This is a genomic window from Pseudomonas cedrina subsp. cedrina (genome assembly GCF_001983175.1).
Lineage (GTDB): Bacteria > Pseudomonadota > Gammaproteobacteria > Pseudomonadales > Pseudomonadaceae > Aquipseudomonas > Aquipseudomonas cedrina.
In genome coordinates, this window is sequence record NZ_MNPW01000005.1 from 403,700 (window position 1) to 460,550 (window position 56,851).

The following is a 56,851-nucleotide window of genomic DNA, read 5'->3' on the forward strand; positions in this document are numbered from 1 at the left end:
CTGGGCGACGTGATCCATGCCTTGCCGGCACTGACCGATGCGGCGCGGGCGATCCCCGGCATTCAATTCGACTGGGTGGTGGAAGAGGGCTTCGCCGAAATCCCCACCTGGCACCCGGCGGTGGACAAGGTGATCCCGGTGGCGATCCGGCGCTGGCGCAAAAACCTTTGGCAAACCCTCAAGAGCGGCGAGTGGCGACGCTTCAAGCAGCGCATCCAGTCGACCAAATATGACTTGGTGATCGATGCCCAGGGCCTGCTGAAAAGCGCCTGGCTGACCCGCTATGTGCGTGCCCCCATTGCCGGTTTTGACAAAAGCTCGGCGCGTGAACCGATCGCCGCGCGTTTCTACTCGCGGCGCCTGGCCGTGGCGCGCGGGCAGCATGCGGTGGAGCGCTTGCGCCAACTGTTCGCCGTGGCGCTGGGTTATGACTTGCCCAAAGGCCTGGGCGACTACGGCCTGAGCGTCGAGAAGCTGCTTGGCCTGCCGCCAAAAAAACCTTTCGTGCTGCTGCTGCACGGCACCACCTGGGACACCAAGCATTGGCCCGAAGCCTACTGGCGCGAGCTGGCCGAACGCATGGGGCGCCTGGGCGTGGAGGTGAAATTGCCGTGGGGCAATGCCGACGAAAAAGCCCGCGCCGAACGCCTGGCCCAAGGCCTGCCACACGCCGAAGTGCTGCCCAAGCTGAACCTGGCCGGTGTCGCCCGTGTACTGGCCGGCGCCCGTGCCTGCGTGGCGGTGGACACCGGGCTTGGTCACCTGGCCGCGGCGCTGGATGTGCCGACCATTTCCCTGTTCGGCCCGACCAACCCCGGCCTCACCGGTGCCTACGGCAAGGGCCAGATCCACCTGGCCAGCGACTGGCCCTGCGCGCCATGCCTGCAGAAACACTGTACCTATCAACCGACGGCCGACGACCTGCGTCGGTTCGACGTCAAGCGCGAGTCGCCCCTGTGCTTCACGCGCCTGAACCCTGAGCGTGTGGCAAGCCGACTGAGCACGTTGTTACTGGCTGAGGAGCTGCACTGATGCAACTGGCTTTCGTGTTGTACAAATACTTCCCCTTCGGTGGTCTGCAGCGTGACTTCATGCGCATCGCCCTGGAATGCCAGCAGCGCGGTCATCGGATTCGTGTCTATACGCTGATCTGGGAAGGCGACATCCCGCCCGGTTTCGAAGTGCTGGTGGCGCCGGTCAAGGCGTTCTTCAACCACCGGCGCAACGAGAAACTCAGCGCCTGGATGGAGGCTGACCTTGCCAAGCGCCCGGTGGACCGCCTGATCGGATTCAACAAAATGCCCGGCCTGGACGTGTACTACGCCGCCGACGGCTGTTTTGAAGACAAGGCGCAAAACCTGCGGCACTCGCTGTACAAAAGCTTTGGCCGCTATCGCCACTTTGCCGAGTACGAGCGCGCGGTTTTCGCCAAGGACGCCAAGACCGAAATCCTGATGATCTCCGAAGTGCAGCAGCCGTTGTTCATCAAGCACTACGACACACCGCTGCAACGCTTCCACCTGCTGCCGCCGGGCATTGCCCAGGACCGTCGCGCGCCGCCGAATGCGGCCGAGATTCGCCAGGGTTTCCGCAAGGAATTCAACCTCGGCGATGACGACCTGCTACTGGTGCAAATCGGCTCCGGCTTCAAGACCAAAGGCGTCGACCGCAGCCTCAAAGCCGTGGCGGCATTGCCGGCTGAACTCAAGAAACGCACACGCCTGTTTGTAATCGGCCAGGACGACCCCAAGGTATTCCAATTGCAAAGCGCCACGCTGGGCCTGGGGGATAACGTGCAGTTCCTCAAAGGGCGCAGCGATATCCCGCGTTTCCTGTTGGGCGCCGACCTGTTGATCCACCCGGCGTATAACGAAAACACTGGCACCGTATTGCTCGAAGCCTTGGTGGCCGGGTTACCGGTGCTGGTCTCGGCCGTATGTGGTTATGCCCATTACATCGCCGAGGCTGACAGCGGCCTGGTGCTGGATGAGCCGTTTGAACAAGCGCAGCTCAACGGCTACCTGGCGAATATGCTCACCGACACTGCACAGCGCGCGGCCTGGAGCCGCAATGGGTTGGCCTTCGCCGAGACGGCCGACCTCTACAGCATGCCGCAGCACGCGGCGGATGTGATTCTGGCGGAGCCAAAACGATGAAGTTGATTCTTGCCGAACCGTTCAAGACGTTATGGGCCGGGCTTGATGCCTTTGCCGAAGTCGAGAAACTGCAAGGCCAGGTATTCCGCGAACTGGCGGCACGTCGCACGTTGCGCACCGAGGTCGCTGGCCGTCCGTATTTCGTGAAGATCCACCGCGGCATCGGTTGGGCGGAAATTTTCAAGAACCTGATCACCGCCAAGCTGCCGGTGCTGGGCGCCGGCCTCGAATGGGATGCCATCCACCGCTTGCAGGAACTGGGCGTGCCCACCATGACCGGCGTGGCCTTCGGCGAGAAGGGCAGCAACCCGGCGGACCAGCATTCGTTCATCATCACCGAAGAACTGGCGCCGACCATCAGCCTGGAAGACCTGACCGTCAACTGGGTGGCCGAACCGCCTGCGCCCGCGCTGCGCCACGCCCTCACGGCCGAGTTGGCGCGCATGGTCGGCGACATGCACCGAGGTGGCGTGAACCACCGCGATTGCTACCTGTGCCACTTCCTGCTGGACACCGCCAAGCCCATCGACGCCAGCGACATCAAGCTGTCGGTGATCGACCTGCACCGTGCCCAGTTGCGTGCGCATCTGCCGCTGCGCTGGCGCGACAAGGACCTCTCGGCGCTGTATTACTCGGCGCTGGATATCGGCTTGACCCGTCGCGACAAGCTGCGTTTTCTCAAGGGCTACTTCCGCCAGCCGCTGCGCCAGATCCTGGCCGAGCAGTCGGCGTCGTTGAGCCTGATGCAGCGCAAGGCCGACAAGCTCTACGCGCGCAAGCAACGCTACGGGGATGCGATCTGATGGCGGGTTGGAACCTGGAACCTGCGTACGCGAACCTGGCGGATGATTTTGGCAGCCTTGAGGCGGTCTTCGCCCTGCAAGGCGAGCGGCTGACCCGCGACCCGCTGTCGGAAGTGATCCGGGTGGAGCGCGGCGGGGTCAATTACTACGTCAAGCGCTACGTCGGCGCCGGCAAGGGTTTGCGGCGTTACCTGGGCAAGCCGCGGGTGAAGTCCGAATGGCAGAACCTCAAGCGTTTCGCCAAATGGGGCATTCCCACGGCCGACGTGGTTGCCTGGGGCCTGGAGCGCAAGGGCCTGGCCTATGACCGTGGCGCGATGATCACCCGCGAGTTGCCCAGGACAGAAGACCTTTCGGTGCTGGCCGAGCGTCACGATGCACGCCTGCGCGACCCCAAGTGGGTCAATGCGGTGAGCCGCCAGCTCGCCGAATACACGCGCACGATGCACGATCATCGTTTTACCCATAACGACTTGAAGTGGCGCAACCTGCTCATCGATGATCAGGCGACGCTGTACCTGATCGATTGCCCCAATGGCGATTTCTGGCGCGGTTTCTGGCTCAAGTACCGCATCACCAAGGATCTGGCTTGCCTGGACAAGGTGGCCAAATATCACTTGTCCGCCACCCAGCGCCTGCGTTTCTACATGCAGTACCGTCAGCGCCGGCACCTCAGTGCAGCAGACAAACAGCGTATTCGCCATGTGGTGAAGTTTTTCGAGGGACGTGAATGAGTGATGATTTCCTGGCGTCTGAAGACCGTGCGCTGCTGGAGCGCAACGGCCTGGCGACGTTCGACGCCCTGTGGGCCAGGCAACTGGATGCGGTCGACGAGCCCAATACCAGTCGCGGCGGCTGGAGCAGTGTGTTTCGCCTGGAGCTCGACGGCCACGGTTACTACCTCAAGCGCCAGAGCAATTACCTGACGCGCAGCCTGCACCGGCCTTTTGGCGAGCCGAGTTTCTCCCGCGAATTTCGTAACATTAGCCGCTATCGCAAGCTCGGTGTCCCGGCGTTGCAAGCGGTGTTCTACGGCGAGCGCAAAGTCGCGGGTGAACACCGCGCGATGCTGCTCACGCGCGCGCTGGACGGCTGGAACGACCTGGATTCGCTGCTGGAACAATGGCCTTCGCTGAGCGATGCCCAGCACCGTGCGATCCTGCTGGCCTGCGGTCAACTTGCCCGTCGGTTGCACAGCGTCGGCCAGGTGCATGGCTGTTTTTACCCCAAGCATATTTTCCTGCAGGCGACCGGCGACGGTTATGCCGCGCAGTTGATCGACCTGGAAAAAACCCGCCCGCTGCTGTTCGGCTGGCGGGACCGGGTCAAGGATCTGGAGCCGTTGTTGCGTCGCGCGCCCCAATGGTCCGACGTGCAGGTACGCCAGCTGTTGGCGGCGTATCTGCAGCAGCCGGCGGACGGTACGCTGGTCGATACGTGGTTCCAGCGCCTGAATACCCGTCGTAGCCACAAGGAAAACCGCTGATGCGTTTGTCTGAGCTGAAAACCGCCGGTCGCACTCCGGATCTGCCCCTGACCCTTGAGCTGGCCGATGCGGCGGGCCCAGGTCAATTGCAACTGCTGAGCCTGCTGCGCGTACTGCCGGGCGAGCGCTACGTAGGCGCTGCGGTATGGCGCGGGCGTCCGGTGCTGGCCAAATTGCTGGTAGGCAGCAGGGCGGCGAGACAGTTTCAGCGTGAGCTCAGCGGTGTGCGCCTGCTCGCCGAGCAAGGCCTGACCACGCCGTTGCTGTTGGCCGATGGCTTGCAGGAAGGCGAGGGCGGCTGGCTGCTGTTCGAATTTATCGAAGGCGCCGAAAGCCTGGCCGATGCCTGGCATGCCGTCGAAAACCTGCCGCCTTTGGCCGATGAGCAAACGGCGGTGCTTGCCGAAGCGCTGGGCGCGATTGCCCGGATGCACGCCAAAGGCCTGTGGCAGGAAGACCTGCACCTGGACAACCTGCTGCGTCAGGACGGCAAACTGTACTTGATCGACGGCGCCGGGATTCGTGTGGAAGAGGCGGGCAAGCCACTGTCGCGCAACCGCGTGCTGGAAAACCTCGGGGTATTTTTCGCCCAGTTGCCGAAGAACCTCGAACCGTTCAACGAAGAGCTGCTGGTGTATTACCTGCTCGGCAACGGCGAACACGCCCTGCCGATGCAAGCGTTGGAAAAGCAGGTGCGCAAAGTCAGTGCCTGGCGCCTGAAGGATTTTCTCAACAAGGTCGGCCGTGAATGCACGCTGTTCAGTGTCCTGCGCGGGCCGTTTGCACTGCGTGCCATCCGTCGCGAGGAAGAAGCCGCGATGCTGCCGGTGCTGGAACAGGCTGACGCGTTGCTCAGCCAGGGCCATCTCTTCAAGACCGGTGGTGCCGCCACGGTGGCCAAGGCCGAAGTGGCAGGGCGCTCATTGGTGATCAAACGCTACAACATCAAGGGGATCGCCCATTGGCTCAAACGCTTCTGGCGCCCGAGCCGCGCCTGGCATTCCTGGCGCGAAGGCAATCGCCTGATTTTTCTTGGCATCGCCACGCCCAAGCCACTGGCGGTGCTGGAAAAGCGCTTTTGCTGGCTGCGCGGCCGCGCCTATCTGGTGACCGAACTCATCACCGGGCCGGACATCATCGAACGCTTCGCGCCCTATGTTGAAAAGGGTGATGCGCCGGAAGACGAACTGCTGGCCCTGGACCATCTGTTTGCCGAGCTGATCCGCGAACGCATCAGTCATGGTGATTTCAAGGGGCACAACCTGTTCTGGGACAAGGATCGCTGGTCGCTGATCGACCTCGACGCCATGCGCCAGCACAGCTCCGACGCCAGCTTCGCCCCGGCGTTTGCCAAGGACCGGGCGCGGTTCATGCGCAACTGGCCGCAGGACAGCGCGCTGTATCAGTTGATCGATGAGCGCTTGCCGAAAGGGCTTCAAGTTGGTGGCTCCCTGTAGCGGCGCGGCTTACGGCTACGGATATACCGGTTTGTCGCCGATCAAGCCAATATATCAGTGGGTTCGATTTTTCCGTTCACGGTGATCAAACAATCGTCTTTTCGGTCTCCGTTAATGTCGAAACGCAATAACGTGAGGTTGTGGCTTGCAAAGTAATCAATCGTGACTTCGCCGCCTCGTCCGGTGTATTGATTCACCACTTTTAAATCGGAACGGCCACTGGCGGCGCGAAGAGCAGACACACCCAGGCGATCCCTGCCGCTCATAAAGTCCTTTATTTCGGTGTTTTCAATCTGGGCTTCAGGGGCGCTTGCACCAATGACGAAGGTGTTTTGGCCTGGGCCACCCCATAACTTATTGTAACCAGAGTTCGCCGCTACATAGAGCATGTCGTCACCGCCGCCACCCAGCAGTTCATTATTCTTTTCATTACCGATAAGAATGTCGTCGCCCTCGCCACCAATGGCGCGCTCAATGGTTACGCCTTGCGCAATGGAAACATTGCCCACACCGCCGCCCACATTTGAAAAACTACCCGGCGTCAGATTGATGACTTGATCTTCCTTGTATTTCGAAAAATCAAAGGTGTCTTTGCCTCCGCCGTCCCATACACAAAATACTGGAAGTTCAGCGTCAGACGTTAACTTGAACACTTCACGATCAGCGTTCGAATTAAACCCGTACACGGTGTCCGTTGAACGTGTCTCGTGATTCGCGCCGTATTTTTTTTGAAGGAGGGAAATGTCATCCATCATCGGTGTGCTTGAATATTGATTGTCCAGGTGCCCCTTCCCAAATCGGAAGTCTGATCGTCCTTCCGAATAAGGGCTCCTCAGTGTATGAGCAAGTGTGTTTTCCGCGTATTTTTTTTCACGTGTCACGTCATCGGTGGATGGGAGTCCGAGTTTGAATGCCAAGGCCTTGGCGATGATGTGGTTCGCGTAGTTATTTGGCTTTTCAAGGTCGTTTGCGTGGCGCTGCAACAGCGGGACGTCAGAATGCCCATCTGTCGAATTTATGTAGTAAGGATCCTTCCAATCGAAATTCGCGTTATCGATTTTTATCTGCACATGGTTGGATGAGGCCATGGCGGACTCTTTGAATTTTACTTTTGCAGCGTCACTGAAGTGCTCGAAAGTTTCGCGGATTCTGTTTTTTTGCGCATCTGAGAACTCGCCAGGCTCGGTATGGGCTGGTGTGACTGATTGCGACGTATCGCCCAAGGTGTAGGTGACCTGTGTACCCTCCTCAGGGCGCAAAGCGTTTGAATGGCTGCCGGCGCGTTGGGAGGCCTCTACAACATGGTCGAGGGATAAAGAAGGCAGTCCAGACTTCAGGCCTTCGCCACGCTGATTTTTATGGATGATACCGGCAATATTTTGATGTTGTTGGCTGGTAAGCCGACTATGGGCAAGGTTGATGTTCAGGTTATTCATGTTGCTCCTCGGGGACCTTCAGCGATAGACGATTCAACTGACAACTGACAGACGTTTTTCTTGTGGCCGTTGTGCCAAATTCAGTTCCGCAGAATCGCTGGCGAGAGCAGTTTGGGTGTATTTCGCAGATCTGCTTTTCTGGCTTGTCTGCGATGGGCATGGGTAACTACAGGTGTTGTGTGGGCAACAGTGATTGGGCAGTTATGCCTGGGAACGACAGTCTGTTTTCGTCGATGGTTTGTATCTTGCTGATTTAAATGGATAAAAATCCTGGCATGAGCTCTGCATTGCCACTGGGTGAACCCTTTCACCGGTGGCTCAGGAGCCCTGTATGCCTTCCACGCTTTCCCGTTTGATCTGCCTCGGCGCCGCTCTGTTGCTGGGCGGCACAACCCACGCCGCCGACGACGACGATGCCGTGCCGTCCCTGGTCGGCAAACGCATCGCTGTGAGCATGACCGGTACCAGTCATTATTTCGATATCAAGGCGTTCCAGGCCCAGGTCGATGAGATCAAGCGCCTCGGCGGTACACCCATCACCCTTGATGCGGGTCGTAATGACAAGAATTTGGTCACCCAGCTGCAAACCGTGGTCACTCAGAAGCCCGATGCGGTGATCCAGACCCTTGGCACCCTCAGCGTGATCGACCCCTGGCTCAAGCGCATCAGCAAAGCCGGCATTCCGTTGTTCACCATCGATGCACCGTCGCAATACAGTCTCAACAACACCACCTCGGATAACGTCGCCACCGGCAAGGCACTGGCCGATCAGCTGATCAAGGATGCCGGCGGCAAGGGCAAGATCCTGGTGTTCAACGGTTTCTATGGCGTACCGGTGTGTGCGATCCGTTATGACCAGTTGAAGCTGGCGCTCAAGGATTACCCACAGCTGGAAATTATCCAGCCCGAGCTGCGCGACGTGATCCCCAATACCGTGCAGGACGCCTACTCCCAGGTCTCGGCACTGCTCAATAAATACCCGGCGGGCAGCGTCTCGGCAATCTGGTCGGCGTGGGACATTCCGCAATTGGGCGCGAGCAAGGCATTGATCGATGCCAAACGCACCGAAATCAAAACCTATGGCGTCGACGGCACCCCTGAAGTGCTGGCCCTGATCAGTCAGGCGAACTCACCGGTCGGCGCAGTAGTCGCGCAACAACCGGCACTGATCGGCAAGACCGCCGTGCAGAACGTTGCGCGCTACTTGGCTGGGCAACGTGACTTGCCCAGGGAAACCCATGTGGCCACGTTGCTGACCACCGCCGGCAACCTGGCGCAGGTCCAGCAATTGCGGGGTGACTGATGACGGCGTTGCACCTGCAGAACCTGCATAAGCGCTTTGGCGCCACGTTGGCGCTGGATGATGCGAGCCTCAAGGTCGAGCGTGGCACCATCCACGGGTTGGTGGGCGAGAACGGCGCCGGTAAATCGACCTTGATCAAGGTGCTGGCCGGCATCCACAAGGCCGACGCCGGGCAAGTGAGTATCGACGGTCAAGCGTATGGCGCGTTGTCACCGCGCCAGGTCGACGCATTGGGGGTGCAGTTCATCCACCAGGAGCGCCTGTTGCCGGCGAGTTTTACTGTGGGTGAGGCGCTGTTTTTTGGTCATGAATTACGCCGAGGCCCGTTTGTGGACCGGCGTCGGCAGCAGCGCGAGGCGCAGCGTTTGCTGGGGGAGTACTTTGACCTGCAGCTGCCGGCCGGTGCGCTGGTGGGCGAATTGAACAGCGCCGAACGCCAGGTGCTGCAGATCACGCGGGCGTTGATCCGCCAGCCCAAGATCCTGGTATTCGACGAACCCAGCGTGGCGTTGGTCAAGCGTGAGGTCGACCAGTTGCTGCGCATCGTCAAGCGCCTGCGCGACCAGGGCTTGTCGATTTTGTACATCTCCCATTACCTGCAGGAAATCGACAGCCTGTGCGATGAAGTCACCGTGTTGCGCAATGGTCGGGACGTGGCGGTGGTGCAGCCACGGCATACCTCCAGTGCCGACATTGCGCGGCTGATGGTTAATCGCGACGTGCAGGACATGTACCCCAAGGCCAAAGTCGAGCTGGGCGAGCCTTTGCTGCAAGTGCGCGGGTTGAGCCTGGCGCGGGGCTATCGGCAGATCGACCTGCACGTGCGGCGCGGGGAAATCGTCGGTCTCACCGGGTTGGTGGGTTCGGGCGCCAAGGAGTTACTCAAGACACTGTTCGGCGTCGAGCAGGCCGACAGCGGCAGCATTCATCTGAACGGGCGTTTGCTGCGCCTGCATTCGCCGGGCCAGGCGATTGCCGCAGGGGTTGCGCTGGTGCCGGAAGAGCGGCGCAGCCAGGGGATTTCGCCGCTGTTGTCGGTGTTGGAAAACCTCACGCTGGCGAGCCTTGGCAGGTTCACTCGCTGGGGCCTGTTGAGTCGCGCCAGGGAGCAGGCGGAAACTGTGCGGCTGATCGATGAGCTGGCGATCAAGACGCCTGGTTCTCAGGCGGCGGTCAGCCAACTCAGTGGCGGCAACCAGCAGAAAGTCGCCCTGGGCAAGTGGCTCAGTCGCCGTTCAGCTGTGTACCTGCTGGATGAACCCTGCGTGGGGGTGGATGTGGGGGCCAAGGTCGAGATTTATCGGGTGATCGGGCGCCTGGTGGAGCAGGGCGCGGCGGTGTTGGTGCTGTCTTCGGATCTGCCTGAGCTGCTGGGCATCAGCGATCGAATCCTGGTGCTGCATCGCGGTGAGATCGCCGGTGAGTTTCGGGCTGGCGAGGCTGACAGTGATCAGTTGCTGGCGTGTGCCACCGGGGCAGTACCGGTGGCGGCTACGTCGGCGCGGGAGGTTGAACATGCTTGAAGCACTGCTGCGGCGTGGGTCGGTGGGCGTATTTCTGGCGATCCTGCTGGGGTTCGCTGTGGCGGCGCCGAATTTCTTGTCGCTGGGCAACCTGGCCAATGTGTTCAGCCAGTCGGCGATCCTGGGGGTGCTGGCTTTTGGGTTGACCTGCGTGATTATCGGCGGTGGTTCGAATGTCGTCGCCGGTGGGCTCGATCTGTCGTTGGCGGCCAACCTGGGGTTGTGTGCGGCGGTGTTCAGCCGTCTCAACAATGCCGGCCTGGAGCTGTGGGTATCGCTGTTGCTGACCCTGGCATGCGGCCTGGGGGTCGGCCTGCTCAATGGGCTGGCCGTGGTGGTGCTGCGTTTGCCGCCGTTGTTGGCGACCCTGGCGAGCATGAACGTGCTGGCCGGGTTGGAACTGGTGCTGACCGAAAACACAGTGGTCTCCACTGACTCGCCGTTGCTGGACCTGCTCAGCGGCGGCGCGTGGCTGGGCGTGCCGGCCCTGGCATGGGTGCTGCTGGTGATGGCGGGGCTGCTGACCTTGCTGATCCAGCATTCGCCCTACGGGTTGCGCTTGCACGCGGTCGGAGAGTACCCCCAGGCTGCCGAGGCGGCGGGTATTCGCGTGCCCCGCTATGTGTTGTCGAGCTATCTACTGTCGGGTCTGTCTGCCGCAGTGGCCGCGCTGTGTTCGGCGGCTTTTTTCAGCGGCAGCACCACGGGTTCGGGCGATATGCTGTTGTCGGTGGTGGCGATTGCCTTTCTCGGTGTGGTGTTTTCCCGGCGCCTGGTGGCGAGCATTCCGGGCACCTTGCTGGCGGCGCTGTTGATCGGGTTTTTGATCAATGGCTTTCAATTGCTTAACGTCTCGAGCTTTTGGGTCAACGGCGTGCAGGGCGTCTTGATCCTGCTGGTTGTCGCGGCGTCCAGTGCATTGAATCGGGGGGCGACGGCATGAGCGCACGCGCATTATTGCCGCTGACATTGCCACTGGTGTTCACGCTGATCGTCGTGGTGTTTGCGCTGCAGGCGCCGGGCTTTCTCAGTGTCGGCAACCTGCAAAGCCTGGTGCTGAATAATTTCGTGCTGCTGGCGATTGTCGCCATCGGCATGACGTACGCCGTGGCGGCCGGCGGTATTGATCTGTCGGTGGGCACGTCGCTGGATTTCGCCAGTTTCAGCTTTGTGGTGCTGCTCAATGCGGGTCATGGTTGGACGTTCGCTGCGACAGGCGCGCTGATCGCGGCGCTACTGGTGGGCGTGGTGAATGCCGGTCTCATCGCCGGGCTGCGCATCAGTCCGTTCCTTGCCACCCTGGGCACGTTGTTTATCGGCACCAGCGTCCAGCAATTGCTTTCGGACGGCGGCCAGCCGATCTACATCGCCCAAGGCTTGAAGCCCGAGCTGACGGGCCTTACCCCGTTGCTGATGGTCTTGGGGCTGGGGCTGTTGTACGGGCTGGCGCTCGCGCGCGGACGCCTGGGGCGTGAGTTGCTGGCTCAGGGCACCCAGCCGCTGCTGGCGTATTACTCAGGGTTGTCGGTGCGCCGTATCGTCACTGTCGTGGCGTTGGCGACTGCCTTGGCGTGCGGGGTCGCAGGTGTGCTGCTCAGCTCGACGGTCAGCGCCTATGTGCCGTTGTCTGGTAACGCGTTCTTGCTCAACGCGATTGGCGCGGTTTTCATCGGCACTACGTTGAGCCGACAGGGCCGGGCGAATATTCCCGGGACCCTGCTGGGCGTGCTGTTCATCAACGTCATCGCCAACGGGCTACTGCTGATTGGCTGGAATTTCTACTGGCAGCAAGTGGCGACCGGCGTGCTGATCTTTGCAGTGTTGACCTTCAGCTTTGCCAGTCGGCGCCTGCTGGAGCGCTATTAGTCGAGGCTATTGTGCGTTGACCAGTGTCGTACGGGTTTTGTATTTGCCTTGGATGACGTCCTGGGTGGTAAAGAAGTACCCGTACTCCTGCAGGTACATGACGGTGCTGGTGGCCTGGTAGTTATCACCCGTGGCTATGCAGTTGAGCGCCTTCGCATTGCCACTCAGCGCCGAGTTGATGCTGCTGGCCGGCAATTCGCGCGCCACGACGCAGGTCGAATCGCGGGACAGCACGCGATCCTCTTCGGCGGTGTTGCGATTGAGCTCCTTGAGTTTGAACCCCAGCGTTGCGCCGATCGGCATCTGCTTCCAGTCGCCGGTAAAGCTCAGTTGCTCGACATTGCTGGCGGCCGAAACTTTCATCCCGTGCAGTTCGAAATCGCTTTGGAAGGTCAGGCTGAACAATCCTCGGAATGTGGTGATGCGGGTGCTTGAAAATTGGGTGGCCCGGCGGATTTTAAGCGGGCCGTTCCCAGCCGCAGGCTCAATGAATACGTCAGTGCGCAAGCTGGAAGAACCCAAGTCACGCTTTTCCAAAAGGTGGCGCAGAGGCTTGGCTGCCACGGGCATACCCAATGCGGCGATCGCCTCTGTCACCGCTGCCGGGACAGAGGCGGGTGTCAGGGATTGCTGAAGCTTGGTACGCGCAACGGCGACCGGCAACTGCGCGGTTGTCGGTGAGCACGCGGCCTTGAGCAGGGTCTGTGTATCCGCCTCGGCGCCGCTGAAGGGCTGGGCTACGGGGATGGCGACTACGTTGCCGAAGGTCACCGTGTTTTTCGGGGTGAGGCTGAAGGCGGCCAGGGTGCGATAGGTCTGGCGGCTGCAACTGACCTCCCAGTGCATGCGCGTCTGGGCATAGGGCATCTTCTTGAGTTTGTTGATCAGGATGAGCGGCTCATCGTAGGCGCCCCAGAACTCGACTTTGTCGCCCACGGTCTTGAGGCTGGCACGGTCGATCAACAATTGGCGTTGGGTGCCCGTAGTGCTGACGAGGCGCCAGTCCGGGCGCGGCGTGCGGGCGCAGGCGTCGGTAAAGCTGGCGTTCTGTTGCAGCTCGCCAACCACGGCCGGCGTCAGGTTGCGCATGACGGTAATGCGCGTAGGTTGGCCATCGGGCTGCGGGGCACCTGGGGCTTCCATGAACAGCAGGCTCCCGCTGGGGGTGGTGCAGGACGCTTGAATTTGCGCGATATCCGGCACGGCGGCATTGGCGGTCAGCGTGACTTGAACCTGGTAACTGAGGTCGTCGCCATCGCGCATGATCGAGTCGGTCATCAGCGGCTTCTTGAGCATGTCTTTATACGGGGCGTCGCCCTTGATGCCTTGCACGCCGCAACCACTGAGCAAGCCCAGGGCTGCGATAACCGCGATGTGTTTCATGTGCGTTCCTTGCAGACTGGAAGTTTGATCAGGCCTTTGGACCGCCCTCATCAGGTTTTGTGCGAGGCACGCTGATCAGAATGTGTACTGCGCGCCTGCGCCTGCATACCACGAGCGCCCTGGCGCTGCTTCGTAATAGCGGTTGTTGCCGTCGCCGACGATGACCGAGCCGACGTACTGGCGGTCGAGCAGGTTGTCCAGGCGCAAGGTCTGGTGAAAGGTCCAGTGTTCAACGTTCTGCTCGAAGCGCGCACGCCAGTTGAACACGCTGTAGGCGGGTGCGGCGTGTTGGCTGTTGGTGTCCTCGACGTAGACCTTGCTCCGGTAAATCCCTTCGATGGCGGTGCTGATCCAGTCGCGGGGTTTCCAGTTCAGTTCGGCAAACACTGTGGTTTGCGGCACGCCGGGCAGGTAGTTGCCCTTGTCGACGGAGGTTGCGCCGCCGCTGACAAAGTCACTGTCGTAGGTGGCCTGCAGGCGGGTGAAGGCGAGGTTGGAGGTCCAGTGTTCGCTGAGCTGGCTCTCGATGCCCAGTTCGAAGCCGCGGCGCAGGGTGCGGCCGGCGTTTTGATAGCTGGTGCGGCCGCCCAGGGATTGATAAACCACCAATTCATCCTCGGTGGTGATCTGGAAAACCGCGGCGTTGATTCGCGTGTTGTCGAGCTGGGCCTTGAGTCCCACCTCGTACTGGGTGCTCTGCGAGGGTTTCAGGCCAAAGTTGAAGCCCTCGACACTGCCCGGCGCATAGGCCAGTTCGGCCTGGGTCGGTGTTTCGAAGCCTTTGCCGGCGCTGACATAACCATGCAGCTGCGGCGTGAAGGCGTACATCAGGCTCATCGATGGGGTGTTTTTTTGGTAGGTCTTGTTGCCGCTGGAGTCGCCGTTGCTGAGGAATTGATCGTCCACCGCCAATTCCATGGTGCTGTGGCGAATGCCGGCTTGCAAAGTCCAGCGGTCCAAGGCCCAGTTGGCTTGGATGTAAGGGTCGAGGCTGCGCGCGGTGTCAATTTCATCACGACGTAGCTGGCCTTTTACGCCAAGGGTGTTGCCGCTGTAATTCTGGTAGCCGTGGCGACTGTCTTCGCTCTGGTCGAAGTCCAGGCCGGTGATGATCATCAACTCGCCCGGCGCGCTTTCTACGGGCTGCATCCAGCGCACGCTGGCGCCGTAGAACTTGCGGTCGAATTGCACCACGCCGCCGCCGCGTTCGTTAGCGGGGGTGCCTTTGGGTATCGACAAGTACTGGATCACACTCCGGCGCCCTGTATACGCATTCACCTGCAGCGTCGCATCGCCGATGTAGCGCTCGTAATTCATCCCCACTTGCTGATGATCGATGCTCTTGCGCGTGTTGTAGGTCAGCGCATTCGCACTCACCGAGCGTGGGTCGGCCTTGTACGCCGCCCAGGTCTGCCCCAGCGGGTCCTGCGTGCCGTTTTGCTCCAGGCTGCTGTAGATCAGCGCCAGCTTGCTGTCGTCATCCGGCTGGACGTTGAGCTTGGCGAAGGTCTGGTCGCGGCGCGCGCTGCTGTGGTCGCGGTAGCCGTTGGTGTCCATGCGTGAGGCGTCGAGCACGAAGCCTGCGCCCTTCGCTGCGCCCTCGGCGGTCAAGTGGTGCTTGCTCAAACCGTCGTTGCCCACCAGGGTTTCGGCGCCGATGCGCGGCGGGCCTTCGCCCTCGCGGGAGAACATCTGGATTACCCCGCCGGCATTGCTGCCATACAGCGTGGCGGCCGGGCCGCGCAGCACTTCAATGCGCTCGGCGGTGTCGAGGTTGAAGGTGGCCGCCTGGCCTTGGCCGTCCGGGGTGCTGGCGGGAATGCCATCGGCAATCAGCTTGATGCCGCGCACGCCGAAGGCAGAACGGGCGCCAAAGCCACGGGAAGAAATCTGCAGGTCCTGGGCATAGTTCTGGCGGTTCTGCACCACCAGGCCGGGTACACGGGCCAGGGCTTCGGAAGCGTTGATGCCCAATTGACCCTCACTGATCTGCTCGCGGCTGATGCCGTCGACCGAGTAGGGCAGGTCGAAGGTCGGGCTGGCGCTGCGCGAGCCTGTGACCACGCTGGGGTCGAGGACCAGCGGTGCATCATCGGCCAGTGCGGTGCTGCTCAGGCCCAGCAGCAGGGCAAGGCAAGTGGGTGCGGATGTGTTCATCAAGAAGCCGGTTCTGAGGCGCTACGCGAGTGATAGCGTCTACGCAAAAAAACCGAGTTTAACGGCTCATCCCTTCTTTTGCCGAATAAGAACCCTCCTACGCTTTTTTGGGCTGCGGGCGTCTGCCAGCGGTCGCGCTTGGTGGTAGGTTTTCAGTTTTGCGAAGAGATGACGATGAAAGCCAAAAAAATGCTGAGGTGGCTGGCCGTGATGGGAGGTGTTCTGGCTCTGGGCGGCTGCGGTACTGTGACCACCGTCTTGCGTGAGGATAGCGCCACGGTTCACTCACTCAAGGCGAAAAAAACCTATTGCCAGTCTGTTCCGCGTATTTACAGTGGAGTGGCCTATGACCTTTGCGTACTGCATGGGCCGCCGAATTCCGGCAGCGGGGTATCGTTGAACGACGTTCCATGGGCGTTTATCGATGTTCCAATCTCCGGTGTTCTGGATACGCTCGTCTTGCCCTACACGATCTACCAGCAAAGCGTCAACGGCAGCATCGAGCTTCTCTAGTCCCTTGCCGCTAGCAGCTTCCTCCTGCTTTTAAGCTATAATCCCGCCCTTTAGCTGTTTCCTGCCCAGGCGGGAAGCACACTTTTTTCAGGCGCAACCCGCCTGCATGCAGACTAAAAGAGGCTAGACCCCTGTGGCATTGACGATTCTTGGCCTGTCCGGCGCCCTTAGCCATGATCCTTCCGCAGCCTTGTATATCGACGGCAAGCTGATCGCGGCCGCCGAAGAAGAACGCTTCGTACGCGACAAACATGCAAAGAACCGCATGCCCTACGAATCGGCGAAGTTCTGCCTGGAACAGGCCGGCATCAAGCCTTCCGACGTTGACGTGGTCGCGATCCCTTTCGCGCCGATCAGCCTGTTCGGCGAGGCGCGCTGGCACTACGCCAAGCGCTACTGGTACGCCCCGGACCGCGCCCTCGACGCGATCCTGATGGGCAACCGTCGCTACAAACGTTATCGCAACAAGATCGTCTGGTGCCTGGAGCAACTGGGCTTCGATCCGAAGAAAATCAAGATCGAACCGGTTGAACACCACCTGGCCCACGCTTCCAGCGCCTATCACTGCTCCGGGTTCCAGGAGAAAACCGCGATCCTGGGCATCGACGGTAAAGGCGAGTACGCCACCACGTTCTTCGGCTACGGCGAAAACGGCAAGATCCACAAGATCAAGGAATTCTACGATCCGGACTCCCTCGGCGGCCTGTATGGCGCGATCACCGAGTTCCTCGGTTTCGAGATGCTCGACGGTGAGTTCAAGGTCATGGGCATGGCGCCGTACGGCGATGCCAGCAAGTACGATTTCTCGCGCCTGGCCTCTTTCGAGAACGGCGAGTTGGTGATCAACACCGACTACGCCAACGTGATCGGCCTGCGCCGTTATAAAGAGAAGGGCAAGGGTTTCTACTTCTCGCCCAAACTGATCGAGTGGCTGGGGCCCAAGCGCGAAGGCGACATCGCCGACGAGCCATACATCCACTACGCCGCCAGCATGCAGGCGCTGTTCGAAAAGTTGGCCCTGCAGATGATCGACCACTACCTGGGCGACATCCTCAAGGACACCGGCAAGCTGGCCTTCGCCGGCGGTTGCGCGCTGAATGTGAAGCTGAACCAGAAGATCATTGCCCGTGACGACGTCAAGGAGCTGTTCGTGCAGCCGGCGTCCGGCGATGCCGGTACCGCGGTCGGTGCGGCGGCCTACGTGTCTCACGCCCGTGGGGTGCCGGTCGAGAAGATGGAGCACGTCTACCTCGGCCCGTCCTACAGCAACGAAGACGTGATCGCCGCCTGCGCCAGACATGAGAGCAAGCCGAACTGGCGCAAGATCGAAAACATGCCTCAGCGCATCGCCAAGATCATGGTCGACGGCAACCCGGTGGCCTGGTTCCAGGGCCGCATGGAGTTTGGCCCGCGTGCCCTGGGCGGTCGTTCGATCATCGGTTGCCCAAGCGCGACCGGCGTGGCGGACCGCATCAACCACCAGATCAAGTTCCGTGAGCGCTGGAGGCCTTTCTGCCCGTCGATGCTCGACACCGTCGCCCCACAGATGATCAAGGTCGATCACCCGGCGCCGTTCATGACCTTCACCTTTGAAGTGTCCGAAGAGTGGAAGACCCGCGTGCCGGAAGTGGTGCATGAAGACGGCACTTCCCGCGCCCAGGTGCTCAAGCGCGAATACAACCCGCGCTACTACGACATGATGAAAGAACTCGAAGTGCTCACCGGCAACGGCGTGTCCCTGAACACCTCGCTCAACCGCCGTGGCGAAGCGATGATCTGCTCGCCGACCGACGCGTTGAACATGTTCTTCGGTTCCGACCTGCAGTACCTGATCATGGAAGACATCCTGGTCGTCAAAGACGGCGTGGACCCTTATGACGCGCTCGGCTGACCGCCACGTCCTGCAGTTCTGCCACGGCTATGACGGTCCGTTTCTCGATTGTGCGCGGCAGTACGCCAGCCTGTTCGCGGGCTCGGGCTACAAGGTGACCACGGTGTTCCTCACCGGGGTCGCCGACCCTGAGGTGGCGGCCGGTTGCGCCAGTGATGAAGTGTTGTTCATGGAGTACAGCTCGAAGGCCATTCGTGGCCTCAAGCTGGGCGCCATCGCCGAGATGCGCAAGATTGCCGCCTCGCGCCATTTCAGTTTCTGCATCGCGCACCGCGCCAAGCCGATCTACATCGCGCTGCTCGCCACGCGGTTGCAAGTGATTGGGGTGCATCACGCCTTTGGCGACTACCAGCGCCGTGGCCGCCGGCTGTTTGCCTCGATTTTCCACAAGCGCCTGAGCTTGCTGGCGGTTTCCGACGCCGTGCGTGACGACATCCGGCGCTGCCTGCCGAAATGGCCGCAGGCGCGTATCCAGACTTTGTATAACCGCATCGATGTCGAGGCCCTGCAAGCGCTGCAGGTTTCCAGGGATGAAGCGCGCGACGCCCTTGGGTTGTCACCGGATGAATGGGTGGTCGGCAATGTCGGCCGCCTGCACCCGGACAAGGACCAGGCCACGCTGCTCAAGGGCTTTGCCCTGGCATTGAAGCAGTTGCCGACTGAAAGCCGTTTGGCGATCCTCGGCACCGGGCGCCTGGAGCAGGACCTGAAGACACTGGCCCACGAGCTGGGGGTTGCCGACAAGGTGCTGTTCCTTGGCCAGGTGCCGGATGCGCGCCGCTATTTCCGCGCGTTTGATGTGTTTGCATTGAGCTCCGACCACGAGCCCTTCGGCATGGTGCTGCTTGAAGCGATGGCGGCCGGCGTCCCCTTGCTCGCCACCGCCTGTGGCGGCGCGCGCGAAGTGGTCGAAGGCGTGGGCATCCTGTTTCCCTTGGGCGACGCCGAGCACCTGGCCCAAGGGCTGGGACACCTGGCCGCGATGGATCAGCAGCAGCGACGCCAGTGTGCCGAGCTGATGCTGGAGCGCCTGCATGCACGATTCTCGGATCAGGCGGTACGCGCTGCCTTCTGGCAATTGCCGCCTGCCGTTGAACTGACTGCGAGGGCTTGATGCTCAATCGATTCCAAGGCTGGCGCGAGCGCGGCTGGTCCGTCGTCGATGCGCCGGCTTACAGCGAGGCCTGGCAACGTTTTGGCGGCAGCGTCGCGACGCATCCGCAGGTGATCGAGCGCCTGGCCGGCCTGGCGCAGATTCCGGTGCGTTACCTGGCCTGGGAGCAGGCCGGTGAACTCAAGGCGTGCATCGCCACCTGGGGGCGCGACTTGGCGTTGTCCAAGGATGTGCTCAAGCGAAGCGGCAAGAAAGGCCTGTTCGACCTCGGCAACGCCGAGCTGATCCTGCCGGCCGCCGCCGATGCGCAGGCGCCGCTGCGCCAGCGTGCGCGCTACCTGTCGGCGTTGAACGAGGGCCGTTTCAGTGGCCTGAAGCTTCAGGCCGAGCAGTTGGCCATGGCGCGTACCCCCGAAGAACTGTCGAAAAAGTTTCGCTACAACCAGCGCCGCGAACTGCGCTTGCTGGAAGAAGCGGGCGGCCTGGTGCGGCCTGTCAGTGAGTTTTCCAGCGTGGAGTTGGCGTCCATCTACTGCGACCTGTTCCTGCGCCGCTGGGGCTTCACCGCCACGGGCGCCGAGCGCATGGCCGAGGTGATTGAACTGATGCGTGAATGGTTGATCGGATCGGTGATTTTTCTCAACGACGCGCCCATCGCCATTCAATTGGTGTACCGGGTCGAGTCGCCGCAGTGGATCAGCGTGGAGTACGTCAACGGTGGGGTTGACCCCGAAACCCGCGCCTTCAGCCCAGGCAGTGTGTTGAGTTTTATCAACACCCAGAGCGCCTGGGAGCAGGCACGCGAAGCCGGCAAGCCACTGCGTTTCTCCTTTGGCCGCGCCGACCGCGAATACAAGGACCGTTGGTGCAACCCCGTGCAGGTATTCAGCGTATGACCCGCAAGCAGCAATTGCTCAAGCGTCACCGGCGCAACAAGCGCACGGCGTTGATGGTCGGTGTGTTGCTGCTGGTGGTGGTCGGCATCCTGGTCGCCTGGTGGCTGCCGTTGCTGTTGGCAGTGCTGGCCTGGGTCGCCCATGAAGCCTGGTTTGCCGATCACCTGTTCTACGCGCCCAACGAAGATTATCAATACCGTTTTTCGGCAGAGGCCGAGCTGGCAGGTGTGCGCCTTGATGGCGACCGCTTGCTGCTCGATCAGCCGTTGGCGCTGGAGGCAGGCGCGACGCTGGTGCTGGCGATCAAGGTCAAGAGCACCTGGTTGGGGCGTTTTCTCGACCCTTGCGTCGAACTGGCAGACGACCGGCAAACCTTCGAACGCGGGGTCAACGGCGTTCGGTACCTGAACCTCAGCGGTCTGGCGCCGACGTTGGCGGCAGGCGAGTTGCGTCTGCGCGGGCGGCATTGCCGGTTGCTCGGCGCGCCCCGCCTGTGGGCCTGGGCCCATCCGGATTACAGCGCACAACGGGTGATGGTCATCGCCCCGCATGCCGACGACGCCGAATTGGCCGCCTTCGGCCTGTACAGCCAGGCTGAAAAAACCTGGATTGTCACCCTGACGGCGGGGGAAATCGAAGCCGAACATTATGAGCGGATGGGCCTGGATGCGGTCGAGGCCTCGCGCATCAAGGGCCGCCTGCGCGCCTGGGACAGCATCGCCGTGCCGCTTTGGGCCGGTGTGCCGCAGGCTCACTGCGTGCAATTGGGCTACTTCTGCCTGCAATTGCAGGCGATGCAGGCCGCGCCGGACCTGCCGTTCGCCTCCCGTGAAGCAGAGCTGACGGACGTTCGACCCTTCCGCCGGTTCAATCCGTTCCCCTTACCGTCGGACAGCGACGGCCTGCCCACCTGGAACAATGTGCTGGCCGATCTGCGCCACGTGCTGTTGATGGCGCGCCCGGAAGTGATCGTGTTGCCTCATGCAGTGCTGGACCCGCACCCCGATCATGTCTGTGCGCAACAAGCGGTGCTGCAAGCCTTGCAGGGCCTGGAGTGGCAGCCGACCACCGTGTTGGGCTACGCCAATCACCTGCATGACAACGACCGCTGGCCCATGGGCGACGCGGGTGCCGGCATTGCATTGCCGCCTGTGTTCGACGCCACTGAAGAGTTGCTCCCGTGCAGCCTTCCACTGACCTTGGCGCAGCAGCGCGACAAGGCCATGGCGCTGGGCATGATGCATGACCTGCAACCGGCGGCGCCGTTCAAGCGCCGTGTACGGCGTTGGCTGCAGCGAATGTTGGCGGGGCGTGCGCGGTCGCCTTATGGTGAGAACGAGTTTTTCCGCAAGGCCGTACGACGGCATGAGTTGTTCTGGCGTTTGTGAATGCATTGGTTAAAGGGAATGTAATGAAAGTCTTGTTTCTGGTGCAGAAAGAACAGCGCGCTATTCTGGATCGCTTGTACGAAGGTGTGGCCGAACACTGCGACTGTGACATTCGTTGGTTGAGCAGCGATGAGCAGCGCAACCTGCGCGGTTACTTCCGGCGCGAGGTCGACGTGACCCGTTACGAGCGCATTGTGTTTTTCCTGCGCTTCAAGCAAGAGATCCGCCAGGCCGGGTTTATCCGCACCCTGCCGAACCTGGTGATTCTCGAGCACGACGCTTACCAGAACTACATTCCCTGCAAATACACCGGCAAGTTCAGCGCCCATTACCGTCGGCTGCCCTGGGCGCGGGTAATCAGCTCGGGCTTCATGGTGACCGAACGCCTGCGCGCCGAAGGCTTTGATGCGGTATTCGTGCCCAAAGGCTATGACCAGTCCCTGTTGCAGCCCCAGGACCGTGAGCGGGATATCGAACTGGCGTTTGTCGGCAGTACCAACAGCGTGGCCTATAGTGGTCGCAAGGCATTGCTCGATGAGCTGGCACGGGTTGAACCTTTGGTGGTGACACGCACCAAATCCGGTGAGGAATATTGTGCGACCCTCAACCGGATTCGTTTTTTCGTCAGCGCCGATGTGGGCATGGGCGAGTACATGATCAAGAACTTTGAAGCCATGGCGTGTGGCTGTGTATTGCTGGCGTTCGATCAGGGGGCCGAGGAAAACGCGGCCTTGGGGTTCGAGGACATGGTCAATGTGGTGTTCTACAAGGACATCCCGCAGTTGCAGGAAAAACTCGCCGTGCTGCGGTCCAACCCGCAACTGGCGGCAGATATCGCGCATTGTGGGCAGGCGCTCGCGGTCAGCCAGTTCAGCTTTGCGCGTATCGGCCAGCGCATTGTCGAAGCCCTCAAGGCGCCGCTGCGGCCCCGTGCTCCCTTGAGTATGTTGGAAAGGTTGCGTCTGAAGCTGGGCGTTTGATGTCGGCTAAATGGCCATGGATGATGGCTATATGATATTATCGAGGCGTTAATGCAATTCTCCGATCAAAGCGACATAACGCTCGTGGTGACCAGTTGCGGTCGCTTCGATTTGTTGAAACGCACGCTCGAGAGCTTCGATCTGTTCAATACGGCGGCGATACGTGAAGTCTTCATTACCGAAGACTCCGGCGACGACGCCGTGCGCCATGCGGTTCCGGAGCACTGGCACAGTCATTGCACTTTCCTGATCAACCGCCCGAAACTTGGGCAGTTGGCGTCCATCGACCTGGCTTACGAGTCGGTCAAGACCCCCTACATATTCCATTGCGAGGATGACTGGGCGTTTTATCGACCGGGCTTTGTCGAGGACTCCAAGACGGTGCTGGAGCAGCGGCCCGATATTTTGCAGGTGTGGCTGCGCAACTATGTTTATGACTTGCAGGTGCACAGCCCCTATATCCATTTGGGGCCGCGTGAAGTGATTGGCGGGGTGCCGTGTTATCCCCTGCTGTCCGACAAGCCTGAGTGGCAGGGGTTTTCGCTGAACCCCGGGTTGCGACGCATCAAGGAATATCGCTTGTGCGCGCCCTATGCCGGGTTCGGAGGAGAGAAGGGGTTATCCAAGCGTTACGCGCAGCTGAACCTGGCGGCCGTGACTCTGGAAGGCGATGCGGTTTTGCATACCGGTTTCGGTTTGCATGTGGCGACGGCGGAAGAGCGCTTGACCAAGGCGCGGCGCAAGCGGCGAGAGCGGATCAAGCTGGCGGCCATGCTGGTACTGGGTGTCGGTATCGGCTGGCTGATCCATTAAGTAACTACGACAAGCCACCACAACGCCGCAAAAGGTCATTTTTTCGATGAGTATCCTCAATATCATGTGGGCCGGTGGTTCTGCATTCTCCTCAGTGCAGAAGGTCCACCAGCAGATACTTTCCCACGCGGTTTGCCGTGCACCGATCACTACCTGGTTGCTTCAAGGCCGCTCGCAGGAGAGTGAGCCGGCAGTGGAGTGGAACCTCTCTTCCGCCCGACTCAAGGGCAGGCATCTTTGGAAGTTATTGATGCCCTGGATGCGCGCGCGTTTCCAGAAGGCGTTGCCGGACGATCTTGAAGTTGTCTTACTCGACGGCGTAGGCGTGGCCCGGGTGATGTTGCCGGTGCTCAAGCACTTGCCACATGTGCGCGCCGTGGTTGTGTTTCATGGCGTCACGCGCATGCGCCGGGCGGACCAGAAGCTGTTTGCGCAGTTTCCGGCGGCGCAACTGACCCTGGCGGCCGTGTCGCAAACCTTGGCTCACTCGATCGAGCGTTTCCTGCAACGGCCCGTGACGGTGCTGCGCAGTGCGTTTGATCCGGTGGCGTTTCGTGCCGCCGCGCTATCGCGGGCGCAGGCGCGCGCTCGCCTGGGCCTGCCGTTGGAAGGCTCGCCCGTGCTCGGGGCGGTTGGCCGATTGGTCGACGGCAAGGGGTTTGGTTGTTTGCTGGACGCGTTCGCCGCTGTGTCGGTGGATCAACCGGACGCGCGCCTGGTCATTATCGGCGAAGGAGACGCGCGGCCTGCGCTTGAGGCGCGTATCGCACAGCTTGGCTTGCAGGACAAAGTTTCGCTGCCGGGTCATCTGCCGGACGCGGCGACGCTGTACCGGGCTTTTGATTGGGTGGCCATTCCGTCGACGCAAGAAGGTTTGGGGTTGATCCTGCAAGAGGCGGTAATGGCCGGGGTTCCGGTGCTGACCAGCGAATTGGCCGTGTTCCGCGAGCAGTTGGCGGACGCCGGCTGGTACGCCCCTTCCGATGATGCGCAGGCTTGGGGTCGCCTGATGGAGCGTGCGTTCGCCACGTCTGTCGAGGGCGTGCTCGAGGCTCAGTCACGCGCATTGGCGCCGGAGCAAGCCTGGAAGGACTTCAGTGAAACCTCCCAGCGCCTGTTTTCATGCCGCTAGCAGCGCTTGCTCCAGTGCTTGCATTGGAAAGCGTTCGTTCAGCTTCTCGCGCGCAATATAACGTGCGAAATGTTGCAAGTTACGCCGTGCGAGCTCCGGGTTAAGCGGTGCGCGCAAAAAGCGCATGTCCGCGACGTCAATCAGCCCCATTTCGTTATCAGGTGTGACAACGATATTGCCCAGGTGCAGGGAGCGGAAGTAAATTCCCGCGCCATGCAGGCGGCGGATCAGCGCCACCAGCGGGTCGAGGTTCGATAGCCAGTCAAAGCCTTCCTGGTTGGAAATCTGGCGCAGTGTTTCGCCCGGCAGCGGGCGATACAGCACGGCAGTCATACCGGGCGCAGCCAGTTGAAAGAACGCGAGGACGGTCAAGGTGGGAATGCCGCGCTGTTGCAGTTGCGCCACGTTGTCGATGAAACGCTTGGAGTAGGGGCGAAACAGCGCCGACGAGAACAGGCGCTTGCGGCGAAACAGTTTGAGGATATTCCCGTCGGCCAGCAGGTAGACTTTGGGGCCGTAGCTGTCCTTTTCGAGGATTCGGGCACCTTCAATCATCGCGTTTAAATCGGCTTGGGGAAGCCTTGAACATTGCATCGTCGGAAAGCCTTGTGGGGAGTCGCGGGCACAGTGATCGGTAATAATGCCGAAAGTTTTGGGTTTTAACCATGCCGGGTTGGCAGGTTGAACGTATTCAGGAGCGGGTGATGCAAGCAAGTCGTTGGGCGCAGGTATGGATGATTTTCGGGTTACTTTGGTTTTTGCTGGCAATTGCCTTCGCGCCGACCAACAAGATTTATCAACAAGGCTTGACCCTGTTTCTGTGGTTGCCGGCCATGGTGTTTGCCTGGTCGGCCCGTGAACGCCTCAAGGAAGTCTGGCGTGAGCAGCGCTGGATCTGCCTGATGGTGGCGGCGTTGGCCATCTGGGGCGCAATCAGCCTGCTGTGGACCAATGCCCAAGACCCGTCGCGCGAGGCCAAGCGCCTGCTGTATATCGGCGTGTTCCTGCTGTTTTTTCCGGTGTTTGCTTGCGGGCGCACCGAGCAAGTCATCCGTGTGATGCAGTGGGGTGGTTTCGGCCTGGCCCTGTCTTCGCTGGTGACGATCATCAAGTTCTATGGCCTTGAGCATAACGCCTGGAATGCGCGCATCGAGGGCTTGGGGCAGTTGTCCCATCCGATCCTGGGCGCCTATGTGATTGGCCTGGCCGCCGTCTGGTTGCTGCACTGGCTGCCGCGTGGGCGCTGGATGCAGGTGGTGTGGGCGGTGTCCATCGCGCTGCTCGGGCTCTTTGTGGTGCTCAGCCAAAGCCGCGGTGCCGCATTGGCCTTGCTGCTGACCGTCGTGGCGATGCCGGCCTGGTGCCGCGACCGACGTACCGCAGTGATCGCGATCGGGGCGGTGATTGCCGCGCTGGCAGTGTTCTTCGCCATGCAATCGCTGGTCATGTCTCGGGGTGTCTCTTACCGACCGCAGATCTTCATGGCGGCCGTCCAGATGATTTCCGAGCGCCCGTGGACCGGCTTGGGCCTGGGTGGCGACTACAAGGTGTTTGCCGACGGCCTGAATTTCGATCACGCCCACAACCTGTTCTCCCACGTCGCGATCGAGCTGGGCCTGCCCGGCCTGCTGTTGTGGTGCGGGCTTTGGTTCGGCGTGTTGTGGCAAGCCTGGAAGGCCCGCGACACGCTCTACGGCAAGGGCGTCATCGGTATGTGGGTGTTTTCGTTCCTGGCCATGCAGTTCGACGCGGCCAGCCTCACGGGCACCCCTCGGGCCGAGTGGTTTATCTCGTGGCTGCCGATTGCGCTGGCCAGTGTCTTGGTCTGGGCTCGGGTCAACCCCGACGCATGTGATAAAGTTCGCGTCCTACCCAATCAGTGAGCTCGACACATGAGTGACGCACCGCCCAAAGCGGACCAGGAATCCAGCCTTAAAATCTATTTGAGGCTGCTGGGCTATGTGAAACCGTACATCGGCATGTTCATGCTGAGTATCGTGGGCTTCGTGATCTTTGCTTCCACCCAGCCGATGCTCGCCGGGATCCTCAAGTACTTCGTGGATGGCTTGAGCAACCCCGACGTGGTGTTCCTGCCCAACATACCCTTGTTCAAGGACCTGAAGCTGCTGATGGCCGTGCCGCTGCTGATCATCCTGATCGCCGCGTGGCAGGGCCTCGGCTCGTTCCTTGGCAACTATTACTTGGCCAAGGTTTCCCTGGGCCTGGTGCATGATCTGCGCGTGCAGTTGTTCAACAAGCTGCTGGTACTGCCCAACCGTTATTTCGACACGCACAATTCCGGGCACCTTATTTCCCGCATCACCTTCAACGTGACCATGGTCACCGGCGCCGCCACGGATGCGATCAAGGTCGTGATCCGCGAAGGCCTGACGGTGGTGTTCCTGTTCGGCTACTTGCTGTGGATGAATTGGAAGTTGACCCTGGTGATGCTGGCCATCCTGCCGCTGATCGCCGTGATGGTTGGCAGCACCAGCAAGAAATTCCGCAAGCAGAGCAAGAAGATCCAGGTGGCAATGGGCGACGTCACCCACGTGGCCTCGGAAACGATCCAGGGTTATCGCGTGGTCCGCAGCTTCGGCGGCGAAAGCTATGAGGAACGCCGTTTCGCCGCGGCCAGCCAGAGCAACACCGAAAAACAGATGCGCATGACCAAGACCGGTGCGGTTTACACGCCAATGCTGCAGTTGGTGATCTACACCGCAATGGCCGCGCTGATGTTCCTGGTGCTGTTTTTGCGCGGTGACGCGACGGCTGGCGACCTGGTGGCCTACATCACCGCTGCGGGCCTGTTGCCAAAGCCGATCCGCCAGTTGTCGGAAGTCAGCTCGACCATCCAGAAAGGCGTCGCCGGTGCCGAGAGCATCTTCGAACAGCTCGACGAAGAGCCGGAAGTCGACAGTGGCACCGTGGAGCGTGATCGCGTCAGCGGTCGCCTGGATGTGCGCAACCTGAGCTTCACTTACCCGGGTACCGAGCGCGAAGTGCTGAAGAACATCAGCTTCACGGCCGAGCCTGGGCAGATGATCGCCCTGGTCGGGCGCTCAGGCAGCGGCAAGTCCACGCTGGCCAGCCTGATCCCGCGTTTCTACCATCACGAAACTGGCGACATCCTGCTCGATGAAGTGGAGATCGAAGACTACCGCCTGCGCAACCTGCGCCGGCATGTGGCCCAGGTCACGCAGCACGTCACGCTGTTCAACGACACCGTGGCCAACAACATCGCCTACGGCGACCTGGCGGATGCCCCGCGCGCAGACATCGAGAAAGCCGCCACCGATGCCTACGCCATGGACTTCATCGCCGAACTGCCCCATGGCCTGGACACTGAAGTCGGTGAAAACGGCGTGCTGCTGTCCGGCGGCCAGCGCCAGCGCTTGGCCATTGCCCGCGCACTGCTCAAGAATGCCCCGCTGCTGATCCTGGATGAAGCGACTTCGGCGCTCGACACCGAGTCCGAGCGCCATATCCAGGCCGCGCTGGACAAAGTCATGAAGGGCCGCACCACCCTGGTGATCGCGCACCGACTGTCGACCATCGAGAAAGCCGACATGATTCTGGTGATGGACCACGGTGAAATTGTCGAGCGTGGTACACACGTGCAACTGCTGGCCATGGGCGGCTATTACTCGCGCCTGCACGCCATGGGCCTCGATGAGCCGGTAACGGCCAACATCACCTGATGGGCCGGGGCGCGCAAAGTGCCCCGGATTTTGTATCAAGCCCCTTACAGGCTTGACCAAAGCCAAATAATTCCCAGCCTGGCGTTTGTTATGTTGGCCTTCTCGATTCGAATGACGAACGAGAGGGCTAACCTTCTTGCGTGGGTAATGGAATGCTGCAACGTCTGTTCTGGAAACTGCTTCCCAAACCCCAACGGGTGTTTCTGCTGGGGCGATTGCCCGTGGTGGATCGCCAGGCGGTGAATAAATCCCTGTCTGGCGTGATCGCGCTGCCCCGTGCGTTCGAACGGCACCAATGCGTATTCATTCACGTGCCAAAATGCGCCGGCAGCAGCGTCTGCGCGGCGTTGCTCGATGGGCGCTGGCCGGGCCACCTGCCGTATTACTGGTACCAGCAGCAATTTCCCGAACACTGCGCACGCAGCTTCAAGTTTGCCTTCGTGCGTGACCCGCTGGAGCGCGCTTACTCGGCCTATACCTACTTGCGCAGCAACAACATGGGCGCCCGCGACCTGCACGCCCAGGCATTGGTGTGCAGCTACCGCGACTTCGATCATTTCGTCGCGGGCTGGTTGCACTCGGACAACCTGCGCCGCCAGCTGCACTTTGCTCCCCAGACCGACTTCCTGGTTGATCACATGGGCGCCATGGCCATGGATTTCCTGGGCCGCCAGGAATCCCTGGCGCAAGACTTCGCACGGTTGTGCGAACGCCTCGGCGTGACGTCGTCGCTGCCCCATCTCAACGTTTCACTCGGGCGGCGCAGCGAGCCGGTCATAAACTTCTGCACCCTGCGTACGCGTCGCCTGGTCCGGCGTGCCTATCAGCGTGACTACGAGGTCCTGGGTTATGAATAATCCGTCGCTCTCCCAGGCTGGCGCGTCCATTCGGCCCTTTGCCCTATCGCTGTCCGTGGCCGCGCGGGCGGCGCTCAAGCACCAGCAGCCTTGCTGCCTGTGGCTGACGGGGTTGTCCGGGTCCGGCAAGTCGACCCTGGCCAATGCACTGGAAGTGCAGCTCAATGAGCAGGGCAGGCACACCTTCGTGCTCGATGGCGATAACGTGCGCACAGGGTTGTGCAACGACCTGGGCATGAGCGATGCGGCACGCAAGGAAAACATCCGGCGTATCGGCGAAGTGGCGCGGCTGATGGTCGACGCGGGATTGATCGTGATCGTCTCGGCGATTTCTCCGTTCAGCGCCGACCGCGCGACGGCCAAGGCATTGTTCGCTGAAGGACAGTTTCTTGAGGTTTACATCAGCACCCCGTTGGATGTGTGTGCGCGGCGCGATCCCAAGGGCTTGTACCGCGCGGCGCTGGACGGACGCATCAAGGCCTTCACCGGGCTCGACAGCCCCTACCAGGCGCCGCTTGCAGCCGACTGCGTGATCAACACCGATGAGGTCGAGCTGGCGGACGCAGTGGCGCATGTCTTGAGGGCTCTGTTCAAAAAATGAGCAGATTTTTCGCCTGATGCATCCCGGATAAAGCTCTCGAACTAGGCGGCGCTCACCCTGTGCTAATATCGCGCCCCTGTTCATTTTGTATGTGGGTTGCTCCATGAAGTTGTCCATGCCGCGATTCGATCAAGCCCCTGTCTTGGTGGTCGGCGATGTCATGCTCGACCGTTACTGGCATGGTGGTACCTCACGGATTTCCCCTGAGGCGCCGGTACCGGTAGTCAAGGTCGAGCAAATCGAAGACCGTCCAGGTGGCGCTGCCAACGTTGCCCTCAATATTGCCGCCCTCGGCGCCCCGGCCTCACTGGTCGGCGTGACCGGCGACGACGAAGCCGCCGACAGCCTGGCCAACAGCCTGCGCGGTGCCGGCGTGCGCGCGCTGTTCCAGCGCATTGCCCATCAGCCGACCATCGTCAAGCTGCGGGTCATGAGCCGTCACCAGCAATTGCTGCGTATCGATTTCGAAGAACCCTTCGCCACCGACGCCCTGGCCCTGAGCGGCCAGGTCGACGAGTTGCTCGAAGGCATCAAGGTGCTGGTGTTGTCCGACTACGGCAAAGGCGCTTTGAAGAATCACCAGATGCTGATCCAGGCCGCCAAGGCTCGCAACATTCCGGTATTGGCCGATCCCAAGGGCAAGGACTTCTCGATTTATCGTGGCGCCAGCCTGATCACGCCGAATCTCAGCGAGTTCGAAGCCATCGTCGGCGGTTGCGCCGATGAGCACGACCTGGTGACCAAGGGCGCCGTGCTCATGGCCGACCTCGACCTCGGCGCCTTGCTGGTAACCCGTGGCGAACACGGCATGACCCTGCTGCGCCCTGGCCACCCGGCAATGCACTTGCCGGCACGTGCGCGCGAAGTGTTCGACGTCACCGGCGCCGGTGACACGGTGATTTCCACCCTGGCCGCTTCGATTGCGGCCGGCGAAGAACTGCCCCACGCCGTGGCCCTGGCCAACCTGGCGGCGGGCATCGTGGTGGGCAAGCTGGGGACCGCGGCCATTAGCGCGCCCGAGTTGCGCCGTGCGATCCAGCGCTCCGAAGGCTCGGAACGCGGCGTGCTGACCATCGAGCAATTGCTGCTGGCGATTGACGATGCTCGCGCCCATGGTGAAAGCATTGTGTTTACCAATGGTTGCTTCGACATCCTGCACGCCGGCCACGTGACGTATCTGGAGCAGGCCAGCGCCCAGGGCGATCGCTTGATCGTGGCGGTCAACGACGACGCCTCGGTCAGCCGCCTGAAAGGCCCCGGCCGCCCCATCAACAGTGTCGACCGGCGCATGGCGGTGCTGGCGGGCCTGGGCGCGGTGGACTGGGTGATCAGCTTTTCTGAAGCGACCCCGGAAAACCTGCTGGCCCAGGTCAAGCCGGACGTGCTGGTCAAGGGTGGCGATTATTCCGTCGACCAGGTCGTCGGCGCGGACATCGTCAGCGCCTACGGCGGCAAGGTCAAAGTCCTGGGGCTGGTCGAGAACAGCTCGACCACCGCCATTGTCGAGAAGATCCGCAACCATGAGTAAATGGGTGCTGATCACTGGCGGCGCGGGCTTTATCGGCTCGCACCTGGTCGATGCGCTACTCGCCAAGGGCTACGGCGTACGGGTGCTGGATAACCTGTCCACCGGCAAGCGCAGCAACCTGGCGTTGGACAACCCGCGGGTCGAGCTGCTGGAAGGTGATGTGGCCGATGCGGCACTGGTGGCCCGTGCCGCCGTGGGTGCAACGGCGGTGGTGCATCTGGCGGCGGTGGCTTCGGTGCAGGCCTCGGTGGATGACCCGGTCAGCACGCACCTGAGCAATTTCGTGGGCACCTTGAATGTCTGCGAAGCCATGCGCAAAGCCGGCGTCAAACGCGTGGTGTACGCCTCCAGCGCAGCGGTGTATGGCAACAATGGCGAGGGCGCTTCGATTGATGAAGAGACCGTCAAGGCACCGTTGACGCCTTATGCGTCCGACAAATTGGCCGGTGAGTATTACCTCGACTTCTACCGCCGCCAGCATGGCCTGGAGCCGGTGGTCTTCCGCTTCTTCAATATCTTCGGGCCGCGCCAGGATCCCTCATCGCCGTATTCCGGCGTGATCAGTATCTTCAGCGCGCGCGCGCAGCAGGGCATGCCGATTGCCGTGTTTGGCGATGGCGAGCAAACCCGTGATTTCATGTACGTGGAAGATCTGGTGGATGTGTTGGTGCAGGCTATTGAAGCGCCAGCGGCGCCAGTGGGCGCAATCAATGTAGGCTGGAACCGTACCACCACGCTCAAGCAAGTGCTGAAGGCGTTGGAAGAGATAGTTGGCACGTTGCCGGCGGTGAGCTATGGGCCGGCGCGCTCTGGGGATATCCGGCATTCGCGGGCGAACAACCAGCGGTTGCTTGCCAGCTTTACGCTGCCCGAGCCTACTCCGTTGAAAGTCGGTCTGGAACGCTTGCTTAACGGCTGAAGCGGTCGACTGTGGGAGCTGGCTTGCCTGCGATAAAATCACCTCGGTGTGCCTGATACAGTGAGGTGTCTGCATCGCAGGCAAGCCAGCTCCCACATAACCCAGCTTCGCCATCAGATTCAGGTCAGGCCTTGGCTTTTTTCTTCGGCACGATCTTGCGCAGCACCCGTTGTGCCAGGCGCTTGAGTTTCGATTCCTTCTCCGGCACTGCCAAACCTTGCTGGCGCAGCCAATCCTTCCAGCGAATCCGCTCCTCCCGCACCAGCCAGCCTTCCTGCCGGGCGAAGCTTTCCGCCAGGTACAAACCCCGTGTGCTCGCCGGGTAGAGCTGGTCTTTCTTGACGGTGTACAGCTCGGCCACGGGTTGGCCGTCTTTGAGCGGCATCAGGTACAGGTCCGGGCGCTGGCGGTCCAGGCGCGCGACCAGTTGGTCACCCTCCAGGCGCTCGTCCACATGGAACAGGCTCAGGGATTTGGCTTCCTTGGGCACTTCCAGGCGCAGATCGTAGATCAATTGCAGCGATGCGGTAGGCAGGTGCACATAGGCGCGTGGGCGTTCAATCAACTGCGTGGTGGCGCATCGCACCGGGCGGGCCGCACCCGACAAGGGGCTCAGGCGAAAGGGCAGGGCTTCGCGGTAGTGCAGCGCGGCGGAGTAGGGCGCCGGCAGCCAGGTGTCGTTGAAGCGCCCGCTGAGCCAGCCTTCCGGGGTTTCCAGCAGGCACTCTTCGGCGATTTCCTGGATGGCGGTGTGCAGCGGCAGGTTCAGTTCATGGGCGGGCACATAGCCGGAGATCAGCTTGAGCACCACATCGCCACGGTCCTGGCGGCGCTGGCGGACCAGCACCCAGTAATCGCGGTTCTGCCAATGCAGGGTCAGTCGCACCGACACCCCGAGGTTGGCCAGTTCCAGGGCGAAACGCTCGGGATCGGCGACGTCCACCGGCTTACGCCGTTGCAGGGTCTGGGCAAAATTGAGCGGCATGCCGACGCTCTGGTAACTCAGGCCTTCCGGGGTGGCTTCGACGTGCAGCGGCAGTGTCTTGAAGTTGCTGGGGTTCTTTCTTATGAGCGTTCGCGGCATGTCGGCTCCTTTTTGCGACGGGGTCGGCCGCGTCGGCGGCATCAGAGTTGACGGATGACCTTGGCAGCGGTCGCCACGTTATGGGCCAGGTGCAGCGGATTAATGGTCCCGACAATAGCACTGGCGACGCCCGTTTGCGCAAACAACAACATGAAACTGGCTCGAATTGGATCCACTCCGGGTTCCAGGCAAACGTGACCGCTGGCCAGGGCTTTTTTCACCAGGATGCCCTTGCCATGCGCCGCCGCATAATCAATGACGGCTTTCTCGGTCTGTTCGTTCAAATTGTAGGTAACCATCGCGCAGTCGCCTTGTTCCAGGGCCTTCAGCCCGCCTTCGACGGTCTTGCCGGAAAAGCCGAAGCCGCGGATCTTGCCTTCCTGTTTCAACTCGGCCAGGGTCTGGTAGACCTCGCAGTCGTCAAGGATATGCAGGTCGTTGCCGTCGGAGTGCACCAGCACCAGGTCGATAAAATCAGTTTCAAGTCGTTTCAAGCTGCGTTCGATCGACAGGCGGGTGTGTGCCGCGCTGAAGTCGTGGCGGGACACGCCGTCTTCGAACTCTTCACCGACCTTGCTGACAATCACCCAATCCTTGCGCTGGCCACGCAGCAGTGGCCCCAGGCGTTCCTCGCTCATGCCATAGGCCGGCGCGGTATCGATCAGGTTGATGCCCAGTTCGCGGGCCTGGCGCAGCAGCATGCGGGCTTCGTCGTCACCGGGAATCTGGAAACCGCTGGGGTACTTCACCCCCTGGTCGCGGCCCAGCTTGACAGTGCCCAGGCCCAGTGGCGAAACGCGCAGGCCGGTGCTGCCCAAATCGCGATGCAGGTCGTGCAGGGTGGGCAGGCTCATGGCAGCAATTGCTCCCAGGCAGGTACGCCGAGGGCGGGTTTTGGCAAGTCCGGCAGTGGCCCGCTGGCGCTTGGGCGGATACCGTCACGTTCCAGGCTGTTGATCACCCGATCGGCGAAATCCGGCGCCAGCGCCAGCTTGGTCGGCCAACCTACCAACAGGCGGCCCTGCTCGGCGATAAAGGCGTTGTCGGGGCGGCTAAGGCCCGATTGCAGGGGCTCGGCGCGGTCGACACGCAGGGTGGCCCACCGGGTCTGGCGCATGTCGATCCACGGCAGCAATTGCGCCAGCTCTTTCTGGGCAGTGGCGATCTGTTCTTCAGGTGTGCGCGCCACGCCATCGGCTTCGGCGATGTCGCCGCCCATGTACCAGACCCAGTTGCCATCGGCCGCAGGGTGAGTGGTGACGGTGATGCGCGGCTTGGTGCCGCCGCCCAGGCAGTGAGCATACAGCGGCTTCAAGCCGGGGCCTTTGGCGATGATCATGTGCAATGGACGCTTTTGCATGGCCGGCTGGCTCAGGCCCAGCGCGCTCAACAGGTCGGCCGTCCCTGCGCCGGCACTCAACACGATGCGCTGGGCGCGGATCTCGCGACCGTCCACCTTCAAGCCCACCAACGCGTCGCCTTCGCGCAGCGGTTCGATCTGCTGCCCGGCGAGCAAACCATCGCCGGCCAGTTGCGCCAGGCGTTCGATCAGGCTTGGTACATCGACGACCAATTCCGCCAGGCGATAGACCTTGCCCTTGAAGCGACGGTCTTGCAGCGCCGGGGGCAGGTCATCGCCCTTGACCTGATCGACGCGGCCGCGCACGGCCTTGCTGGCAAAGAAGCTGGTGAGGTTGCCGGCGAGGGTACCGGGCGACCACAGGTAATGGGCCTCGGACAGTAGACGTACGCCGGACAGATCCAACTCGCCCTGACCCGCCAGCGCTTCACGCCAGCGGCGCGGCATGTCGGCAATGGCTTCGGAGGCGCCGGTGAGCGCGCCGTGCAGGGCGTATTTCGCACCGCCGTGAATGATGCCCTGGGATTTTACGCTTTGCCCGCCACCCAGGCTGGCGCTTTCCACCAGCACCGTGGAGAACCCCTGGCGGCGCAGGCGCGCATTCAGCCAGAGGCCGGCAACCCCGGCGCCGACAATCAGAACGTCGGTGGAAATAACGGATGGCATGGGCGACCTCAGTGTTCAAGACAAGGGGCGCAGTATACAGCCTGTTGACGGGTGGTCAGTGCCCGGCGGTTTTCGAGAACAATTGGATCACCACCACGCCCAGCACAATCAGGCCCATGCCCAGCATCGCCGGAACATCCAGTTTCTGCCCGTAGATGAACAACGCCGCGATGCTCACCATCACAATGCCCATACCGGCCCACACCGCGTAGGCCACGCCGACCGGCACGGTGCGCACCACCAGCGTCAGCATCCAGAACGCGATGCCGTAGCCGACGATCACCAGCAGCAGCGGGATCGGTGTGCTCCAGCCCTTGATGGCTTTCATGGAAACGGTGGCGATCACTTCCGAGCAGATGGCGATAGCCAGGTAGCAGTAGGCGGCGTTCATGGGTGAATCCTCGGGATAAAAGCAATCAGATAAGGCCTGCATTCTAGAGTTCTCTGAGATGCGGTAAAGTCATTACCTATCCGAATCAGAGATAGGTTGAGCCATGAGCGTGCAATGGGATCTGGAGCAGATGCGCTTGTTTGTCAGCGTGGCCGAGCAGCGCTCGTTTTCGGCGGTGGCGCGCCAGCAGCGCAAGGCCCAATCGGCGGTCAGCAATGCGATAGCCCTGCTGGAGGCGGACCTGGGCGTGAGCCTGTTCGAGCGCAGCAGCGGCCGCCAGCCTCGGCTGACCGAAGCCGGCAGCGTGTTGCTCGAAGAGGCACGCGAAGTACTGCGCCAGTGTGAACGGCTCAATGGTCGGGCGCTGTCGCTGACGCGCGGCGAAGAGGCTTGCCTGCGCCTGGCCCAGGATGAAGCGATGCTGTTCCAGCCGGTACTCGATAGCCTTGAGGCGCTGGCGGTGCAGTACCCGCTGCTGGAAGTGCAGTTATCCAGCGCCGCCCAGGGCGATGTGGCGCGCAAGCTGGTGGAGCGCAAGGCGGACCTGGGCCTGTTGTTCTATCACGACCAGATCCCCGAAGCCCTGGAGCGGCGGGTGGTCGGTAGCGTGGAGATGGTCACGGTATGCGGTGTCAATCACCCGCTGGCCAGGGAAACCTACGTGACGTGCCAGCACCTGGCGCAGTTTCGCCAGTTGCTGATGTCGACCCAGACCAGTGTCTACCCCGGCAGTGAAGCCGCCAGCCCGCTGGTGTGGCGCGCCGACAGTTTCTACGTGTTGGCCGAATGGTTGATGAGTGGCCTGGGCTGGGCCTGGCTGCCCCGGCATATCGTGCAGTACCCGACCTACCAGCAACAAATGGTCGAATTGCGCAGCGAGTGGACGCCGCCGGCCCTGGTGGTCGAGCTGGTCTGGCGGCGCGACGAGCACTTGGGGCCTGCCGCGCGGTTCCTGGCCAAACGATTTGCCGAGTGCCTGCAGGCGATCGACTGAAAAAGCCGATAAACTCCGCCGCCATGAATAGAACTCTCTACAGCTGTCTGTTTTACCTGGCGCTGCCGCTGGTGGCTTTACGTTTGTGGCTGCGCGCGCGCAAGGCGCCGGCCTATGCCCAGCGCGTCGGCGAGCGCTTCTCCTATGGCTTGCCGGCGATGCAGCCAGGCGGAATCTGGGTGCATGCGGTGTCCGTGGGCGAAAGCATCGCTGCCGCGCCGATGGTGCGCGCGCTGTTGGAGCGCTATCCGCAGTTGCCGATCACCGTCACCTGCATGACCCCCACCGGTTCGGAGCGCATCCAGGCCTTGTTCGCCCATGAGCCGCGCATCCAGCACTGCTATCTGCCCTATGACTTACCGTGCGCGGCCAGGCGTTTCCTTGATCGCGTGCAGCCCAGACTGGCGGTGATCATGGAGACCGAGCTGTGGCCCAACCATATTCACGCCTGCGCCCAGCGCGGTATTCCAGTGGCGCTGGCCAACGCGCGGCTGTCGGCGCGCTCCGCCAAGGGGTATGCACGCTTCGCCAGGCTGACCGCGCCGATGCTGGCGCAGATGAGCCTGTTCGCCGTACAGACGCAAACCGAGGCCCAGCGCTTCCTGAGCCTGGGGGCCCGGCCCGAAACCGTCGACGTCACCGGTTCGATCAAGTTCGACCTGACCATCGACCCGCAACTGCCCGCGCGCGCGGCCGCGTTGCGCGCGCAGTGGGGCGCCAGCGAGCGGCCGGTCTGGATCGCCGCCAGCACCCACGAAGGCGAAGATGAAGTGGTACTGGCGGCCCATCGCCAGTTGCTCGAAAGCTATCCCAATGCGCTGCTGATTCTGGTGCCGCGCCATCAGGAGCGCTTCGGGCCGATGTTCGAACTGTGTGAGCAGCAAGGCTTTGCCACGGTGCGGCGTTCCAGCGGCATGCCCGTCAGCACGCAAACCAACGTGCTGCTCGGCGATACCATGGGTGAGCTGCTGTTTCTCTACGCCTTGGCCGACAGCGCCTTCGTTGGCGGCAGCCTGGTCGCGACCGGTGGGCATAACCCGTTGGAGCCGGCGGCGTTGGCCCTGCCGGTGATCATGGGGCCGCATGTGTTCAACTTTCTTGAGATCACCGCGATGATGCGCGAAGCCGGGGCGTTGCGACAGATCGATGACGCCGAGGGGCTGGCCGAAGCCGTGCGCCAGTTGTTCGAACTGCCACAGGATGCACGCCGGATGGCACAGGCGGGGCTGAAGGTGATGCAGGCCAATCAGGGGGCTTTGAAGCGCTTGCTGGAGGGGCTGAACAAACTGCTCAACCACTGAATCAACACGGACGAAAATGTGGGAGCTGGCTTGCCTGCGATGCAGACGCCTCGGTACATCAGATGCACCGAGGTGATGCTATCGCAGGCAAGCCAGCTCCCACATTAGCTCGTGGTGAACTCAGTTATTCGAGCGGGCCTTGAGTTGCTCGGCGGCGGCCTTGGCCAGGTCCGGCGGCAGGAAGTCGCGGTCCGGGTTGTAGTCGGCCTTGAGGTAACGCGCCAGGTCCTGCAAATCCCCTGGGTTCAGGGTGCCGGCCGCCTGCTTCAGGCGCAGGTTGTCGAGGATGTAGTCGTAGCGGCTGTTGTTGTAGTTGCGCACCGAGGCATAGAGCTGGCGCTGTGAGTCGAGCACGTCGACGATATTGCGCGTACCCACCTGATAACCGATTTCCGTGGCCTCCACCGCGCTCTGGTTGGAGATGATCGACTGGCGGCGCGCCTGTACCTGCTCCACATCGGTGTTCACCGCGCGGTGCAGGTTGCGCGTGTTTTCCACCACCTGGCGGCGCAGGCCTTCGCGTTGCTGCTCGGTCTGGCCCAGGCGCGAGTAGGATTCACGCACCTGCGAGCTGGTCAGCCCGCCGCTGTAGAGCGGGATGTTCAGGCGCAGGCCGATGGTGCGTTGTTCCACGTCGCCCCGATAAGGCGTGCCGAAGGCATTCGGGTTGCTGAAGCCGAGGGCATCGTTGTCACCTTTTTCGTACTGCGCCACGGCGTCCAGAGTCGGCGCATGCCCGGCCTTGCGCTGCCTGAGGGTTTCTTCGGCGGCAGTGACGGCGTAGTTGCTGGCGAGCAGGTTCAGGTTCTGGCGGCCGGCGGTTTCAACCCAGGCCTTGGCGTCGTTCGGCAATGGCGGTAATACGGGCAGTGTGTGCACGATGCCCTGGATTGAATTGTACTGGCGGTTGGTCAGGGTGATCAGCGCCTCGAACGCGTCTTCCACCTGACGCTGCGCCAGGATCCGGTTGGCGCGGGCGGTGTCGTAGCTGGCCTGGGACTGCAGCACGTCGGTCTTGTCCGACAGGCCAACGTCGAAGCGCTCGTTGGATTGGTCCAGTTGGCGCTTGAAGGCGTTTTCTTCGGCCTTGGTCGACGCCAGGTTGTCCTGGGCGCGCAGCACGGCGAAGTAGCTTTCGGCGCTTTGCAGGATCAGGTTCTGTTCGGTGGCCGACAGTTGCAGCGCGGCCTGCTCGTTGGTGGCTTCGGCCGCCTGCAACTGGAACCAGCGGTCGGCGCGGAACAACGGCTGGCTCAAGGTCGCGCGCCAGGAGTGGGCATCGCGGTTGGCGGTGGCCGCCGGCGTGTCGATCTGGGTGCGCACGTTATTGATATCGGCACCACCCGACAGGTTAGGCAGCAGCCCGGCTCGGGCCTGGGGCACCACTTCCTTTTGCGCACCGTATTGGGCGCGGGCGGCCGCCAGGTCGGCATTGTTGTCCACGGCTTCCTGGTAGACGCTGACCAGGTCGGTTCTGGCGGACAAGGGCGCTTCAGCTGCCCAGACCAGTCCGTTGGTCGCACAAGACACGGCAACAGCCAGTGAGAGTTTGCGCAGCATGAGGCGATCCCTGAATTAATATTACGGCTATAATTTATTGGTCAAGGCTACGGTGACGGATTAAGAGCGTCAAGCCTTGAGGCAGCTCCGGAGTGTAGTGGCGCTTATCCCGCGCAACAATCCTGTAATCACGCCATTCATCACGCTGAATGCACCGCTATTGGCAATTTGCCCGCGCCATGGTCTAGACTGGCCATGTTCTTGTCGGGGTGCCTTGTTGGAAGGCTGAGATCGGTAAATACCGGATCCCGTTGAACCTGATCAGGTTAGCGCCTGCGTAGGGAACAAGATTTCTCGTCACCCGGCGAGTCCTCTTGTGCTTCGTCCGGGATGCTGTTCGACCATCGAACAGCCCTCGTGCACCGAGCACAGCACTGGTTCCAGTGCGTCCATCCGTCCCAGGTTCGCTCCGACAAAAATCCACCGCCTGGATAGTTGGAGAGCCCGTGATGAGCACAGAACTAAAAAATACAAAGCTGAAAAACACCGTGCACCTGAGTGAATCGGCCAAGGTCGACGCAGGCTCCGTGCAGCCCTTCACCCGTTCGCAGAAAATTTATGTGCAGGGCACCCGCCCGGACATCCGCGTGCCGATGCGTGAAGTCAGCCTGGACGTGACGCCCACCGATTTCGGCGGTGAGATCAACGCCCCCGTGGTGGTCTACGACACTTCCGGGCCGTACACCGACCCCAACGTAACCATCGATGTGCGCCAAGGCCTGGGCGATGTGCGCTCGCCGTGGATCGAGTCCCGTGGCGACACCGAGCGCCTGTCCGGCCTCAGTTCGCACTTCGGCCAACAGCGTCTGAGCGACGCCGAACTGACCGCCCTGCGCTTTGCCCACGTGAAGAACCCGCGCCGCGCCAAGGCCGGCGCCAACGTCACGCAGATGCACTACGCGCGCAAAGGCATCATCACCGCCGAGATGGAATACGTCGCCATCCGCGAAAACATGAAGCTCGAAGAGGCCCGCGCCAGTGGCCTGCTCGACCAGCAACACGCCGGCCACAGCTTCGGCGCCAGCGTGCCGAAAATCATTACCCCGGAATTTGTGCGCGAAGAAATCGCCCGTGGTCGCGCGATCATTCCGGCCAACATCAACCACACCGAACTGGAACCGATGATCATCGGCCGCAACTTCCTGGTGAAGATCAACGGCAACATCGGCAACAGCGCCCTGGGTTCGTCCATCGAAGAAGAAGTGGCGAAACTCACCTGGGGCATTCGCTGGGGTTCGGACACGGTCATGGACCTGTCCACCGGCAAACACATTCACGAAACCCGTGAGTGGATCATCCGCAACTCGCCCGTGCCGATCGGCACCGTACCGATCTACCAGGCCCTGGAAAAAGTCGGTGGCGCCGCCGAGGACCTGACTTGGGAGTTGTTCCGTGACACCTTGATCGAGCAGGCCGAGCAGGGCGTCGACTACTTCACCATCCACGCCGGCGTGCTGCTGCGTTACGTACCGCTGACCGTCAAGCGTGTGACCGGCATCGTATCCCGTGGCGGCTCGATCATGGCCAAGTGGTGCCTGGCGCACCACAAAGAGAACTTCACCTACACGCATTTCGACGAAATCTGCGAAATCATGAAGGCCTACGACGTCAGCTTCTCCCTCGGCGATGGCCTGCGCCCGGGTTCGATTGCCGACGCCAACGACGCCGCACAGTTCGGCGAGCTGGAAACCCTCGGCGAACTGACCAAGATCGCCTGGAAGCACGACGTGCAAACCATGATCGAAGGCCCTGGCCACGTGCCGATGCAGTTGATCAAGGAGAACATGGACAAGCAGCTCGAATGCTGCGACGAAGCGCCGTTCTACACCCTTGGCCCGCTGACCACCGACATTGCGCCGGGCTACGACCACATCACCTCCGGCATCGGCGCGGCGATGATCGGCTGGTTCGGTTGCGCGATGCTGTGCTACGTCACGCCCAAGGAGCACCTGGGCTTGCCGAACAAAGATGACGTGAAGACCGGGATCATCACCTACAAGATCGCCGCGCACGCCGCCGACCTTGCCAAAGGCCATCCCGGCGCGCAGATCCGCGACAACGCCCTGAGCAAGGCGCGTTTCGAGTTCCGCTGGGAAGACCAGTTCAACCTCGGCCTGGACCCGGACACCGCGCGGTCGTATCACGACGAAACCTTGCCGAAGGACTCGGCCAAGGTCGCGCATTTCTGCTCGATGTGCGGGCCCAAGTTCTGCTCGATGAAGATCACCCAGGAAGTGCGCGAGTACGCGGCCAACCAGCGGATTGACGCGGTGGACGTGGACGTGGCCAAGGGCCTGGCCGAGCAGGCGGAGCGGTTCAAGCAGGAGGGGAGTCAGCTTTACAAGAAAGTCTGATCCCATGATCGTTCCCACGCTCCGCGTGGGAATGCATCTCGTGACGCTCCGCGTCACAAAGGCGGACGCAGAGCGTCCAAAGCGGCATTCCCACGCGGAGCGTGGGAACGATCAGCTCCTCAGAGATATCTCCCTTGAGCATTCAACCCAGCACCTATTCCCCTGACATCGCGGTACCCGCCGACAAACGCGTCTTCGGCGCCCGCGATCTGTTTTCCCTGTGGTTCTCCCTCGGCATCGGCCTGATGGTCCTGCAAACCGGTGCTTTGCTCGCGCCCGGCCTTGGCCTGTCCGGCTCATTGCTGGCGATCTTCCTCGGCACCCTGGTCGGCGTACTGCTGCTGGCGGCCGTCGGCGTGATCGGCAGCGACACCGGCTTGTCCGCCATGGCCGCCCTGAAGCTCAGCCTCGGCGCTAAAGGCGCGAGCCTGCCGGCGCTGTTGAACCTGCTGCAACTGATCGGCTGGGGCTCATTCGAGATCATCGTGATGCGCGATGCAGCCAGCCTGTTGGGCTCGCGGGCATTCGGCGAAGGCAGCCTGCTGACCAGCCCATTGCTGTGGACCCTGTTCTTCGGTGGCCTGGCGACCCTGCTTGCCGTCAGCGGCCCATTGACCTTCGTGCGCCAGATCCTGCGCAAATGGGGCATCTGGCTGCTGCTCGCCGCCTGCCTGTGGCTCACCTGGAACCTGTTTGCCAAAGCCGACCTCGCCGCACTCTGGGCCCAGGCGGGTGACGGTTCGATGCCGTTCGCGGTGGGTTTCGATATCGCCATTGCCATGCCGCTCTCGTGGCTGCCGCTGATCGCGGACTACTCGCGCTTCGGCAAACGCGCAAAAAGCGTGTTCGGCGGTACTGCGCTCGGGTTCTTTATCGGTAATTTCTGGCTGATGAGCCTGGGCGTGGCCTACACCCTGGCATTTGCGCCGAGTGGTGAAGTGAACGCGCTGCTGCTGGCGCTGGCCGGCGCCGGCCTGGGAATTCCGCTGCTATTGATCCTGCTGGACGAGTCGGAAAACGCCTTTGCCGATATTCACTCGGCGGCGGTCTCCAGCGGGATATTGTTGCGCTTGAAGGTCGAGCACCTGGCATTGGCGATCGGCGTGATCTGCACCCTGATCGCCTGCTTTGCGCCGTTGGCCCAGTACCAGAACTTCCTGTTGCTGATCGGCTCGGTGTTTGCGCCGCTGTTTGGCGTGGTGCTGGTGGATCACTTCATCCTGCGCCGCCGTGGCCAGGGTGTGATCGCCAACCTGCGTTGGCCGGCGTTGTTGGCCTGGCTGGGCGGCATCGCCACCTATCATCTGCTGGCCACTCTGTATCCGGATGTCGGCGCAACCCTGCCGGCACTGGTGCTGGCAGGGCTGCTGCAGTTTATCCTCGGCCGGGCCTTCAGCGGCGCGCGGGCACCAGTTCAGGCTTGAGGATGCCGTCGAGGCGCGAGTAGGGAATCTGCAACTCGACGTGGCCCAGGGCGTATGGCGCGATGGTGCTGGTGGGGTACTTGAGGATCACTGCGCCGTAGGTCAGCGCCACGTTCGGGGTTTTCTGGAAGGGGTAGGTTTTCACAAACTCCGGTTCCAGGCTCAGGCGGGTGCTGATCAGCCAGCTGTTGTGGGCCACCTGGGCGGCTTTCCAGAACGCATCTTCCTTGCCGGGCAGGAGCATGTCGGTCAGCGACAAGGCCTTTTGCTGCTGGCGCGAATAGTTGATGAACGCGCGGCCCGGCTCGCCGTGGGTGGCGCCCTGGTCGAGGTAGCTGGACAGTTCGATGATCACCAAGCCGTCATGCTGCTCGCGTACCTTGGCCTGCAAGTACATGCTATTGCGTGGCGCGGCGGTGCGCAGGAACTGCTCGCTGTAGCTCGCAAGGCTGGTCGGCAGCGGGTCGCTCGGGGAGGTCTGGGTCATTTCCAGCAGGCGCTGTTCGATCAAGGCGTCCAGCTTGGGTTCCTTGGCGAAATGCACGGTGTCGATATTCACCAACGGGCAATCGGCGCTGGCGCAGCCCGGCTTGCTTTGCTCGGTGGCATCGCGGGTGGCTTCCAGCGGCGTGCGCCAGTTGGGTTGGAACAGGCTTTGGCAGGCACCGAGGGTCAAGGCGATGCAGGCCACGGAGGCAATTTTTAACAGCGACATGGATGTCCTTCGTCTAACGATAAGAGCGAAATTGTGCAGCTTCGACTACCGGCAAGGCAGTCAGTTCGCCACTAAGCTCATTAGAGTGAGTTTGAGGTCCGCCGTCTATCCCGGCAACCGGAAAGAGGCTGCATTAACGGGCATGAGCGCGTTAGGATGGCGCGAAATGCGCAGGCTCAACGAGGACAGGATATGACGGACTTTGCAAGATCGACGCCGGGCAAGATCGAAATTGTGCAGCGCGACAATGCCTATACGGGCTTCTACAAGCTGGATCGCGTGCAACTGCGCCACGAAAAATTCGATGGTGGCATGAGCCGGGTGATCAACCGCGAAGTCTTTGTACGTCATGATGCCGTATGCGTGCTGCCCTACGATCCGCAGCGCGATGAAGTGGTGTTGAACGAACAGTTTCGCGTGGGCGCCATGGGCCGCACCGACAACCCGTGGCTGATCGAGATGGTCGCCGGCCTTATCGACAAGGACGAGCAACCCGAGGAGGTTGCACACCGCGAAGCCGAAGAGGAAGCTGGGCTGACGTTCTCCGCGCTGTGGCCGATAACCAAATATTTCCCGTCGCCCGGCGGCAGTACCGAATACGTGCACTTGTACCTGGGCCGTTGCGACAGCGCCGGCGTGGGTGGCGTCCATGGATTGGAAGAAGAAGCTGAAGATATCCGCGTCACCGTCTGGGCGTTCGAAGATGCCCTGCAAGCGGTGCGTGACGGCAAGATTTCCAACGCAGCCAGCATCATCGCCCTGCAATGGCTTGCGCTTAATCGCGCGGAAGTGAGGGGGTTATGGCAGTAAGGGCACGGGAACGTTATCGAGTCGACTTGATCGGACTGCAAGCGGCCTGCGAGGCCAACTATGCGCGGCTGATGCGCCTGCTGCCCGACATGCGTCACGCCCCCGAGGCGCGGCGCATCGGTGTGACCCATGGCGACCAGATGCTCGGCGTGCTGGCGCTGGAAGTCATCGTCAACTGCCCGTACACCACCACCTTGCGTGTGCGCCAGGAGCACAGCCTGCCCTGGCTGCCGGTGCCGCAACTGGAAGTACAGGTGTACCACGACGCGCGCATGGCCGAAGTGATCAGCGCCGAACATGCACGCCGCTTTCGCAGCATCTATCCTTACCCCAACGTGTTCATGCACCAGCCCGATGAGAAAGCACAACTCAATGTGTTCCTCGGCGAATGGTTAAGCCACTGCCTGGCCCTGGGTCACGAGTTCGAAGCTGTTCGGTAGATGTGAACTGCGTCGGGTTCCTGGGTTTCCTCTTTGTGTCCTGCCCCAGCATAATCACGCCAAACATCCATTCCTGTGATTGCTTTGGGAGAGCGCCTTGCCGAGCGTATCCACCGTGAGCCCCGATGCACCGGTATTGCTGGTGCAACTGTCCGACAGCCATTTGTTTGCCGAGGCCGATGGCGCGCTGCTGGGCATGAATACCCGCGAAAGCCTGCAACAGGTAATCGAGTTGGTGCGCGCGCAGCAGCCCTGGATCGACCTGGTACTGGCCACGGGTGATCTGTCCCAGGACGGCACGCTTGAGTCGTACCGGCAATTTCGCGACATGACTACGCCCCTGGGGGCTGCGACGCGCTGGATTCCGGGTAATCATGACGAGCCGCCGATCATGGCCCGGGCCGCCGCGCACAGTGATCTGCTGGAACCGGTGGTCGATATCGGCCACTGGCGTGTCACCCTGCTTGACTCCGCCGTTCCCGGTTCCGTGCCGGGTTACCTGCAAGACCAGCAACTGCAATTGCTGGCCCAGGCCTTGAGCGAAGCGCCGAACCGTCACCACCTGGTGTGTTTTCACCACCATCCGGTCCCCATCGGTTGTGCCTGGATGGAGCCCATCGGCCTGCGCAACCCCGACGCCCTGTTTGCCGTGCTCGACCGTTTCCCGCAGGTGAGGGCGGTGCTCTGGGGGCATGTGCACCAGGAGATCGACCGCGAACGCAACGGCGTGCGCCTGCTGGCGTCGCCCTCCACCTGCATCCAGTTCGCGCCGGGCAGCGAGGATTTCAAGGTCAGCGAGCAGGCGCCGGGTTATCGCTGGCTGCGGTTGCATGCCGACGGGCGGTTGGAGACAGGTGTGGAGCGGGTGCAGGATTTTGCATTTACGCCGGATTACGCCAGCAGCGGCTATTAAAAGCTGCAAACACGGTTTGAAAAGGTGGGAGCTGGCTTGCCTGCGATGGCGGTATGCCAGTTAACACCTCTGTGACTGAAACACCGCCATCGCAGGCAAGCCAGCTCCCACACAAGTTATTCAGTGTCTGGTGGTCCGGGGAACTCACACACGCCCCCGATCCCTGTAAACTGCGCCCCTTTGGCAGAGTCACGGAGAGCCTGGCATGTCGGCTTCGATCCTGTATATCCACGGTTTCAACAGCGCGCCGGCGTCCAACAAGGCCAGCCAGTTGATCAGCGTGATGGACAACCTCGGCCTGGCCGACCGCCTGCAGGTCCCGGCGTTGCATCACCATCCCCGTCAGGCGATTCCTCAACTGGAGGAGGCCATTGCAGAACTGGGTCGGCCACTGCTGGTCGGCAGCTCACTCGGCGGCTACTATGCAACCCACCTTGCCGAACGCCATGGCCTCAAGGCGCTGCTGGTGAACCCGGCGGTCAGCCCTCATCGGATGTTCGACGGTTATCTGGGCACCCAGAAGAACCTCTACACCGACGAAACCTGGGAACTGACCCACGATCACGTCACGGCGCTGGCCGAGCTGGAAGTACCGGCGCCCCAGGATGCCGCGCGTTATCAGGTGTGGTTGCAGACCGGGGATGAAACCCTGGATTATCGCCTCGCCCAGCACTACTACCGGGCCTGTGCCTTGCGCATCCAGGCCGGTGGCGACCATGGTTACCAGGGTTTTGCCCGCCAACTGCCGGCGTTGTTGAGCTTTGCCGGCTTTGGCGCAGATCAGTACCAATCCTTCGATTTTGCAGCACTGTAAACATCGCAGGTTACTTTTTAATCGAACGACTCACGACGAGACACCATGGCCACTCCCAGCGCTAGCTCTTATAACGCCGACGCCATCGAAGTCCTCTCGGGCCTCGACCCGGTGCGCAAACGCCCCGGCATGTACACCGACACCAGTCGGCCGAACCACCTTGCCCAGGAAGTCATCGACAACAGCGTCGACGAAGCCTTGGCCGGGCATGCCAAATCGGTGCATGTCATTCTTCATGCGGACCATTCCCTTGAAGTGTCCGACGACGGGCGCGGCATGCCGGTGGACATTCACCCTGAAGAAGGCGTGTCGGGCGTCGAGCTGATCCTCACCAAGCTGCACGCCGGCGGCAAGTTCTCCAATAAGAACTACCAGTTCTCCGGCGGCCTGCACGGTGTGGGTATTTCGGTGGTCAACGCGCTGTCGAACCATGTACGGGTGAAGGTCAAGCGCGACGGCAACGAGTACGAGATGACCTTCGCCGATGGCTACAAAGCCACCGACCTGCAAGTGATCGGCACCGTTGGCAAGCGCAACACCGGCACCAGCGTGTATTTCGCGCCGGACCCCAAATACTTCGATTCGCCGAAATTCTCTATCAGCCGCCTCAAGCACGTGCTCAAGGCCAAGGCCGTGCTGTGTCCGGGCCTGCTGGTCACCTTTGAAGACAAAGGCACCGGCGAGAAGGTCGAGTGGCATTACGAAGACGGCCTGCGCTCCTACCTGGAAGATTCCGTCAGCGACTTCGAACGCCTGCCCAACGCGCCGTTCTGCGGCAGCCTGGCCGGTAATAAAGAAGCCGTCGACTGGGCACTGCTGTGGTTGCCGGAAGGCGGCGACAGCGTGCAGGAAAGCTACGTCAACCTGATCCCGACCGCCCAGGGCGGTACCCACGTCAACGGTTTGCGCCAGGGTTTGCTGGATGCCATGCGCGAGTTCTGCGAATACCGCAGCCTGCTGCCGCGCGGCGTCAAGCTGGCGCCGGAAGACGTGTGGGAGCGCATTGCGTTCGTGCTGTCGATGAAGATGCAGGAGCCGCAGTTCTCCGGCCAGACCAAAGAGCGCCTGTCGTCGCGCGAAGCGGCGGCGTTTGTCTCCGGCGTGGTCAAGGACGCGTTCAGCCTGTGGCTCAACGAGCATCCCGAGCTGGGCCTGGCCTTGGCCGAGTTGGCGATCAACAACGCCGGCCGTCGTTTGAAGGCCAGCAAGAAGGTGGAGCGCAAGCGCATTACCCAGGGCCCGGCACTGCCCGGCAAGCTGGCTGACTGCGCCGGGCAGGACCCGATGCGTTCCGAACTGTTCCTGGTCGAAGGTGATTCCGCCGGCGGTTCCGCCAAACAGGCACGGGACAAGGAATTCCAGGCGATCCTGCCGTTGCGCGGCAAGATCCTCAATACCTGGGAAGTCGATGGCAGCGAAGTCCTCGCCAGCCAGGAAGTGCACAACATCGCCGTGGCCATCGGCGTCGACCCCGGCGCGGCGGACATGAGCCAACTGCGCTACGGCAAGATCTGCATCCTCGCCGACGCCGACTCCGACGGCCTGCACATCGCCACGCTGCTGTGCGCGCTGTTCGTCCAGCACTTCCGCCCGTTGGTGGATGCCGGTCACGTCTACGTCGCCATGCCGCCGCTGTACCGTATCGACCTGGGCAAGGAGATTTTCTATGCCCTGGACGAAGCCGAGCGCGATGGCATCCTCGACCGCCTGGTGGCCGAGAAAAAACGCGGCAAGCCACAGGTCACTCGATTCAAGGGCCTGGGCGAAATGAACCCGCCGCAACTGCGCGAAACCACCATGGACCCGAACACCCGGCGCCTGGTGCAGTTGACCCTGGAAGACTACGCCGCCACCTCTGAAATGATGGACATGCTGCTGGCGAAGAAACGCGCGCCGGACCGCAAGTCCTGGCTGGAGTCCAAAGGCAACCTGGCCGAGGTGCTGGGCTGATGCGCACAGGTTTCGCCCTGGCGATCCTGATGTTGTGCGGGTTGCCGGCCACCCAGGTGGCTGCCGCGCCCGTGGCTGAGCTCAAGCTGATCTCCGAGCACCCGGTGGGCGGCATGCGCGGCGGTAACCTGTCGGGCCTGGCCGTGTGCGGTAACGCGTTGTGGACGGTTTCCGACCGCGACGACGACCAGATCTACCGCCTGGATACGCATGCGCCGACCTGGCAAGCCGAGGTGGTCAGGATCGACGTGCCGCCGGTGCCCGAATCCGGGTTGCCGTGGGGGCTGCGTTCGCGCACCAAGGCTGCCTCGTTCATTCGCGGTGGCGACCTGGATTTTGAAGGCATCGCCTGCGATGCCGCCGGCAACCGCTACATTGTCAGCGAAGCCCACGCCGCAGTGCTGCAAGTGCCGCTGGCGGGTGCGCCGCAATGGTTGAATATTGCCCCGGCGATGGTGCGTGAAGCGCGGGCCGGCGGCATGTTGCTGCACTTCAACGCGTTGTTTGAAGGCCTGGCGATCAGCCCCGAGGGCAACCAGATCTGGCTGGCTGCCGAGCGTGAGCGGCGCGGGCTGGTTTCGATCAAGTCTGCGCAGGGCCTGTGGGGCTGTGATGGGCCCTGTGTGCTGATGAGCGAGGCGGGCCGGCAAGTGCAGCCGGCCAAGTTCACCGATGCCAAGGCTGTGTCCAAGGATTTCGCCGACCTGGCGCTGTTCAGCGGCAAGCTGTTTACACTGGAGCGCAATGCGTTCCAGATTTGCCGACGCGATCCCTTCACGGCCCAGGTGGAGTTGTGCTGGTCGTTTGCCGACGAAACCCTGACGCCCGAACGACGTTACCCCCAGCCCTACGGCCTGGCTGAGGCCCTGGTGGTGGACGCCGAAGGCGCCTGGCTGGGCATCGACAACAATTTCGGCCCGCGTGCCGATGGTGAAAAGCGCCCCATGGTCTATCGTTTCGCCGCCCCTGCCGGTGGCTGGAGCGCCCAGCCATGAGCCCCTGTTTTTTTGACTTGACCCGGTGCAGCGGCAGTTCCGCTGCGCCTTACCCGACCATGATGAGGCCCGCATGAGTGACATCCTCGCAGACAGCTTAGACGGCGTAGAGCGCCGGTCGCTGGCTGACTTCACCGAAAATGCCTACCTCAACTACTCCATGTACGTGATCATGGACCGTGCCTTGCCGCATATCGGCGACGGCCTGAAACCCGTGCAACGGCGCATCATCTACGCCATGAGTGAGTTGGGCCTGGATGCCGATTCCAAGCACAAGAAGTCGGCGCGTACCGTCGGTGACGTGCTCGGCAAGTTCCACCCCCACGGTGACTCGGCGTGCTACGAAGCCATGGTGCTGATGGCCCAGCCGTTCAGCTACCGCTACACGCTGGTGGACGGCCAGGGCAACTGGGGTGCGCCGGATGATCCCAAGTCTTTCGCCGCCATGCGATACACCGAGGCGCGCCTGTCGCGTTACTCCGAAGTACTGCTGAGTGAGCTGGGGCAGGGCACGGCGGACTGGGGGCCGAACTTCGACGGTACACTCGACGAGCCGCTGGTGTTGCCGGCACGTTTGCCGAATATCCTGCTTAACGGCACTACGGGCATTGCGGTCGGCATGGCCACCGACGTGCCGCCGCACAACCTGCGCGAAGTCGCCACGGCCTGTGTGCGTTTGCTCGACGAGCCGAAAGCCACGGTCGAACAGCTCTGTGAGCATATCCAGGGGCCGGATTACCCGACCGAAGCGGAAATCATCACGCCGCGCGCCGATTTGCTGAAGATGTACGAAACCGGCAAGGGCTCGGTGCGCATGCGCGCCGTGTACCACATCGAGGATGGCGACATTATCGTCACGGCGCTGCCGCACCAGGTGTCCGGCGCCAAGGTGCTGGAGCAGATCGCTGCGCTGATGCAGGCCAAACCGTCGAAATTGCCGCAAGTGGCCGACCTGCGTGACGAGTCCGACCACGAAAACCCATGCCGCATCGTGATTATCCCGACCAACAGCCGGGTCGACCACGAAGTACTGATGCAGCACCTGTTTGCGAGCACGGAGCTGGAGTCCAGCTACCGGGTCAACATCAATATCATCGGCCTGGACGGCAAGCCGCAGCTGAAAAACCTGCGCAACCTGCTGGTGGAGTGGCTGGAGTTCCGGGTGAACACCGTGCGCCGCCGCCTGCAGTTCCGTCTGGATAAGGTCGAGCGCCGCCTGCACCTGTTGGACGGCTTGCTGATCGCTTACCTCAACCTGGATGAAGTGATCCACATCATCCGCACCGCCGAGCACCCGAAAGCCGAGCTGATCGCGCGTTTCGAGCTGAGCGAGATCCAGGCTGACTACATCCTCGACACCCGCTTGCGCCAATTGGCGCGTTTGGAAGAAATGAAGCTGCGCGACGAACAGGACGCGCTGCTCAAGGAACAAGCCAAGCTGCAAGCCTTGCTGGGCAGCGAAGCCAAGCTGAAGAAGCTGGTACGCACTGAGCTGATCAAGGACGCTGAAACCTATGGCGACGACCGTCGCTCGCCGATCGTCCAGCGTGCCGAAGCGAAAGCTCTGACAGAAACAGAGCTGCTGCCAAATGAGAAAATTACCGTCGTTTTGTCGGAAAAGGGTTGGGTTCGCTCCGCCAAAGGGCATGATATTGATGCAACCGGGCTGTCGTACAAGGCTGGCGACGGGTTCAAGACCGCCGCGGCCGGGCGTTCCAACCAGTTTGCGGTGTTTATCGATTCCACCGGGCGCAGTTATTCGGTACCGGCCCACACCTTGCCGTCCGCACGGGGGCAGGGCGAGCCGTTGACGGGGCGCCTTACGCCGCCGCCGGGTGCGAATTTTGAATGTGTGCTGCTGCCGGACGACGACGCGCTGTACGTGATCGCCTCCGACGCGGGCTACGGTTTCGTGGTCAAGGGTGAAGACCTGCAGGCCAAGAACAAGGCGGGCAAAGCGCTGCTGAGCCTGCCGAATAACGCCAAGGTGATCCTGCCGCGGCCGGTGGATGACCGCGAGAGCAATTGGCTGGCGTCGGTGACCACCGAAGGGCGCTTGCTGGTGTTCAAGATCAGCGACCTGCCGCAGTTGGGCAAAGGCAAGGGCAACAAGATTATCGGTATTCCAGGGGAGCGCGTGGCCAGTCGCGAAGAGTACGTGACCGACATTGCGGTAATCCCGGAAGGTTCTACCCTGGTGCTCCAGGCCGGCAAGCGCACGTTGTCATTGCGCCCTGACGACCTTGAACACTACAAGGGCGAGCGTGGTCGACGCGGTAACAAACTGCCTCGGGGCTTCCAGCGGGTGGATGCTTTGTTGGTGGAAACGCCTGCGTAAGGCGTATTAGAGCCCTCGATCTACGATTTAACGCGTAGATCGACGCTTTGGCGCTGGAGTCATGGCGCATATTCACGGATGATATGGCCTTTCCAGCGCCGGCGTGGCCGAGCGTGTTTAGGTTATTTTTAAGTATTACATTGTGGTTTGCCTTGTGGCAGCCACCTGGATGGGATGATGACTGCTCCACGCCTTCCTTTTATTTTCGTGCTCGCTGGCCTTTTGGGGCTGGCGGGTTGCAGCACGCACCAGCCGGTGTCGCTGTACCAGCTGGACAGCGGAAGTCCGGCTCAACCCGCTCAGACCGCCGGCATGGCCGTCTTGTTGGGCCCGGTGGTCGTAGCCGACTACCTGCAACGCGAAACCCTGCTGCAACGTCAGAACGACGGGAGCCTGCAAGGTTCCACCGATGGTCGTTGGGCGGGCAGCTTGTCCTCTGACATCAACCAGCTGATGTTGCGCCAAGTGGCGGGTCACCTGGACAGCCAGCGCGTCGTGCTCGCACCCGCACCCACCGGCTTTACCCCGGATGTGCAGGTGTTGTTGACCATTACCCGGCTCGATTCGGGTAAATCGCAACCGGCGATCCTCGATGCACAGTGGCGCTTGATCGACCGCCGTGGCCAGGTGCGCGATAACCGCATCGTGCATTTGCAGGAAGAGCACGCCGGCACCACCGCCTCCCAGGTCCAGGCCCAGGGCGTGTTGTTGCAGCACCTGGCGCAACAGTTGTCGGTGGCCCTCAAGCCATTGGCCAACCAACCGCCGATTGCCGAATCGCCACGCAAGCAAAGCGCCCCGGTGCAGGCCAAACCGACCGAGCCGCAGAAGCCAAAAATGCCGATGGCGACGCCGATCCGTACGGATATGGAAGTGTTCAGGTTCTGATCTGAATAACACGCAAACAAAAGGCCCGCTGACTCAGCGGGCCTTTTTTGTAGCGATTTGAATAACACTGAAGATCCCCTGTGGGAGCGGGCTTGCCCGCGATTGCGGTGTATCAGTCGACACATCATTGACTGAACCGCCGGCATCGCGGGCAAGCCCGCTCCCACAGGGTCCTGCATTGTTCATCAGGGCTTGGCGCGGGTCTCATGCATCCGCGCCAACTGCCGCTCCAGCATCGACGGGTACGGCTCCATCAAGCGCTCCACACAACTGGCGCCTTCCGGGCTGGCAATCGGGCGAATACGTGCGCGCTGACGGATCAGCGTATCTTCGCTGATCTTGCGCTCCACCAGCAGCAGGTTGCGGCTGTGTTGGGACAGGGCCAAGGCATCCTGGGCAATCTCGGTCAGCAACAGGTCGATCTGGCTCATGCCAAAGAGATCGTCGCCTACCGTCAGGCCCAGCTGCAATTGCAGGGTGATGCCGCTGTCGGCCACTTCGATCTGCAATTCATGGCCCAGGGCGCGCAGCAACTCGCCGCAGCAGATGGCGTTGGTCAGGTAGTCTTCGCCGCTGTCTTCGCTGTGGAACAACATCAGGGTGCTGCCATCGTTCAGGGTATGCAGTTCGCTCTGGTACAGCGACGCGGCCTGGTCGAGGCAGTCACGGTAGCGTTCCAGCAGTTCGGTCAGGCGCGCGCGCGGCAGGCGACGCAATTGGTCCTGGGCGCCCAGCTGCACCGCGAGTACGGCACTGTACTGGGGTTCGGTGCTTCTGAGCTGGGCCGGTTTCGGGGCGACGGCCGGGGTGCCGTCCGAAGTGTCGCGCAGGTCGGCGAAAGGGTCTTCGTCGTCCAGTTCGTCTTCTTCGGCGATGAACGCCTTGCGGGTCGCAGGCTTCAAGCCGGCCACCGGCGCTTCTTGCACGGCAAATTCCGGTTCGTCGTCGTAGTCGGTGTCGTCGAACTCAGGCTCGGGCTCGGCTTCGTGCACCACCGGTTCCGGGGCGAAGCTGGCGTGCAGTTGGCGGGCGAGGTCGCCGATTTCATCCTGGCGGTCGGTGGCCGGGGTGTGCTCGTCAATGTCGCGCAGCCAGATGCGCAGTTGCATCAACGGCGTGGAGATATGCCGGCCCAGGCGCAGGCTCAAGGCCAGGGCCAGCGCCAGCAGGATCGCGCTCAAGATGCCCATGCTTTGCAGGCTGATGGTCATCGGCTGCTGGAATTGCTGCATATCCAGGCTGATGCGCAGTTGGCCGGCCTTCACATCCTGAAACGTGATATTGCTCTGGTACAGGCCTTCGGCTTCGCCCAACAGGCCGTTTTTCGGGCGCTGCCCGGCTTCGGCCATGATCCGGTTGTCCACGCTATAGATGGCGGCGTGGGCCACCAGCGGGTTTTTGGTCAGGTTGTTGAGCAGCACGTTGAGGCTGAGGATGTCGTTGGACACCAGCAGCTCGGTCGCCGAAGTGGCGGTCTGGGTGGTCAGGCTTTCGCCCAGGGCGTCGGCCTGCTCGTGCATGGCCTGCTTGAACTGCAAACCCATCACGCAGGCGTAGATCACCAGTGCCAGGGCGACCAGGATCACGTTATGGCTGGCGATGCGTAATGCGATCGGTACACGGCGGTGGCGCAGTGCCCGGAAGATCAGCAGGAAGAAGTTGTCGGTTTTTACTGGCGTAGGCCGGTTCACTTGAGCTCGGCTCTTGGTCCGTGAAGTTGACGCGCAGTATAGCGACAGCCCTAGAACCGGCAAAGCGCTGGCTGTGCCCGATGGTCACTGAAAGTGGGTAGAATGCGGTTTTTTTCCAGCCTGGGGGTGCGCCTTGCGCGAAATTGTCCTGATAAACATCACTGGTGTTGACCGACCGGGTCTCACCGCAGCCATTACCGGTGTTCTGGCCCAGGGTGGTGTAAACATTCTCGACATCGGCCAGGCGGTGATCCACGACACGCTGTCGTTCGGCATTCTGGTGGAGATCCCGAGCACTGAACAGGCGTCCTCGGTGCTCAAGGACATCCTGTTTACGGCGTATAAGCTGGACCAGCAGGTGCGTTTCACACCCGTGTCCGAAGCCGATTATCAGCATTGGGTCGCCGGCCAGGGCAAGAAACGCCACATCGTGACGCTGCTGACCCGCAAGGTAACCGCCGAGCAGTTGCAGCGCGTCAGCTCGATCACCGCGAAGTATGGCTTGAACATCGACCACATTGACCGTTTGTCGGGTCGCATGCCGCTGGATACCCCCGCCGACAAGGGTAAAGGCTGCATCGAGTTTTCCGTGCGCGGCGAGCCGGCCGACCCGCAAGCCCTGCGCGCCGAGTTCCTCAGCGTGGCCCAGGAGCTGAACGTCGATATCGCCTTCCAGGAAGACTCGCTGTTCCGCCGCAACCGCCGCCTGGCGGTGTTCGATATGGATTCGACGCTGATCGAAGCCGAAGTCATCGACGAATTGGCCAAGGCCGCGGGTGTAGGCGAGCAGGTTTCGGCGATTACCGAGCGTGCCATGGCCGGCGAACTGGATTTCCGTGCGAGCTTTAAAGAGCGCCTGGCGCTGCTTAAAGGCCTGGACGTGAGCGTGCTGGACTCCATCGGCGCATCGCTGCGCCTGACCGAAGGCGCCGAGACCTTGTTCGCCGAGCTCAAGCGCCTGGGCTACAAGACCGCGATCCTGTCCGGTGGCTTCACCTATTTTGCCAAGCAGTTGCAGGCCAAGCTGGGCATCGACTATGTATTCGCCAACGAGCTGGAAGTGGTGGGCGGCAAGGTCACCGGCGTGGCCGTGGAGCCGATTGTCGACGCACAGCGCAAGGCGGATCTGCTCAAGGAATTGGCGCACAAGGAAGGTTTGCGCCTGGAGCAGACCATTGCGGTCGGCGACGGCGCCAATGACTTGCCGATGCTGGCGATTGCCGGGCTGGGCGTTGCGTTCCGTGCCAAGCCGTTGGTGAAGCAGTCGGCCAAGCAGGCGATTTCGACGTTGGGGCTTGATGGTGTGTTGTATCTGCTGGGCTTGCGCGACCGCGACGGGCAGCTCTAACCCCCTGCTAAAACACTGTAGGAGCGAGCTTGCTCGCGAGGAGCTTGAGAACACTGCGGGCAGTCAGAAAGCCCGCGTTATCGTTAGCGTCCTTCGCGAGCAAGCTCGCTCCTACAGAGGATCTACATCAGGCTTTGGGTAAACCGATGCCTTGCCCCATCTGTACCGGCGAACCCGCCACCAGTTCTTCAGCCCACTTCACCTGATCCGGCCCGAACAGCACGATCGCCGTCGAGCCCAGCTTGAAGCGGCCCAATTCCGCACCTTTTTCCAGGTGGATCGGCGCCCGCGCCGCTTCGTCGTAGCGGAATGTCTTCAGCTCACGCTTGGGCGGCGTTACCAGGCCGGCCCACACGGTTTCAATCGAGGCCACAATCATCGCGCCCACCAATACCACAGCCATCGGGCCGCGTTCGGTGTCGAACAGGCAGACAACGCGCTCGTTACGCGCAAACAGTTCCGGCACGTTTTCGGCGGTGGTCTGGTTCACCGAGAAGATCCGGCCGGGCACGTAGACCATCTCGCGCAAGGTGCCGGCCAGCGGCATGTGCACGCGATGGTAGTCCTTGGGCGACAGGTAGATGGTGGCGAAGTCGCCGCCCATGAACGGCGCCGCTGCGGCTGCATCGCCGCCGAGCAGTTCCAGCACGCTGAAGCTGTGGCCCTTGGCCTGGAACACCCGACCATGCTCGATCGGACCGAGCTGGCTGACCGCGCCATCGGCTGGGCTCAAGACAGCGCCTGGGGTTTGATCCAGCGGGCGAGCGCCGTCCTTGAGGGCCCGGGTGAAGAAGGCGTTGAAGTGCTCATAGGCGGTCACGTCTTCGACCAGGGCCTGGGACATGTCCACTTGATAGCGCTTGGCGAACCAGGTGGTGAAGGCATTCTTGAACCAGTGCACGCGGCACTCGG

49 protein-coding genes, 1 pseudogene and 1 riboswitch (2 of these 51 cut by a window edge) are annotated in these 56,851 nt (G+C 61.8%); of the genes and pseudogenes, 37 read left to right on the forward strand and 13 right to left on the reverse strand.

Annotated features, from left to right (window positions below; genetic code table 11):
* The 6 genes in view from waaC to BLL36_RS12845 are tightly spaced (each overlapping or abutting the next) and all read left to right on the forward strand, a layout consistent with a single transcriptional unit that may run on beyond the window.
* Positions 1-1,032: the 3' portion of a lipopolysaccharide heptosyltransferase I gene (gene waaC, locus BLL36_RS12820; RefSeq protein WP_076951800.1), read on the forward strand. It extends 30 nt beyond the left edge of the window; the window shows 1,032 of its 1,062 coding nt (coding positions 31-1,062); the start codon falls outside the window, past its left edge; it ends in the stop codon at positions 1,030-1,032.
* Positions 1,032-2,156 (forward strand): glycosyltransferase family 4 protein, encoded by a 1,125-nt coding sequence (locus BLL36_RS12825; protein ID WP_076951801.1) that lies wholly within the window; start codon positions 1,032-1,034, stop codon positions 2,154-2,156. Before waaC ends, BLL36_RS12825 begins: the two co-directional genes overlap by 1 nt.
* On the forward strand, positions 2,153-2,959 hold the full coding sequence (gene rfaP / locus BLL36_RS12830; protein WP_076951802.1) for a lipopolysaccharide core heptose(I) kinase RfaP: 807 nt from the start codon (positions 2,153-2,155) through the stop codon (positions 2,957-2,959). Before BLL36_RS12825 ends, rfaP begins: the two co-directional genes overlap by 4 nt.
* Positions 2,959-3,693, forward strand: a complete 735-nt coding sequence (locus BLL36_RS12835) for a lipopolysaccharide kinase InaA family protein (RefSeq protein ID WP_076951803.1) — start codon at positions 2,959-2,961, stop codon at positions 3,691-3,693. The genes rfaP and BLL36_RS12835 overlap by 1 nt, the downstream gene beginning before the upstream one ends.
* Positions 3,690-4,445: a lipopolysaccharide kinase InaA family protein gene (locus BLL36_RS12840; protein ID WP_076951804.1), complete on the forward strand. Its 756-nt coding sequence runs from the start codon at positions 3,690-3,692 to the stop codon at positions 4,443-4,445. Before BLL36_RS12835 ends, BLL36_RS12840 begins: the two co-directional genes overlap by 4 nt.
* Positions 4,445-5,902, forward strand: a complete 1,458-nt coding sequence (locus BLL36_RS12845) for a lipopolysaccharide kinase InaA family protein (protein ID WP_076951805.1) — start codon at positions 4,445-4,447, stop codon at positions 5,900-5,902. The genes BLL36_RS12840 and BLL36_RS12845 overlap by 1 nt, the downstream gene beginning before the upstream one ends.
* A 41-nt stretch (positions 5,903-5,943) precedes the next feature.
* Here BLL36_RS12845 and BLL36_RS12850 read toward each other — a convergent pair whose 3' ends face one another.
* Positions 5,944-7,338: a M10 family metallopeptidase C-terminal domain-containing protein gene (locus tag BLL36_RS12850; protein WP_076951806.1), complete on the reverse strand. Its 1,395-nt coding sequence runs from the start codon at positions 7,336-7,338 to the stop codon at positions 5,944-5,946.
* 331 nt (positions 7,339-7,669) lie between these two features.
* On the opposite strand from BLL36_RS12850, the gene BLL36_RS12855 reads away from it, so the two are divergent.
* The 4 genes from BLL36_RS12855 to BLL36_RS12870 are packed head-to-tail and all read left to right on the forward strand — an operon-like array spanning position 7,670 to position 12,030.
* Positions 7,670-8,641: a sugar ABC transporter substrate-binding protein gene (locus BLL36_RS12855; RefSeq protein ID WP_076951807.1), complete on the forward strand. Its 972-nt coding sequence runs from the start codon at positions 7,670-7,672 to the stop codon at positions 8,639-8,641.
* Positions 8,641-10,164, forward strand: coding sequence for a sugar ABC transporter ATP-binding protein (locus BLL36_RS12860; RefSeq protein ID WP_076951808.1), 1,524 nt, complete (start codon positions 8,641-8,643; stop codon positions 10,162-10,164). Before BLL36_RS12855 ends, BLL36_RS12860 begins: the two co-directional genes overlap by 1 nt.
* Positions 10,157-11,107 (forward strand): ABC transporter permease, encoded by a 951-nt coding sequence (locus BLL36_RS12865; protein WP_076951809.1) that lies wholly within the window; start codon positions 10,157-10,159, stop codon positions 11,105-11,107. The genes BLL36_RS12860 and BLL36_RS12865 overlap by 8 nt, the downstream gene beginning before the upstream one ends.
* Positions 11,104-12,030, forward strand: a complete 927-nt coding sequence (locus BLL36_RS12870) for an ABC transporter permease (RefSeq protein ID WP_076951810.1) — start codon at positions 11,104-11,106, stop codon at positions 12,028-12,030. Before BLL36_RS12865 ends, BLL36_RS12870 begins: the two co-directional genes overlap by 4 nt.
* 6 nt (positions 12,031-12,036) lie before the next feature.
* Here the strand turns inward: BLL36_RS12870 and BLL36_RS12875 are convergent, their stop codons facing one another.
* A complete protein-coding gene (locus BLL36_RS12875; protein WP_076951811.1) occupies positions 12,037-13,413 on the reverse strand; it encodes a hypothetical protein in 1,377 nt (458 codons plus the stop codon).
* A gap of 75 nt (positions 13,414-13,488) precedes the next feature.
* The gene (locus tag BLL36_RS12880) at positions 13,489-15,570 is read right to left on the reverse strand and encodes a TonB-dependent receptor family protein (protein ID WP_076951812.1); all 2,082 of its coding nucleotides are present in this window, start codon (positions 15,568-15,570) and stop codon (positions 13,489-13,491) included.
* 174 nt (positions 15,571-15,744) lie between these two features.
* Between BLL36_RS12880 and BLL36_RS12885 the strand changes: the two genes are divergently transcribed.
* The 8 genes from BLL36_RS12885 (at position 15,745) to BLL36_RS12920 (ending at position 24,297) form a co-directional block, all read left to right on the forward strand.
* Positions 15,745-16,083, forward strand: a complete 339-nt coding sequence (locus BLL36_RS12885) for a YceK/YidQ family lipoprotein (protein ID WP_083735284.1) — start codon at positions 15,745-15,747, stop codon at positions 16,081-16,083.
* Between the two features lie 133 nt (positions 16,084-16,216).
* Entirely contained in the window at positions 16,217-17,974 is a 1,758-nt protein-coding gene (locus BLL36_RS12890) for a carbamoyltransferase family protein (protein ID WP_076951814.1), read from the forward strand.
* Positions 17,958-19,088: a glycosyltransferase gene (locus tag BLL36_RS12895; RefSeq protein ID WP_076951815.1), complete on the forward strand. Its 1,131-nt coding sequence runs from the start codon at positions 17,958-17,960 to the stop codon at positions 19,086-19,088. The genes BLL36_RS12890 and BLL36_RS12895 overlap by 17 nt, the downstream gene beginning before the upstream one ends.
* Positions 19,088-19,984 (forward strand): antimicrobial resistance protein Mig-14, encoded by an 897-nt coding sequence (locus BLL36_RS12900; RefSeq protein ID WP_076951816.1) that lies wholly within the window; start codon positions 19,088-19,090, stop codon positions 19,982-19,984. The genes BLL36_RS12895 and BLL36_RS12900 overlap by 1 nt, the downstream gene beginning before the upstream one ends.
* Positions 19,981-21,372 carry a PIG-L deacetylase family protein gene (locus tag BLL36_RS12905; protein ID WP_076951817.1) on the forward strand — a complete coding sequence of 464 codons (1,392 nt, stop codon included), beginning with the start codon at positions 19,981-19,983 and terminating at the stop codon, positions 21,370-21,372. The genes BLL36_RS12900 and BLL36_RS12905 overlap by 4 nt, the downstream gene beginning before the upstream one ends.
* Before the next feature lie 23 nt (positions 21,373-21,395).
* The gene (locus BLL36_RS12910) at positions 21,396-22,352 is read left to right on the forward strand and encodes a glycosyltransferase family protein (protein ID WP_076951818.1); all 957 of its coding nucleotides are present in this window, start codon (positions 21,396-21,398) and stop codon (positions 22,350-22,352) included.
* A 51-nt stretch (positions 22,353-22,403) separates the two neighbouring features.
* The gene (locus BLL36_RS12915) at positions 22,404-23,165 is read left to right on the forward strand and encodes a glycosyltransferase family 2 protein (RefSeq protein WP_076951819.1); all 762 of its coding nucleotides are present in this window, start codon (positions 22,404-22,406) and stop codon (positions 23,163-23,165) included.
* Positions 23,166-23,211: 46 nt separating this feature from the next.
* Positions 23,212-24,297 (forward strand): glycosyltransferase, encoded by a 1,086-nt coding sequence (locus BLL36_RS12920; protein WP_076951820.1) that lies wholly within the window; start codon positions 23,212-23,214, stop codon positions 24,295-24,297.
* Here the strand turns inward: BLL36_RS12920 and BLL36_RS12925 are convergent.
* Positions 24,286-24,891, reverse strand: coding sequence for a BUD32 family EKC/KEOPS complex subunit (locus BLL36_RS12925; RefSeq protein WP_076951821.1), 606 nt, complete (start codon positions 24,889-24,891; stop codon positions 24,286-24,288). The two genes, BLL36_RS12920 and BLL36_RS12925, sit on opposite strands and share 12 nt — an antisense overlap.
* A gap of 110 nt (positions 24,892-25,001) precedes the next feature.
* Between BLL36_RS12925 and BLL36_RS12930 the strand changes: the two genes are divergently transcribed.
* From BLL36_RS12930 to BLL36_RS12955, 6 genes are all read left to right on the forward strand, one after another.
* Positions 25,002-26,180: an O-antigen ligase family protein gene (locus tag BLL36_RS12930; protein ID WP_076951822.1), complete on the forward strand. Its 1,179-nt coding sequence runs from the start codon at positions 25,002-25,004 to the stop codon at positions 26,178-26,180.
* Between the two features lie 9 nt (positions 26,181-26,189).
* Positions 26,190-27,998 carry a lipid A export permease/ATP-binding protein MsbA gene (msbA, locus tag BLL36_RS12935; protein WP_076951823.1) on the forward strand — a complete coding sequence of 603 codons (1,809 nt, stop codon included), beginning with the start codon at positions 26,190-26,192 and terminating at the stop codon, positions 27,996-27,998.
* A 152-nt stretch (positions 27,999-28,150) separates the two neighbouring features.
* The gene (locus tag BLL36_RS12940) at positions 28,151-28,855 is read left to right on the forward strand and encodes a sulfotransferase family 2 domain-containing protein (protein ID WP_076951824.1); all 705 of its coding nucleotides are present in this window, start codon (positions 28,151-28,153) and stop codon (positions 28,853-28,855) included.
* Positions 28,848-29,456 carry an adenylyl-sulfate kinase gene (gene cysC / locus BLL36_RS12945; protein ID WP_076951825.1) on the forward strand — a complete coding sequence of 203 codons (609 nt, stop codon included), beginning with the start codon at positions 28,848-28,850 and terminating at the stop codon, positions 29,454-29,456. Before BLL36_RS12940 ends, cysC begins: the two co-directional genes overlap by 8 nt.
* Before the next feature lie 103 nt (positions 29,457-29,559).
* A complete protein-coding gene (gene hldE, locus BLL36_RS12950; RefSeq protein ID WP_076951826.1) occupies positions 29,560-30,984 on the forward strand; it encodes a bifunctional D-glycero-beta-D-manno-heptose-7-phosphate kinase/D-glycero-beta-D-manno-heptose 1-phosphate adenylyltransferase HldE in 1,425 nt (474 codons plus the stop codon).
* Positions 30,977-31,903: an NAD-dependent epimerase/dehydratase family protein gene (locus BLL36_RS12955; RefSeq protein ID WP_076951827.1), complete on the forward strand. Its 927-nt coding sequence runs from the start codon at positions 30,977-30,979 to the stop codon at positions 31,901-31,903. The genes hldE and BLL36_RS12955 overlap by 8 nt, the downstream gene beginning before the upstream one ends.
* Positions 31,904-32,027: 124 nt before the next feature.
* On the opposite strand, the gene BLL36_RS12960 is transcribed toward BLL36_RS12955, so the two are convergent.
* The 4 genes from BLL36_RS12960 to BLL36_RS12975 are packed head-to-tail and all read right to left on the reverse strand — an operon-like array spanning position 32,028 to position 35,404.
* Positions 32,028-32,987 (reverse strand): metal ABC transporter ATPase, encoded by a 960-nt coding sequence (locus BLL36_RS12960; RefSeq protein ID WP_076951828.1) that lies wholly within the window; start codon positions 32,985-32,987, stop codon positions 32,028-32,030.
* A 41-nt stretch (positions 32,988-33,028) separates the two neighbouring features.
* Positions 33,029-33,841 carry an aldo/keto reductase gene (locus BLL36_RS12965; RefSeq protein ID WP_076951829.1) on the reverse strand — a complete coding sequence of 271 codons (813 nt, stop codon included), beginning with the start codon at positions 33,839-33,841 and terminating at the stop codon, positions 33,029-33,031.
* Positions 33,838-35,013, reverse strand: a complete 1,176-nt coding sequence (locus BLL36_RS12970) for an NAD(P)/FAD-dependent oxidoreductase (protein WP_076951830.1) — start codon at positions 35,011-35,013, stop codon at positions 33,838-33,840. Before BLL36_RS12970 ends, BLL36_RS12965 begins: the two co-directional genes overlap by 4 nt.
* Before the next feature lie 55 nt (positions 35,014-35,068).
* Positions 35,069-35,404 carry a DMT family transporter gene (locus tag BLL36_RS12975; RefSeq protein WP_076951831.1) on the reverse strand — a complete coding sequence of 112 codons (336 nt, stop codon included), beginning with the start codon at positions 35,402-35,404 and terminating at the stop codon, positions 35,069-35,071.
* A 103-nt stretch (positions 35,405-35,507) separates the two neighbouring features.
* On the opposite strand from BLL36_RS12975, the gene BLL36_RS12980 reads away from it, so the two are divergent.
* A complete protein-coding gene (locus BLL36_RS12980) occupies positions 35,508-36,398 on the forward strand; it encodes a LysR family transcriptional regulator (RefSeq protein WP_076951832.1) in 891 nt (296 codons plus the stop codon).
* Positions 36,399-36,421: 23 nt separating this feature from the next.
* Positions 36,422-37,699, forward strand: a complete 1,278-nt coding sequence (gene waaA / locus BLL36_RS12985; protein ID WP_076951833.1) for a lipid IV(A) 3-deoxy-D-manno-octulosonic acid transferase — start codon at positions 36,422-36,424, stop codon at positions 37,697-37,699.
* Positions 37,700-37,819: 120 nt separating this feature from the next.
* Here the strand turns inward: waaA and BLL36_RS12995 are convergent, their stop codons facing one another.
* Complete coding sequence (locus BLL36_RS12995) at positions 37,820-39,259, reverse strand: TolC family outer membrane protein (RefSeq protein ID WP_076951834.1); 1,440 nt, start codon at positions 39,257-39,259, stop codon at positions 37,820-37,822.
* A gap of 195 nt (positions 39,260-39,454) precedes the next feature.
* A riboswitch (TPP riboswitch) is annotated at positions 39,455-39,560 on the forward strand.
* A gap of 148 nt (positions 39,561-39,708) precedes the next feature.
* Between BLL36_RS12995 and thiC the strand changes: the two genes are divergently transcribed.
* Both thiC and cytX read left to right on the forward strand, forming a co-directional pair.
* Entirely contained in the window at positions 39,709-41,613 is a 1,905-nt protein-coding gene (gene thiC / locus BLL36_RS13000; RefSeq protein WP_076951835.1) for a phosphomethylpyrimidine synthase ThiC, read from the forward strand.
* Between the two features lie 134 nt (positions 41,614-41,747).
* Complete coding sequence (gene cytX, locus BLL36_RS13005; protein WP_076951836.1) at positions 41,748-43,037, forward strand: putative hydroxymethylpyrimidine transporter CytX; 1,290 nt, start codon at positions 41,748-41,750, stop codon at positions 43,035-43,037.
* On the opposite strand, the gene BLL36_RS13010 is transcribed toward cytX, so the two are convergent.
* The gene (locus BLL36_RS13010; protein WP_076951837.1) at positions 43,006-43,752 is read right to left on the reverse strand and encodes an RsiV family protein; all 747 of its coding nucleotides are present in this window, start codon (positions 43,750-43,752) and stop codon (positions 43,006-43,008) included. The two genes, cytX and BLL36_RS13010, sit on opposite strands and share 32 nt — an antisense overlap.
* A 192-nt stretch (positions 43,753-43,944) precedes the next feature.
* Here BLL36_RS13010 and BLL36_RS13020 point away from each other — a divergent pair, with 192 nt between their 5' ends.
* From BLL36_RS13020 to BLL36_RS13055, 8 genes are all read left to right on the forward strand, one after another.
* On the forward strand, positions 43,945-44,562 hold the full coding sequence (locus BLL36_RS13020) for an NUDIX domain-containing protein (RefSeq protein WP_076951839.1): 618 nt from the start codon (positions 43,945-43,947) through the stop codon (positions 44,560-44,562).
* A complete protein-coding gene (locus BLL36_RS13025) occupies positions 44,553-45,002 on the forward strand; it encodes a DUF1249 domain-containing protein (RefSeq protein ID WP_076951840.1) in 450 nt (149 codons plus the stop codon). The genes BLL36_RS13020 and BLL36_RS13025 overlap by 10 nt, the downstream gene beginning before the upstream one ends.
* Positions 45,003-45,099: 97 nt before the next feature.
* Positions 45,100-45,915 carry a 3',5'-cyclic-AMP phosphodiesterase gene (gene cpdA / locus BLL36_RS13030; RefSeq protein WP_076951841.1) on the forward strand — a complete coding sequence of 272 codons (816 nt, stop codon included), beginning with the start codon at positions 45,100-45,102 and terminating at the stop codon, positions 45,913-45,915.
* A gap of 205 nt (positions 45,916-46,120) precedes the next feature.
* Positions 46,121-46,729: a YqiA/YcfP family alpha/beta fold hydrolase gene (locus BLL36_RS13035; protein ID WP_076951842.1), complete on the forward strand. Its 609-nt coding sequence runs from the start codon at positions 46,121-46,123 to the stop codon at positions 46,727-46,729.
* 45 nt (positions 46,730-46,774) lie between these two features.
* A complete protein-coding gene (gene parE, locus BLL36_RS13040) occupies positions 46,775-48,679 on the forward strand; it encodes a DNA topoisomerase IV subunit B (RefSeq protein ID WP_076951843.1) in 1,905 nt (634 codons plus the stop codon).
* Entirely contained in the window at positions 48,679-49,674 is a 996-nt protein-coding gene (locus BLL36_RS13045) for an esterase-like activity of phytase family protein (protein ID WP_076951844.1), read from the forward strand. Before parE ends, BLL36_RS13045 begins: the two co-directional genes overlap by 1 nt.
* 73 nt (positions 49,675-49,747) lie before the next feature.
* Positions 49,748-52,012 (forward strand): DNA topoisomerase IV subunit A, encoded by a 2,265-nt coding sequence (gene parC / locus BLL36_RS13050; RefSeq protein ID WP_076951845.1) that lies wholly within the window; start codon positions 49,748-49,750, stop codon positions 52,010-52,012.
* 177 nt (positions 52,013-52,189) lie between these two features.
* On the forward strand, positions 52,190-52,900 hold the full coding sequence (locus tag BLL36_RS13055; RefSeq protein WP_076951846.1) for a PqiC family protein: 711 nt from the start codon (positions 52,190-52,192) through the stop codon (positions 52,898-52,900).
* A 185-nt stretch (positions 52,901-53,085) separates the two neighbouring features.
* Here the strand turns inward: BLL36_RS13055 and BLL36_RS13060 are convergent, their stop codons facing one another.
* Positions 53,086-54,591, reverse strand: coding sequence for an AhpA/YtjB family protein (locus BLL36_RS13060; protein ID WP_076951847.1), 1,506 nt, complete (start codon positions 54,589-54,591; stop codon positions 53,086-53,088).
* Between the two features lie 133 nt (positions 54,592-54,724).
* Here BLL36_RS13060 and serB point away from each other — a divergent pair, with 133 nt between their 5' ends.
* Positions 54,725-55,939, forward strand: a complete 1,215-nt coding sequence (gene serB / locus BLL36_RS13065) for a phosphoserine phosphatase SerB (protein WP_076951848.1) — start codon at positions 54,725-54,727, stop codon at positions 55,937-55,939.
* A gap of 10 nt (positions 55,940-55,949) precedes the next feature.
* Here serB and BLL36_RS31280 read toward each other — a convergent pair.
* A pseudogene (locus tag BLL36_RS31280) lies at positions 55,950-56,042 on the reverse strand (outer membrane lipoprotein carrier protein LolA); the annotation flags it as partial.
* A 24-nt stretch (positions 56,043-56,066) separates the two neighbouring features.
* Positions 56,067-56,851, reverse strand: the 3' portion of a protein-coding gene (asd, locus tag BLL36_RS13070; protein WP_076951849.1) for an archaetidylserine decarboxylase. 76 nt of this gene lie beyond the right edge of the window; the window shows 785 of its 861 coding nt (coding positions 77-861); the start codon falls outside the window, past its right edge; it ends in the stop codon at positions 56,067-56,069.

Coding starts and splice junctions, on each gene's coding strand:
- BLL36_RS12825 (WP_076951801.1), top strand. CDS start 1,032: ATGCAACTGGCTTTCGTGTTGTACAAATACTTCCCCTTCGGTGGTCTG.
- rfaP (WP_076951802.1), top strand. CDS start 2,153: ATGAAGTTGATTCTTGCCGAACCGTTCAAGACGTTATGGGCCGGGCTT.
- BLL36_RS12835 (WP_076951803.1), top strand. CDS start 2,959: ATGGCGGGTTGGAACCTGGAACCTGCGTACGCGAACCTGGCGGATGAT.
- BLL36_RS12840 (WP_076951804.1), top strand. CDS start 3,690: ATGAGTGATGATTTCCTGGCGTCTGAAGACCGTGCGCTGCTGGAGCGC.
- BLL36_RS12845 (WP_076951805.1), top strand. CDS start 4,445: ATGCGTTTGTCTGAGCTGAAAACCGCCGGTCGCACTCCGGATCTGCCC.
- BLL36_RS12850 (WP_076951806.1), bottom strand. CDS start 7,338: ATGAATAACCTGAACATCAACCTTGCCCATAGTCGGCTTACCAGCCAA.
- BLL36_RS12855 (WP_076951807.1), top strand. CDS start 7,670: ATGCCTTCCACGCTTTCCCGTTTGATCTGCCTCGGCGCCGCTCTGTTG.
- BLL36_RS12860 (WP_076951808.1), top strand. CDS start 8,641: ATGACGGCGTTGCACCTGCAGAACCTGCATAAGCGCTTTGGCGCCACG.
- BLL36_RS12865 (WP_076951809.1), top strand. CDS start 10,157: ATGCTTGAAGCACTGCTGCGGCGTGGGTCGGTGGGCGTATTTCTGGCG.
- BLL36_RS12870 (WP_076951810.1), top strand. CDS start 11,104: ATGAGCGCACGCGCATTATTGCCGCTGACATTGCCACTGGTGTTCACG.
- BLL36_RS12875 (WP_076951811.1), bottom strand. CDS start 13,413: ATGAAACACATCGCGGTTATCGCAGCCCTGGGCTTGCTCAGTGGTTGC.
- BLL36_RS12880 (WP_076951812.1), bottom strand. CDS start 15,570: ATGAACACATCCGCACCCACTTGCCTTGCCCTGCTGCTGGGCCTGAGC.
- BLL36_RS12885 (WP_083735284.1), top strand. CDS start 15,745: ATGAAAGCCAAAAAAATGCTGAGGTGGCTGGCCGTGATGGGAGGTGTT.
- BLL36_RS12895 (WP_076951815.1), top strand. CDS start 17,958: ATGACGCGCTCGGCTGACCGCCACGTCCTGCAGTTCTGCCACGGCTAT.
- BLL36_RS12900 (WP_076951816.1), top strand. CDS start 19,088: ATGCTCAATCGATTCCAAGGCTGGCGCGAGCGCGGCTGGTCCGTCGTC.
- BLL36_RS12905 (WP_076951817.1), top strand. CDS start 19,981: ATGACCCGCAAGCAGCAATTGCTCAAGCGTCACCGGCGCAACAAGCGC.
- BLL36_RS12910 (WP_076951818.1), top strand. CDS start 21,396: ATGAAAGTCTTGTTTCTGGTGCAGAAAGAACAGCGCGCTATTCTGGAT.
- BLL36_RS12915 (WP_076951819.1), top strand. CDS start 22,404: ATGCAATTCTCCGATCAAAGCGACATAACGCTCGTGGTGACCAGTTGC.
- BLL36_RS12920 (WP_076951820.1), top strand. CDS start 23,212: ATGAGTATCCTCAATATCATGTGGGCCGGTGGTTCTGCATTCTCCTCA.
- BLL36_RS12925 (WP_076951821.1), bottom strand. CDS start 24,891: ATGCAATGTTCAAGGCTTCCCCAAGCCGATTTAAACGCGATGATTGAA.
- BLL36_RS12930 (WP_076951822.1), top strand. CDS start 25,002: ATGCAAGCAAGTCGTTGGGCGCAGGTATGGATGATTTTCGGGTTACTT.
- msbA (WP_076951823.1), top strand. CDS start 26,190: ATGAGTGACGCACCGCCCAAAGCGGACCAGGAATCCAGCCTTAAAATC.
- BLL36_RS12940 (WP_076951824.1), top strand. CDS start 28,151: ATGCTGCAACGTCTGTTCTGGAAACTGCTTCCCAAACCCCAACGGGTG.
- cysC (WP_076951825.1), top strand. CDS start 28,848: ATGAATAATCCGTCGCTCTCCCAGGCTGGCGCGTCCATTCGGCCCTTT.
- hldE (WP_076951826.1), top strand. CDS start 29,560: ATGAAGTTGTCCATGCCGCGATTCGATCAAGCCCCTGTCTTGGTGGTC.
- BLL36_RS12955 (WP_076951827.1), top strand. CDS start 30,977: ATGAGTAAATGGGTGCTGATCACTGGCGGCGCGGGCTTTATCGGCTCG.
- BLL36_RS12960 (WP_076951828.1), bottom strand. CDS start 32,987: ATGCCGCGAACGCTCATAAGAAAGAACCCCAGCAACTTCAAGACACTG.
- BLL36_RS12965 (WP_076951829.1), bottom strand. CDS start 33,841: ATGAGCCTGCCCACCCTGCACGACCTGCATCGCGATTTGGGCAGCACC.
- BLL36_RS12970 (WP_076951830.1), bottom strand. CDS start 35,013: ATGCCATCCGTTATTTCCACCGACGTTCTGATTGTCGGCGCCGGGGTT.
- BLL36_RS12975 (WP_076951831.1), bottom strand. CDS start 35,404: ATGAACGCCGCCTACTGCTACCTGGCTATCGCCATCTGCTCGGAAGTG.
- BLL36_RS12980 (WP_076951832.1), top strand. CDS start 35,508: ATGAGCGTGCAATGGGATCTGGAGCAGATGCGCTTGTTTGTCAGCGTG.
- waaA (WP_076951833.1), top strand. CDS start 36,422: ATGAATAGAACTCTCTACAGCTGTCTGTTTTACCTGGCGCTGCCGCTG.
- BLL36_RS12995 (WP_076951834.1), bottom strand. CDS start 39,259: ATGCTGCGCAAACTCTCACTGGCTGTTGCCGTGTCTTGTGCGACCAAC.
- thiC (WP_076951835.1), top strand. CDS start 39,709: ATGAGCACAGAACTAAAAAATACAAAGCTGAAAAACACCGTGCACCTG.
- BLL36_RS13010 (WP_076951837.1), bottom strand. CDS start 43,752: ATGTCGCTGTTAAAAATTGCCTCCGTGGCCTGCATCGCCTTGACCCTC.
- BLL36_RS13020 (WP_076951839.1), top strand. CDS start 43,945: ATGACGGACTTTGCAAGATCGACGCCGGGCAAGATCGAAATTGTGCAG.
- BLL36_RS13025 (WP_076951840.1), top strand. CDS start 44,553: ATGGCAGTAAGGGCACGGGAACGTTATCGAGTCGACTTGATCGGACTG.
- BLL36_RS13035 (WP_076951842.1), top strand. CDS start 46,121: ATGTCGGCTTCGATCCTGTATATCCACGGTTTCAACAGCGCGCCGGCG.
- parE (WP_076951843.1), top strand. CDS start 46,775: ATGGCCACTCCCAGCGCTAGCTCTTATAACGCCGACGCCATCGAAGTC.
- BLL36_RS13045 (WP_076951844.1), top strand. CDS start 48,679: ATGCGCACAGGTTTCGCCCTGGCGATCCTGATGTTGTGCGGGTTGCCG.
- parC (WP_076951845.1), top strand. CDS start 49,748: ATGAGTGACATCCTCGCAGACAGCTTAGACGGCGTAGAGCGCCGGTCG.
- BLL36_RS13055 (WP_076951846.1), top strand. CDS start 52,190: ATGACTGCTCCACGCCTTCCTTTTATTTTCGTGCTCGCTGGCCTTTTG.